The organism is Bacillus sp. N5-665, assembly GCF_022637375.2.
GTDB lineage: Bacteria > Bacillota > Bacilli > Bacillales > Bacillaceae_G > Bacillus_A > Bacillus_A wiedmannii.
Genome location: NZ_CP093325.1, coordinates 57,672 through 115,342 on the forward strand (window position 1 = coordinate 57,672; position 57,671 = coordinate 115,342).

Here is a 57,671-nt window from a genome sequence, read left to right on the forward strand (position 1 = left end):
ACAACAATGGAGTCATCAACAACGCGTCCAATAGCGACTGTCATTGCTCCAAGTGTCATAATATTAAGCGTAATATCCATTTGTTTTATGACTAATACAGCAATTAATAAAGAAAGTGGTATGGAAACGACAGAGATTAATGTTGTTCGGATATTTCGTAGGAACAGCATAATAATAACAATCGCAAAGATAGCACCAAAAATGGCTTTGCTCAGCATTGTTTCTACTGATTTCTCAATCGGTGCACCTTGGTCGAATGTTGAAATAATCTCTAAGTCTTTATATTTTTTCTCAAGGTCTTTTACTTTATCTTTCACTGCATTTACAACATCAACAGTATTCGCGTCAGCAGCTTTCACAATTTGAATTCCAATTGCTTCTTTTCCATTTGTTCGAGAAATAGATTCTGCTTTTCCAACTTCTTTAATGTCAGCAATTTCGTCTAATGTAACTGTCGGAATCCCGTTCATAGCCGCTGGATTCATTTGCGGTGTTTGTGTACCAGCTCCAGCGTTTTGACTACCTTGACCGCTAGGTGATGAAGGTATGGCCGGGATCTTTAATTCTTTTAATGCTTTAATTGTCGTAATATTCCCATCTACAACAACCGATTTTTCTGTATCTTTAAATGTATATAAGCCAAGTGGTAAAGATACGTCCGATCCTTTAATTACATTTTTTACAGTATCTTCACTTAAACCTAATTCTTTCAACTTATCTTTCTTGAAGACAAGTTGTACTTCATCTACTTGTTGACCTGAAATTTGAACAGATGCAACACCATCAAGTCCTTTTAATCCTGGCACAACATTCTTCTCTACATTTTCAGTTAAGGTAGCTAAAGATTCATTTTTACTTGCTACGCTTAACGAAATAACTGGAAAGGCATTAAAGTTTACACGTGAAACTTTCGGGTCTTTTACACCTTCTGGCAATTTCACATTTGCGAGAGCTTCTTTAATTTCTGTTTCAGCCTTTTCCATATTTTTATCAAAATCATATTCTACCTGAATAGAAGATGCGTTTTGAAAAGATGATGAACTAACAACGTTTACACCACTTAAATTTTGCAGTTGCTCTTCCATCGGTTTTGAAACTTTGTCAGCTACTTCTTCTGGTGTAGCACCAGGATAAACCGTGGTTACTGTTACAATTGGTGTTGTAATATCAGGAATTGTTTCCAGCTTCATGTTCAGCCCAGAATAAATACCTGCAATGGTAACAATAATGGTTAGTAGCCAAACTGCGAACTTATTTTTTAACGAGAAATTAATGAATTTGTTCATGTTTGCGCTCCCTTTTGTATTGTATTGACCAACTGGTCAGTCTAATACATAATATAACTGACTGATTGGTCAGTCGTCAATGAAAAGGGATGGTATAATAAATTCATAATAAGATGCGAGATTAAATTTAGGAGAGACATGATATGAAAGAAAAAGAGCGTTTAATTATAGAGATGGCTATGAAGTTATTTGCGACTAAGGGTGTAAATGCGACATCAGTACAGGAAATTGTGACCGCTTGTGGCATATCTAAGGGAGCTTTCTATTTATACTTTAAATCGAAAGAGGAACTTTTATTAGCAACACTTCGATATTACTATGACAAGATTCAAAATAAAATGATGGATATTGAAAAAGAATCGTTATTGCCGCGTGAAAAATTTGCAAAACAATTGCATTGCCAGTTTAATGATATACAAAAGCATAAAGAATTTATTATTATGCATGCGAGGGAAAATGCTATACCTTTTAATAAAGAAGTAGAAGAGTTTATGATGAGAATGAAGTTAGAGTCTCACGCATTTTATCGGAATAGTTTATTGTCTATTTATGGTGAAAAGGTTATGCCTTATTTATTAGATTTAGTCATTATGGTAGAAGGCATATGCCGTGGATATTTAGAACTAATCATTTTACAAGCACCGGAAATTGACTTATCTTATGTTTCTGCTTTTATTTTGAAAAGAGTAGATGATTTAGTAGATGGATTGGTAGAATCTTCGGAAGAACCTGTGTTACATGAAGAAAAGCTTGGAGAATTTCTTTGCAAATCAGAGCTTATTAAGGAGCAGGTTAAGGAACACTTTTTAAAAGAAATTATTGTTTTTAAACGCACATTAGCTGATCAACTAGAAGATGAGGAATTGCTTGTTACATTAGATGTTTTGGAGGCAGAAATGAGATTGCAAAATCCAAGGATCCCGATCATTCAAGGGATGTTATCTAATTTAGAGATATATCCAAATTTAAAAGAATTTCGTTTGAGGATTATGGGGTATTACAATATAAAAAGGTAACAATGATGGTTTTCATTGTTACCTTTTTTATTATGCATTCACTTTTTCTTTTGTTTGTGTAGTCTCTTCTTGCTCAATATTGATTGTTTCTTTTACGATATAAATCGGACGGTTTTTACTCTCGTCATAAATACGAGCAATATATTGGCCAACGATTCCAAGACCAAGTAACTGAATACCGCTAAAGAATGTAATAGCAACCATAATAGATGCCCAACCTGTTTGAGTACCAGTACCAATAATTTTTACAGTAATTGTATATAGTAAGACGATTATTGAAATAAGAACTGATAATAAACCTAAAGTCATAACGATACGTAATGGTTTTGTTGAAAATGCAATAATGCCATCTGATGCAAATTTAATCATTTTCTTTAATGGATATTTTGTTTCACCAGCAAAGCGCTCATCGCGTTCATATTCAACATACGTTTGACGGAAGCCAACCCAAGACATCATACCGCGGATGAAGCGATTTCGTTCAGTCATTTGATTGAAAACATCAGCTACTTTGCGATCGATGATTCGGAAATCACCAGTATCTTTTGGGATATCGATATCAGACATGTAGTTTAAGAATTTATAGAAATATTTAGCTGTTAAAAGTTTAAACCAAGTCTCACCTTTACGTTGTTTACGTTTCGCATAAACAACTTCATATCCTTCTTCCCATTTTGCAATAAGTTCAGGAATAACTTCAGGTGGATCTTGTAAGTCTGCATCGATAATTACAATAGCGTCACCTTTTGCAGCAGCAATACCAGCTGTAACAGCTATTTGGTGTCCAAAGTTACGTGCGAAATTAACGATTTTTGTACGGTAATCATTTGCTGCAATCTCAGATAAGATTTCCATTGTACGGTCTGTGCTACCGTCGTTTACAAAGACAAACTCGTAATTAATATCATTTTGAAGCATAACGGACTTTAAACGGTTATAACATTCCTGTGCTACTTCTTCCTCGAAGTACATAGGAACTACAACCGAAATTAATTTTTGCATGTTGTATCCTCCGTATTTTTAATAAGTTGTTTAAGTTTAATTAGTAGCCTTTTCAGTTTGGTTGAATGTCCAAATTTTATTAAGGACAAAATTTATAACCATTCCGACACCAATTGCGAAAATCTGTGCAATTAACGCATTAAAGGTAAGTTTATCTACTAATATAAATAAACATAATGTATTAAAAGCAAATACAATTAAATTTACAGTTAGAAATTTAAAGAACATTGACGTGCTTTTATTATTAGGTTTAAACACCCAATTTTTATTCCAATAGTAGCTATTGGCAACACCAATTGAATAGGCAATGGTATTTGCAATAAGGTAGTTCATCCCAAATTTTAATAATATCCAAAAGCTAATAATTGTAATAAGCGTATTAAAGATTCCTACTAAACCAAACTTTAAGAGTTTCTCCATAATAGTATCCTCATCTTTATAAAATATATAAATAAAACAGGAAATGTAGAAAGGTTATTCGTACATAACAAATACTTATTATAGCATATTTTATGCTGAAACGTTATTTATTTTGATTAGAGTGTTTTTTGAATAATTAGAAGGAAACAGTAATTGTAAGCAAAATGTAGATATATATGATTTATTTGCTGTTGCCAATTAAAAAGGGATATTATAAACAAAAAAATGAGTGTTTTAAGCTTTTGATGGAAATGAATATCTCTACAGATTCATTATGTTTTTGTAATTGGTTTTTTAAGGACGGTCTTTGTTCTCTGCAAGTGCGGTATATATCATCTCCGTTTTTTTGCTTCAATATTACTTAGTAATTATTTTTCAGATACTCAAAAGTATAATTATGTAACAGTATGAGTGGGTGATTTATTATTATCTATAGTGGGAAGTTTTATTCTTAGAAAAGGTTCGCTGCCTTTAGAAAAATCAAATAAAAAAATGCTTTTTCGTTTTAGTAATTGTTTGTTTTGTGGTTAAATTAGCATGGGTGCTTAGCTACCAATTGAACCATTAGTTGATTATGCCATGTTTTATTATTTACTTATATGCGATAGGTTTAATAATGGCATAGTTGTTAGTAGAAGTGGCATCAAGATATCATTGTGCAGATACAATTTCAATGATCATTTTTGCTACATTTGGTATAAATTATGCTTACAATAAAAAAGAGGATGTAGATATACATAAAAAGGCATGAGCTCGGTATTGCACCGGGCTCATGCCTTTTTAGTTCGTTTTAATGTGTTTTGATGATTAACTCTTCACTGGTTAAAGTTTAATTTTGTACTTTGGAGGTTTTTCTGTTTGATATAAATCGATAGCACAAATATAGTCCATAACTTTGAATGATTGTAAAGCTAGGAATGATAAAGTATCGATATCTTGTTTGGTATTCAATCAAGAAGTGAACAGTTACATAACCGATTATTAATAGTAAAAATATTGTGTAATGCGTGTTGTTTTGCTTAGTAAATATGAGATATAGAAGTGCTAGCGTACCAAATAGCATAGCTGTCATATACATATACTTTTCATATTTCATAAGGTCATTTTGTAAAGTAATCATATTATTATCTGTGTTCCCTAGTGTTAGTAGGCTCCATGATGGGGCGGAGTCGTAATCTGCCCACATGAGTGTAAACTTATCACCGAATAACGATAAAACCTTCTGTGGATCAGCTAATCGCTCTTGAATCAGTTTCTTTTCAGCAGCTTTTCGTTCTTCGCCAATCTCAAAGGACATCATATATTCTGCATCCGCTGTAGAATAACCACCTTTTGTTTCGTGGTTAAGTCCTACTGTGAATTTCCAGAGAGGATCACGGTTGGATAGTGGGTATTGTGTAATTCCAGCAGATATAAATGAATAACTTATAATGTAATGAACAAGGTAAAATACGATGAAAATCCCACAAAGTTTTTTAATAGAAGTGAAAATATCTCGTTTCGATTTCCCTAACATACCGTGTAAAAAGAAATAAATAGTTACTGCAATTAGGATGATAGCACCAAGTGGGCGCATAATGTCTCCTAAAGAAAGCGATATCCCTATAAAAATCCACATATATTTATGGCTTAAGCCTTTTGTAATTAATAAATAAAATCCAAGGTAAAATAGGAATGTGGCAAGGTGTTGATTTGTTAGGACTGAGCTTAATACAATACTTGGGATATATAATGCATATATTAATCCCGCCACGCGTCCAGTCCACTCATTAAATATGTGAGAAGTTATTTTGTAAACTAATAATGTTGTTCCTGTGCAATATAACACATTTAAGAACTTTAGAAAGAAAGTCCCCTCACCGAATAAATTAATAATCAAAGCTTGGTACATTGTAAATCCAAGCTGATAAACCCAAGAAGTATAATATATGCTTTGAGCAAAACTAAAATCTCCTTTAGTTGCTTGCACGGCTCCATTGTACATCATAGCAAAATCTGATTCGATAGGAGTTTGGATATTAAGAAACCAGATGAATCGAATAGAGAAGGCTAAAATGATAAGCGAAATAGTGAATAGTAGTTTTGACATATATTTATTGGCAATATAGCCAATGAGTATAAATAGAAGGCTTATTAAAATGATACTTGGGATTATAATAAGTAAACGAGTGTCGGCCTGTGCTCTAACCACGGATACTGAGTCCAATGTAATAGCTGCAGAAATAATTAGACATAGTACTAATAAACATTTCACAAAAAATGTATTGAGTTTTAGAAAAAATGTACTTTGCATTATATATAAAAACTCCTTATCAAACTTTATGGTATTTTAAAACGAAATCCCTTTGCACGCTAAATAGCAGTGTAAAGGGATGTTTTTTAGGAAATTAAGAATTTTCTTGGGCCCATTTTTCTACATCCCAAGTTTTTGTTATCCAATCTTCATAAAAGTCTGGTTCGTGGCATACAAGAAGAATTGTTCCTTTGTATGCTTTCATCGCTTTTTTTAGCTCATCTTTTGCTGTAACATCAAGGTGGTTTGTTGGCTCATCAAAGAGTAGCCAGTTACTTTCTTCGCCCATTAGTTTACATAAACGAACTTTTGCTTGTTCGCCACCGCTTAATTGATTCAGTGGACGAGAGATATGTTCGTTTTTTAAACCGCATTTCGCTAACATTGCACGTACTTGATGTTGGTCTAAGCTAGGGAATGTATTCCAAACATCATCAATTGGTGTTACATTATCAGCTTTTACTTCTTGCTCGAAGTATGATGGGTTTAAGAAGTCACCAAGACTTGTTTTTCCGCTTAATGGTTTGATTTTACCTAAAATCGTTTTTAATAGTGTTGACTTACCGACACCATTACATCCAACAATTGCAATTTTTTCACCACGTTCAATTGTCATTGTTAATTTTGGTAATAACGGATGTGTATATCCAATCTCTACATTTTCTCCTTCAAAGACGAATCGGCTACTTGCGCGGCTCTCTTTAAATGAGAATTCAGGTTTAATTGCTGTTTCAGGACGGTCGATACGTTCCATACGATCGAGTTGTTTTTGACGACTCTTTGCACGACCTGTCGTTGAGTAGCGAGCCTTATTTTTCGCAATAAAATCTTCTTGTTTTTTAATAAACTCTTTTTGTTTTTCGTAAGCATTAATATGTTGATTTTTATTAATTTCCGCTAGTTCTAGGAATTTTTCATATGTCGCTGTATAACGCGTCATTTTTGTAAACTCTAGATGGAAAATAACATCGACACATTTATTCATAAATTCCGTATCATGGGAAATTAATAGGAATGCATGTGGATATTCTTTTAAATAATTTGTTAACCAATGAATATGTTCAACGTCTAAATAGTTGGTAGGTTCATCTAATAGTAATACTTCTGGTTGTTCAAGTAGTAACTTTGCAAGTAATACTTTTGTACGTTGTCCACCACTTAACGCCGCAACATCACGATCTAGACCAATTGCATCAATTCCAAGACCACGTGCTGCTTCTTCAATTTTCATATCTAATAAATAGAAGCCACCTGCTTCAAGGGCATCTTGAATTTCCGCCATTTGCTCAAGAAGCTCCTCTAATTCTTCTGGTGTAGCAGTTCCCATTTTTTCTGTAACTTCATTTAAAGCTTTTTCTTTTTCAAATAAAGGTAAAAACGCATCTGCTAATACGTCACGGATCGTGCGACCAGGTGTTAAAATGGTATGTTGGTCTAAGTAACCGTAATTTGTACCAGGCGTCCATTCTACACGACCTTCGTCATGGATAAGCTGACCAGTAATTATATTCATAAATGTTGATTTACCAACACCGTTTGCTCCAACTAATCCAACGTGTTCTCCTGCGAGTAAGCGCATGGATACATCTTTAAATAATGTACGATCACCAAATGTATGGCCTAATTTTTCAACAGTTAATAAGCTCATAATGTCCTCCGTTCAATTCTAAATAGTGTCTTGAATCATGATACTAAATTCTTCGATATAATGCTATCATTTCAAAAATATATAATGTAATTGACCAGTGGGGATGCGATTACAAAGAATGATGGATTGCTTTGCAAGAAATAAGCGATGCAAGAGAAATAAAAAATAAGGTGTAACCATTTAATAAAAGTGGTTACACCTTGTTTTTTATTTTAAATATCCACGAACAATACCGCGTAAGCGATTGGCGTGGAATTTCCGCTTATCATTAGAAATGTTTTGTGTCATACGGAATGATGCGGCAGCGACAGCACGTAAGAAATAGGGGAATCCATAGTGTAAGCGAATAACCCTACCAAAACCACCAGCATAAGAAATAGCACGTTTTAATGATTGTTCATTAATAATTTCCTCTTTTACAGGATGATATACGAACAGTTCTTTTCTAAATAAACCAGTATAATTTTGTTTCATACCACGTAGTACAAAGTCAGTTTCTTCACCAGCTCCATAAATCGTTCCAGAACCAACACCTAAATCTTCATCAAATGTACCTACATCTTGTACAAATTGTTTTGTGAAGAATAGTGTGAAAGAAGGTCCCATGAATCCATATTTATTATTTAAAATAATATCTGAATTCGGTGCGTGTATTAAAGAACCTGTACCTTCCACATTTGTAGTGTTTGTTGAGATGAAATGAACATCTTTATTAGAGTTGAAAGTTTCTAATATACTCTCTAAAACATTTGTTTCATAAATACAATCATCATCTGGAAAAGCGATGAAATCACCATCTGCTACTTTTAAACCTGCATTTCGAGCTCTCGATAGTCCTTTAATAGGTGTATAAATGTAATGAATAGAAAATTTATCTTTATATGCATCAAATAAATCAGAGATTGGCGTATCATTTTGATCTACTACGATAAGTTCAAAGTTTTTGTAAGTTTGTTGTTCAAGTGATTTTAGTAAGTCAAGAATATCATCACGTCTGCCACAAGTAGCCATGATTAAAGAAAATTTCAAGTTTAACAGCTCCTTTTAGAGATTGCGTTTAAGCTTTTTTGAATCGTGCTAATATCTTTTCAAGTAGTGAAAAGAGAATTTCATCCTTTGTTATAAAGAGGATAAGAGCATATGTTAATCCACACGTCATTATTACTAGGATAACTTGTAGTATTTGTCCAGATACGAGCATATCAATAACGAATGCTATCGGGACAAATGTTAGTGAATAAAATAGATATTTAAGTTTTTGTATATCGAATAACGTATAATTCACTTTTAATTTCTTTTTCACATAAATATATTCAAATGTGATTAAGAAACAATTCGCAATTGTTGTTGTGAAAATTGCGGTTGTTGGTGTAAGTACATGGAAATATATTAGTGCAATATTGGATGCTAAGTTGATAAATCCACAAATGAATAAAAATCGCACTAAAATGCTTTCTTTCTTTTTTACATAAATAATTTGATTCGATAAAATGGACTCAATACCGACTGTAATCATATAGAAGGCGAAAACAATTAATGTATTACCAGCCTCAGCAAATTGTTGTCCACCGTAAATAACAACAGCACCATGAGCAATGAGCATTAAACCAATTGAGGCGGGGAATAGGGTAATGAAATATACTTTTGAAATTTTGTTTAATAATGATTCGTATTCCATTTCAGATGCGTTCCCTGATAAGTAAGACAGTCTTGGAACGGTTACTTGTACAACACTTAACATAAGTGTATTAATAATCATCATAATTTGAAAAGCCATTACGTAATATGCAACTTCTTCTTTTCCAACATATACCCCTAAAACAAGACGATCTAATTGAGTATATAAAATATTAGCATTTGAAAAAATCAAGACTAATAGTAACGGTTTTAAATGAGGAATAATCGTTAAGTCGGAAAAATCAAATTTTACTTGGCGTTTCACATATATAAAGCTAATAGAGTGGTTTAAAAATGTCGATAATACTAATAAACCAGCATATGTTTTGTAATCGTCGACCCCATGAATGAAAGAGAAAAGAAGTACAACATAGATTAATCGAACGATAACTGTTTTTTTAGTGATGAAGTCATAATTTTCATATGCTTCATTGAACCATTCCACATAAAACATATTAGATATAAAGTTAAAACCGAAAATAAGAAGAACAGGAAATAGACTTTCATGTCCGTATCCAATATAACTAAAGAGCACAAAGCCTGATAAAGCCAAAATACTAGTTGTGAAGTTAATTACATAGAGACTTGTAAATAACTTAGAAACTTTCTTTTTATCGTTTTTAATTAAGCTAATTTCACGTAAACCATATTGATATACACCAAATACGGCGAACACGAAGAAGTAATTGAAAAAAGTTTCAGCAAGGTTAACGGTTCCAATTGAACTTGCTCCTAACGTTCGATATGCGTAAGGACCAACTAAAATTGGAAGTATAATATTAAACGTGTTGAGCAGTATTTTATAAAAAATATTTGAAGCAATTGATTTCTGCATAATTTCACCTTTCCATTAAAATAATCCAGTTTCATTAAAATACTTGCTATGTCATAGTAAGGTTTTTTTCACTAGAGTTAATTCTCTCAATATAATGAAGTGTAAGGTGTTTTCTACACTGTTTACAAATCCTTAAATTGTTTTGTTGACCACCCGTATAAGTGTACCCTACATAAACTTTGTAAATCAACTGTTGATGGCATAGAACCCTATTATAAATGGGTTTTTATTCATTAAAAAAAGCTAAGGCTGAGCAGGTATGTATAAAAATATTACATAATATGTGTGAAAAGGGGTAATGGTTGTATGAAGGTGTGGAATCTCTTATAAAAATGAGCGAATACATGATAGTATTCGCTCAGAAGATATTTTAATGGTGAAGGCCTATATACTCCAAGGTTTACTTAAAGTTAGAACTTCAGCCATTTCCTTGCTTTTTACACGTCCTTTTTTTCTACTTTCAGCACGTTCAGAACCAGTTGTGTGTAGCCAATGTTCTTCTTCCGTTTCAGGTAGCACTTGTGGAACAGAAGAAGGTTTTCCATCTTTTAATGCAACGAATGTAATGAAACATGTTGCAGCTATTCTACGTTCGCCTGCTAATAAATTCTCTGCAATTACTTTTACGAACACTTCCATTGAAGATTTTCCTGTATAACATACGAATGCTTCGTAACAAACAGAATCTGCTTGGTGAATTGGAGTTAAAAAATCAACCGAATCGATAGATGCTGTTACGCAATGTTTACGGCTATGTCTTGCAGCTGCAATTGAAGCGATACTATCAATTTCTGCTAATAATTTTCCTCCGAAAAGTGTTTGATGATTATTTAAATCATTCGGAAAAACACGTGTTGTTTTAATTGCTTTGGATTCTCGCATGAATTTCTTTTCCATATGGTCAGCCCCTATTTTCTGTTTTCAATCAGAATGACATGTATTGTAAGTGGAGTACAAATAAAAATCGATAGATATTTAATGAAGTAAAGAATTCCAGAAGAGGGTTAGTAAAACTTCTGTATTTGTATTCATGTAACTGAAAGAAAATTTATTACTATATAAAGTGTAGTGTAAAAGAGGATTCGCTTACATTGCAAGTGAAAAAATTAGGACCCTGTATTTGTCATAGAAATTCCCTATCAGCTGTGTACCTATTCATGATAGAATCGTTTTGTTATGAATGGAAATAGAGGTGCAATGGACATATGAATCATATACAAACAAATTTTTCGTCTTTTTTCAGTAAAATAATGATTGGTGCGATGCTCGCATTTTTTGTTTATAGTTGTTGGTCAGCGTTTGAAACAAGTAAACAATTTTTTGGCGACAGTACAACAAGTGTAACAATTGTATTGGTTATTTTTGTTATTCTCATGCTGTTAGTGGCATCAATTTTACAGTATCGTTTTACAGATAAACAATTTCTTGTTTTCCTTATGAGTACATCTATAATTGTGAGACTTAGTATGGTTCTATTTGTAGACGTTCCGATAATTGGTGATATGAAAGCTATGTTTGAGTCTGCAAAGCAGATTGCAATTGGTAATAACATAGAGAACGTAGCGCAGTTACCTTTTATTATTTATGAATCAATTATTATTCGTGTATTTGGTGATACAGTATTTGCATTGCAGTTATTCAATATTTTATTTTGCACAGGGACTGCATTTTTCATTTATCGTATTGCAGCAATGATTTTTGGAGAAGAATGCGGCCGTATTGCTTCTGTATTTTACGCTTTATATATTCCGAATATATTTATGAGTTCCTTATTAACATCAGAATCGCTCGCAATATTTTTATTTTATTTGGCTTGCTACATACTTTTATATAAAGGTTTAGATCATCCTTATATGTGGGTACTTTCAGCAATTTTATTTGCATGCAGTAATATGATTTTCCCAATGGGATTATTTCTTCCTATTTTTATTGCTGTATATGTGTTGTTAATTGAACTCTTTCAAACAGCAATGAAGCAAAAAGTATTATTAAAGATGATAGGGATACTTATTCTATTTTATAGTGCCCATTTTGGTGTGAGTTATGGAATTCAAACGATGGGAATGTCACAATATACAATTTCAAATGAGACGTATGTACAATCTGTTTTAATTGGAAAAAGTAAAAATGAGGAAAAAACAACAAAGAACCAAAGCGTAACAGAGCATATTGATCAAAAGCTAAAAGAGATTGAAGAAGAAAGATTTAAACTTTTAAAGCCAGTAATTAATCAATTCTCAGGTGAGGGAATACATTCTATTCTATTTAAATGTGAAAAACTTATATATATAGCGGTAACGTTATTTATGTCTATAGCTTTATTACACTTTCTTATTAAGAAACAACAAAACGAAGGGTATATGTTGTTCGTTTTGTTAATTAGCGGATACGTAATGTTAAGGCTCTTCCAAGTAGATATGGCATATTACAACCTTATGGTGCCAGCTTTGTTTATTTTACAAAGCTTTGGTGTTTATATGAGTTATGTGTATTGTCAAAAAATATTCTTCAGAAAATAAAAAGAATCCAGTTTGGATTCTTTTTTGTATGAATGGAAGATGAGAAATAAGAGTCAGCAGAGATGAAGAACCTCTACTGACATAAGCTTCACCCTATCGATTCAGTTCTAGTTGTAAACTATCAGCTGTTAGAGCCATTTTTGAGGAATCGTCTTGAATTCCTTTCATTACTTGTGAAATGGTTTCTAGCTCATTTTCAATTTTTTTATTCTGTTCTTTCGAGTTAGACATGTCTTTTACAATTTCTTGGAAGTATTGATCTGTTGCAGACATACTATCCGTTCCCTCAGATACGAGGGAGCTAATTTGTTTCACTGAAGAAGAGACACGAACAATTTGTTCATTTGTTTTTTCAACGAGCTTTGTAACGTTGAATATAGATTCTTTCGTTTGCTCTGATAACTTGCGAATTTCTCCAGCTACAACAGAAAAGCCTTTGCCAAATTCCCCAGCACGTGCAGATTCAATAGCAGCATTTAGTGCGAGCAAATTTGTTTGCTCTGCAATTGATTTTACAATGTCTATAATCTCGTTAATTTTGTTAGAAATATCGAGAAGTTCATGAGTATCTGTAATAATCGTTTCCATGTTTGTTTGAATGTATTCCATTCGTTTATTCTGTTGATTTAATTGTTCTTTCCCTTTATTCGCTTTTTCTTCTGATGTTGTAGCTAATGATGTACCTGTTTTGGCAATTTCTACAATAGTTTCAGATTTAGCGGTTAACTGTTGAATAGAAGCACTCGTTTTTTCAGATACAGATGCTAGTTCTGTTGCAATATGCGTAATGGTCATAGCTGTTATTTCTTTTTCTTTTTCATGTTCTTTTTGCATTCTTTCATATTCATATTCATAGGCCGCAATAACGAGCTCTTGTTCAAGGGTAAATAATTTGTTTATTACGTTTATAGAATAAGAAAAATCGTCAATTGTTGTAATTTTTGTTTGCAAAATCTTCATGATAGAGCGGAATAATTCTTGATAAGCAGCTGTATACCACTTTCTATGTAAACCAATTTGTACATGTCTTTTGGCAATTCTAACACGTTGTTCAATAAAATCTTCGTGCATATCTCCGCTGAATAATTCTTTTATATGTGTTTTTAAAGTTTGCTTTAGTTTTGGAATAGAGCTATAACGTTCAATAATAGTAGTTAAATTAGGCTGCTTTGTAATATTGGCATAGAATTTTTCCGTAATCCAATCAATTTCTTCATAAATAAAGGGTTGTAGTACCTTTACGATTTGTAAATCTTCTTTTGAAATATGTAGCATATCCATTTGAATTTTCAGTTCAGAATTAGTAGGCACGTTAAAGGTGATTTTTTGATCCTTACTTAATTCAAGTATACTGGCGTTTGTTTTATTTGTATGTTTTTTAAAAACCCCAAGCATCGTTCTTCCCCCTGTGTATAAAGCGTTTTCATTTTTAGTTCTAATATAATTATATATTTTTATATGCAATTACTCTATATTAGTGTGTAGAATAGTATATAAATTAAGAGAATTCTATGTAGAATTCTCTTAATGGCCTTTATTAATTTTAGCATGTGTTTTAAAGAAAACTGGGAAATGTACATTATATATTACAGTGACAACACGAATAATGAATGTTACTAATAAACAAACATAGAAAGCTAGTACGTGTGCCCCCATTGCATATGTGATTAGGAAACTAATTGCTCCTAAGATAGAAGCGATTGCGTAAATCTCTTTTCGGAATACGTAGGGGATATCTTGAGCGCAAATGTCACGCAAAATACCGCCTCCAATACCTGTAATGACTCCCATTGAAACAACTAAAAATGAGGCGTCAACATGATGTGACATTGCCGCATTTGCACCAATGGCTGTAAAAACACCTAAGCCAACAGCATCAGAAAGCATAATAACGACTTGCAGTTTATTAATACGCTCAAAAAACATACAAGTAAATAATGCTGATAATACACTTACAAAAAAGTAAATGGGTTTAACAAATGCGACAGGAGGCAGGTTACCGATCATAATATCACGAATAATACCGCCGCCGAGCGCAGTGGCTACAGCTAAACAAAGGACACCGAATAAATCTAAATCTTTTTTTAAACCAACTAATGTACCGGAAATAGCAGCGGCGATAATGCCAAGAAACGTAAATATGTCGATTAATAACATTGCTGTAATCCCTTCCTCCTAAAGATGTTCCAGAGAAAAAATATACACTAAAGTTATGTAAATAACAATGCATTTTCTTTACATGTAGAAAAAAAGAAAAAATGAGGAAAGAAAGCGCTTGAAAATGCAAATATGCTTTTTTCTATAAGGTAAGATTGGGGAGAAATGTGAGACGTTTAATTAAAAAATATATGTTATAATAAATATTTGAGATAAGAAAAAAATATTAACAGTATAGATTGAAATTAGGTAATAGTTATGGAGGTTCTAGATGTTAAGCGAAAATAGTAAAAGTAATAAATTTGAAAATTTCCTATTAATCTTTATTTTGTTGCAACCAATTTTAGATTTGCTCACAGCATTCTGTATAATGGTTTTAAAAATTGATACGACCATTGGAGTTATTACACGCTTATTCGTTATGTTCCTAAGCGGGATATATATTTTAATTCAAACGAAGAAACAAGGAAATATAAAATATATATTGTATATAATTTTAGTAGGAATAGTCTTCACCATCGGATTGGTAAATAACAAGCTTACAAAAGATCCTATGGTACTTTCAGAGGAAATTAAGTTTATAGCAAAAGCATTATATCCGTTTGTTATGCTTACTTGTTATGTGTTTGTATTTAAGTCTTTAAAAGAGAAAAGCCGTTCAAATTCAAAAATGCGTGACTATATTACGTATGCGTCGCTAATTATAGGAGTAGTGATGGTAGCTTCGATTACTACTGGAACAGATTATAATAGTTATGAATGGGTAAAGTTAGGATCACGCGGTTGGTTTTATGCAGGTAACGAGCTAGGATCTATTTTAGCCATCATGTGTCCAATTGTTATTTTGTATTCAATCGAAAAAACAAAAAGTATAGGTAAAGCGTACTATTGGATTCCTTCAATTTTAGTTGTTTATTCACTATTTGCAATTGGGACAAAGGTTGGCGTAGGAGCAATCTTTGGATCAATGGCTATCGCAGTTGTTATGTGCTTTATTCAAGCATTTACACAGCGTAAAGATGGAAAGAAACATGCCTATTTATTGAATGGTTTTCTTGCAATAACTGTATTTGTAGGCATATTGGCATATACACCTTTTTCACCGTTTATGAAAAATATGGGATTCCATTTCCAATTAATTGAACAAGAACAGAGTGTGAAAAAGGAAGAGAAAAAGAAGGAGGAAGCTAAAGAGCACAAACCTCCTGTGACAGAGCAAGAAAAAGAGAAAGAAAAAGCAAAAGAAAAAGTAGCGGAGAAGAAAGAAGAAACGCAAGCTCTTATTTTTAGTGGGCGTCAATTATTTGAACAGATGTATAAAGATTTCTATAATGAAGCCCCAATGTCTCAAAAATTATTAGGAATGGGTTATGCTGGTAACTATAAAGAACAGCCGAAATTAATTGAACGTGACTTCCACGATTGGTTCTATTCTTTCGGAATCATAGGGTTTATTTTACTTGTAATTCCATTCTTATACTTTGGTATTAAATTTATTGCATGTATATTTACTAAATTTAAACAAATATTCACAGTGAAATATGCAATGATGATTGCAGCAATACTTCTCGGATTAGGTATCTCATTCATGGCTGGTCATATTTTAATTGCACCTGGAGTGAGTTTCTACTTAGTATTAATCATGGCATATTTAATAGTTGACTTGGAAATTGAATGATAGAAAAATAAAAGCTAGCATATGTTAGCTTTTATTTTGTTATAGTAAATAAAAAGAAAAAATGGGGGATGTAAGAAATGAAAGTGTTGCATATGAATGCTGGTGCAGAAGAAGGTGGGGGGAAAACACATATTATTTCACTTTTATCTCAATTTTCAAAGGAAGAAGTGGAATTAATGGTATTTGAAGAAGGTGCGATTGCTAGAGAGGCGAGAAACCTTGGTGTTCAAGTGCATGTTTTTACCCAATCATCTCGGTACGACCTATCAATTCTTTCAAAAATAAAAGCATTTATTAATGAAAATCAATTTGACATTGTGCATACACATGGCGCACGAGCAAATTTCTATCTCTCCCTCTTGAAAAAAGGTATAAAAGCGAAATGGATAATGACTGTCCACAGTGATCCAACTTTGGATTTTATGAAGAGGGGATTAAAAGGATGGGTATTTACGAAGTTAAATTTACGTTCTTTCAGGAAGGTAGATTTATTCTTTGCAATTACGGAAAACTTTAAGAGAAACATAATAAAACTAGGTGTACCAGAAGAGAAGATTTGTACGGTTTATAATGGAATTGAGTATGATAAGACTCCAGCAAAACCTTATGATAAGAGTGAATTTGGCATCGATGAAGGAGTATTTACAGCCGTTCAAGTAGCACGTCTTCATCCTGTTAAAGGTCATGATATTTTATTTGAAGCGTTACAAAAAATTAAAATTCAAAATATAAAGGTGCTCTTGCTTGGTGATGGACCTATAGAAGCAGAATTAAAAGAGATGGTGAAACAAAAGGGCTTAGAGGATAAGGTGATGTTTCTAGGTTTTCGTACAGATTCCAAAGAATTATATGCATCTGCACACATTAATTTGTTAACCTCTTATAGCGAAAGCTTTCCTCTTGTTTTATTAGAAGCGGCTAATCAGCGCTTAACATCTATTGCAACAAATGTAGGTGATATGAGAAAGTTAATAGTTGATGATACGTATGGATGGGTTGTACCAATTGGTGATGCAGACTCATTAGCAAACGCGTTAGAAAATGCTTATGAAAAATGGTTGAATGGTGAATTAGAAGCGATGGGAAATCGTTTATATAATCATGCATCTACTCATTTCTCGCTAAAAAATTTGTATGAAGATACTTATAATGCATATAAAAAACTTTTACTGAAATAGAGAGGATAGTTAATCATGGAAGTAAAAACGGTTGATATTCTAGGTGTTCCTTTTTCTACAATGACAATGGATGAAACAATCCAATATTTGAAGGGACAACTAGAATTGGAGCGAACTCATACTTTTCAGGTAGTAACAGCAAATCCTGAAATTGTTATGTGTGCAAAAAAGGATGAAGCATTCCATAAAACATTATTAAATACAGATTTAATTACACCTGATGGTATTGGAGTTGTAAAAGCAAGTGGTATGTTAGGTACACCTGTAAAGGAACGTGTAGCAGGTTTTGATTTAATGTGTAATCTATTTGCAAAGCTATCAGAGGAGAATAAACCGGTATCTGTTTTCTTACTTGGTGCAAAACCGCATGTTGTACAAGCTGCAGCAAATCATTTAACGAAGACATATTCAGCTGTATCTATTGTGGGTACACAAGATGGGTACTTTAAACAAGAAGAAGAAGAGAGTATCGTTTCTCGTATTCAGGAAGCAAAACCAGATTTATTACTTGTCGCGCTTGGGTTCCCAAGACAAGAGAACTTTATCCAAACTAATAAGCATCGTTTAGAAACGAAGATGGCTGTTGGAGTGGGCGGAAGTCTAGATGTATGGGCTGGAGAGGTAAAACGTGCACCAAAATGGATTCAAGCGATTAACTTAGAGTGGTTTTATAGATTGTGTAGTAATCCAACGCGCTGGCGTCGTCAGTTAGTATTAGCGGAATTTTTAAAAGAAGTCATGCGTTCGAAAAAGTAGCGGAATATCGCTACTTTTTTATTTGGTCATTTTTAATAAAGTGAGGCTTTGCTCATCCATCACTGATGGTTAACCCTCACCAATCGGACGTTTAACAGCAGTTGATTTTCCATCTAACCTCTTTGCTTCAGCTAAATTTGGAGGTGGGAGTCTTACTGCCCTCAAATAGTGGGATAAGTATTTTACTTTTTGGGAATGATGAAGGAGAATTTTTTACACGAAAGTATTTTACTTATGCAATTCACACATGTAAAATGATGTGTAAAGACAGCTGTGTAAGGAGGACTTCTTGTGGGCAAGGTGAAGGAAATTTCGAAGCGAAAGCTACTTGGTATAGCAGGGCTTGGATGGTTATTTGATGCAATGGATGTTGGAATGCTTTCATTTGTAATGGTAGCATTGCAAAAAGATTGGGGATTAAGTACGCAAGAAATGGGCTGGATAGGCAGCATTAATTCAATTGGTATGGCAGTCGGAGCGCTCGTTTTTGGAATACTATCAGATAAAATAGGGCGGAAATCAGTCTTTATTATTACATTATTACTATTTTCTATCGGTAGTGGTTTAACTGCTTTAACGACGACACTTGCGATGTTCCTTGTGTTACGATTTTTAATTGGTATGGGGCTTGGCGGAGAGCTTCCAGTTGCTTCTACATTAGTATCAGAGAGTGTTGAAGCACATGAACGTGGCAAAATAGTTGTCCTATTAGAAAGCTTTTGGGCAGGTGGATGGCTAATTGCAGCTCTTATCTCGTATTTTGTTATTCCGAAATATGGTTGGGAAGTTGCAATGGTATTGAGTGCGGTTCCGGCGCTATATGCTTTATATTTAAGATGGAATTTACCGGATTCCCCAAGATTTCAAAAGGCTGAAAAAAGACCATCTGTTATCGAAAATGTAAAGTTGGTTTGGTCTGGTGAATATCGTAAGGCAACAATTATGTTATGGATTCTATGGTTTTCTGTTGTCTTTTCTTACTATGGGATGTTCCTTTGGTTACCTAGTGTAATGGTATTAAAAGGATTTAGTTTAATAAAAAGTTTCCAGTACGTACTTATTATGACGTTAGCTCAATTGCCAGGATATTTCACGGCTGCTTGGTTTATTGAACGACTTGGTCGTAAGTTCGTTTTAGTTACGTATTTAATCGGTACAGCATGTAGTGCTTACTTGTTTGGAGTGGCGGAGTCATTAACCGTATTAATCGTGGCAGGCATGTTACTATCCTTCTTTAATTTAGGTGCTTGGGGTGCATTATACGCTTATACACCGGAACAGTATCCAACGGTTATTCGTGGTACAGGTGCAGGGATGGCAGCAGCATTCGGTCGTATTGGTGGTATTCTTGGGCCGCTATTAGTAGGATATTTAGTTGCTTCACAGGCTTCACTATCACTAATATTTACGATTTTCTGTGGATCAATTTTAATTGGCGTAGTTGCTGTAATTGTACTTGGGCAAGAAACGAAGCAACGAGAATTAGTATAAGGTGAAACTTTAATCGGCGAGGGATTTATCCCCACTGATTATTAGCCAGCACCAATTGTGTTACTTCCTACAAATAATGGAATAAAAGGTCAGGGGGAACCGTTGTGGTTTCCTTTTTTCTGTTTTTTTAGATAAATAATGGTATAGTAAGAAAAAGGGAATGTTTCTTATAAAAGCGAATGTATACAACAAGACATATGGACAAACGAATTAGGTGGTTGAAGAAATGAAAATTTTACTGATCATGGAAGAAGCAGAAGAGCGAAGAAGTTTAGCTGAAAAATTTACTGAAAATATAAGGAATGTAGAATGTTTTGAAGCGAATACGGGAACAGAATCATTATTTATCATGAAAAAACATACACCAGATTTTGTTTTCTTGAATTCAAAATTATTAGATGGAACTGGTTTTGAATATGCGAGTTTATTACGGGAAGTAAATTGTTATACGAAATTGATTTTTATGGGTGAAGATATAGAAGAGTCGATTATGGCATTTCGTTTTCAAGCATTCTATTATTTACTACGCCCATTTCGTGAGGAAGATTTGCAATTCCTTTTATATAGAATGTGTAAAGAGCAAGGCGAGAAAGCAAAGAGTTATTTGCGGAAGCTACCGATAGAAGGTCAAGAGGGAATTCGATATATTTTCCCTGAAGATATTGTATATGTAAGCAAAAATAAGGAAAACAAAACGGTTTCAATTTATACAACAAATAATCATTATATTTCAACATATACACTTCAGGAGCTGGAAAATAAGCTAAATGTATATGATTTTTTACGTGTGCATAAAAGTTATTTAATTAATATGTCATATGTACAAGAACTAAAACCTTATTATAATGGCACATATAATCTGTATTTAGATAAATATGATGAGCAACCGATTCCAGTTAGTCGTAATTATGTGAAACGACTTCGAAATAAGATTGAATTATAGTAGGTAATGCGAATTTTTTAACATGATAAACTAAAAATCCTTCATGATAAGGAGGATTCAAATTAAATATTCAGAAAATTTAGTACAATCCCACTAAGCAATAGTATTGGGGGGATTGTATGTGAAAACATTGAATTCGATTTTACTATGGGGAGTTATTGCAGCAGTAGGCGCAGGTGCTTTTGGTGTAATAGCTTTATCACAAGGTGAAACTATTAATGCCGTGTGGCTCTTAGTAGCTGCGGTATGTGTGTATGCAGTTGCTTACCGCTTTTATAGTAGATTTATAGCGAGAAAGGTATTTGGTTTAGATAATAATCGGCAAACGCCAGCCCATACATTAAACGATGGAAAAGATTATGTTCCGACAAATAAGTGGGTATTATTTGGGCACCATTTTGCAGCAATTGCTGGGGCAGGCCCTTTAGTAGGACCGATTTTGGCAGCGCAAATGGGATATTTACCAGGGACAATATGGATTATTGTTGGGGTAGTTGTCGCTGGAGCTGTACAAGATTTTGTAATTTTATTTGCTTCGATGAGACGGAATGGTAAATCTTTAGGAGAAATGATTAAAGATGAGATAGGTCCTGTTACAGGGCTTATTGCAATGATAGGCATTTTAGGCATTATGATTATTTTATTAGCGGTATTAGCATTAGTGGTAGTAAAGGCGCTTGTCGGAAGTCCTTGGGGAATGTTTACAATAGCAGCAACGATTCCTATTGCTATTTTAATGGGAGTGTACATGCGCTACATTAGGCCTGGCCGGGTTGGTGAAGGGTCAGTAATCGGAATTATTCTACTTATACTGTCTCTTATTGGAGGACAGTATGTAGCAGAGCATCCAACGCTTGCAAGCATGTTCACGTTTAGCGGTGAAACGATTGCTATTATGCTTATTGTATATGGATTTATCGCATCGGCCTTACCAGTTTGGATGCTTTTAGCACCACGTGATTATTTAAGCACATTTTTAAAAGTCGGAACAATTGTTGGATTAGCAATCGGTATTTTAATTGTAGCACCAGATTTACAAATGCCAGCAGTTTCGAAATTTATCGATGGAACAGGTCCTGTTTTCTCTGGAAACTTATTCCCATTCTTATTTATTACAATTGCTTGTGGTGCGGTGTCTGGATTCCATGCTCTCGTTTCATCAGGTACGACACCAAAGATGATTGAACAAGAGGGACACGCACAGCCAATCGGTTATGGGGCAATGTTAATGGAATCATTTGTAGCCGCGATGGCGATGATTGCAGCTTGTGTATTAACACCAGGGACTTATTTTGCGATTAATAGTCCCGCAGCGCTTATCGGTACGGATGTCTCGCAGGCAGCTCAAGTTATTTCCTCATGGGGATTTGCTATTACACCAAATGAACTAAAAGATCTCGCTGTAAACGTTGGAGAGCAAACAATTTTATCACGCACAGGTGGTGCACCAACGTTAGCAATAGGTATGGCGTATATTTTCTCACAAGTAATAGGTGGAACAGCCATGATGGCCTTTTGGTATCATTTTGCAATCCTCTTTGAAGCTCTATTCATTTTAACAACAATTGATGCTGGAACGCGTGTAGGCCGATTTATGATTCAAGATATTTTAGGACATGTATATAAGCCATTTGGGAAAACGGATTCTACATTAGCGAATGTAATAGCTACAACGTTATGCGTATTAGGATGGGGTTATTTCTTATACCAAGGGGTAGTTGATCCGCTTGGTGGAATTAATACATTATGGCCACTTTTCGGTATTGCAAATCAAATGTTAGCAGGTATTGCATTATTACTTGGAACGACAATTTTGTTCAAAATGGGGAAAAAGGCATATGTTTGGGTGACACTTATTCCAACTGTTGGATTGCTTATTGTAACGATGACGGCGGGTTATCAAAAGCTATTTCATGAAAACCCTAAAATAGGATTTCTATCTCATGCAAAGGTGTTTCAGGGAGCATTAGATGAGGGAAAAGTGTTAGCGCCAGCTAAAAATGTCGCTCAAATGAAACAAATTATTTTCAATGATTATATTGATGCAGCGCTTTGCGGGATTTTTATGATAGTTGTAATCGCTGTATTAATTTCTGCAATTCGAATTTGGATTCAAGTATTAAGAAATAGGCCGATGCCGCTAAAAGAGGCGCCATATATTTCTAGAGATGAAAGTGAGTCGAGGAACTATTATGCTTAAACGACTACAGAAAGTATGGGGACAAAGAAAACACTTTATTAGTTTACTGGTTGGGGTACCAAGTTATGAAACATATGTAGAGCATATGAAAAAGCATCATCCAGAAGAAGAGGTTGTATGTCAAAAACAATTTTTTGCAGAAGCGCAAGAAGCTAGGTTTAATGCAAAGGGTGGAAAGATATCACGGTGTTGTTAATAAAAAGGGCGACTTTTCGTCCTTTTTTATTTTTTGCTGTTTCACGTGGAACAGCAAAAAATAAATAAAAAGCTTTGGGAATTATAGGTATCTCGTATACAATAAAATAAGGAAAGGGATAGATAGAAAAGTTGGGAGATTATTTTATGTTAAGGGATTTATTTGTAAACACAACCATTATTCTTTCCTTTATTTTTGTTGGAGGTCAGCTTTTAAGAGAGAGGCCGTTAAAAGAAGGGTTCTCTTTTTGGCAGAAATGTGTAGTAGGTATTCTTACTGGAATATTAGGTATATTACTAATGTATTTCGGTGTTCATGTTGGTACCATCCTATTGGATTTGCGCTACTTAGCTGTTATTTTAGCTGTTATAATTGGAGGCCCGATAGCGAGTACTATAGCTGTTAGTATGATTTTAGTAACTAGGTTATTATTTATGGATTATTCATTAGCTTCTCAAGTAGCTTTTTATACAATTATTGCGATAGGAGTAGGTAGTATCTTTATTTCGCGTCTAAATCTTTCTCTAGGAGAAAAGTGGGCATGGTTACATACATATATTTTATCTATTCTAATCCCCTCACTATATATATGGTTAATTAAAGATATTAACATAGTAGGATTATATTTAATTTCTAGTATTATTACAGGCTACATAACATTCATAAGTGCAAATTACGTTTTACAATCCAATGAGTTATTCCAAACGATGAAGCAATACGCAACGGTAGACGCATTGACAGGTTTAGGAAACGTAAGACAGTTTGATTTAGAGATGAATCGTCATATTGGTAATAAGCGCATGAAAAATGATTCACTTTGTTTACTACTTATAGATATTGATCATTTTAAGTGTGTAAATGATACGTATGGGCATCCTGCGGGAGATGAAGTATTAAAACAAATGGGGCATATTTTACGAGAAGTTTCAACGTTTCCAGATTTGGATTTTCGAAAGGGTGGGGAAGAGTTCGCGCTTTTGATACCGCAGAAAGGATTAGCTTATGGAATGCGTATGGGGGAACAAGTTCGCACGGCTGTTGAAAACCATTCATTTCAATTGCTAAATGGAACAAAAATAAAAATTACAGTTTCAGTAGGAATTTCAGTGTATGAAGAATCACCAGAGCGATTTATTCAAGCTGCTGATGATGCATTATATTACTCCAAAAGAAATGGTAGAAATCAGGTTAGTTCTGCATCTTAAAGATAAGATGACCAGAAGAGCTTATAAAAAACACCCACAGAGAGGTAATATATAAACTCTGTGGGTGTTTTCATTTATATATTAGACAAGTTCTTTTGATGCAACGAATTTACGATATGCACCGTGATGTGTTGGGCCTACGTATTCGTTGATCTTGAATGAATAACGGATAGCAGCTGTGATAAATTCTTTAGCAGTTTTTACTGCTTCTTTCACAGTTTTTCCTTTTGCAAGTTCTGCTGTAATTGCAGCAGAATATGTGCAACCTGCGCCGTGTGTATTTGTCGTATCAATTTTTTCTGATTCTAGAAGATCGAATGTTTTTCCATCATATAGGACGTCGATTGCAGTTTCCGTACCAAGCTTGCTACCGCCTTTAATTAGGACGTATTTCGCACCTAAAGCGTGGATTTTTTTTGCTGCTTCTTTCATGTCTTCAAGAGAATTAATCTTTACGCCACTTAATTGGTAAGCTTCAAATAAGTTTGGTGTTACAACTAATGCTTTTGGAACAAGAACGTCACGTAAGCAGTCGTTCGTTTCAGGATGTAATGCTTCATCAGCACCTTTACATACCATAACAGGGTCAACTACTACATTTTTGAAATTATGTTTTTCGATTGTTTCAGCAACCATTTCAATAATTTCTACTGATCCAAGCATACCTGTTTTTAAAGCATCTACTCCAACACCGTCAATTGTCGTTTCTAATTGTGGTTTTAATGTAGAAGCTGGGATTGGGAATACGTTATGTGCCCAACCGTTATGTGGATCCATCGTTACGATTGTCGTAAGAGATGTCATTCCGTATACACCAAGTTCTTGGAATGTTTTTAAATCTGCTTGTATACCAGCACCGCCACTTGTGTCAGAACCAGCGATAGTAAGTGCTTTATTTAATGTCATTATGAAATCCCCCTCAAGTGATATAATGAAAACTATGTTTTCACCATTATATCAATGTTACGAATAAGTACAAAGTGAAAAGTAGATGATTTACTTTAGGGGCGATTTAAAATCTTGTATGTAGGAGACGAATTATGTTTCAAGAGAATCGTACAAATGAATTAGTTATATTAAAAGAGATTGCAGAGACGTTGAACACCTCAAATGATACATATCATGTGCTGCAAGCTGTGTTGGAAAAACTGTTGAATGTAACGGGTTTAACAACAGGATGGATATTTCTGGCAGATGAAAATGGTAGATATACAAAATTAATTGATTATCAATTACCAGAGGGATTAAGATTTGAAAATAAACGACCGATGTGTGAGGGGAATTGTTGGTGTTTACACCGATTTGTGGAAGGGAAACTAGAGAAAGCCGTTAATATTATTGAATGTAAGAGAATTAATAATGCGATTGAATATAACTGGGGAGATACAGAAGGGATTGTGCATCATGCGACAGTGCCGCTAAAAGCGGGGGGAGATGAATTTGGCGTATTAAATGTGGCTAGTCCAGGTAAAACACATTTTTCTGAAGAAGAGTTAGTGCTATTACAATCAGTTGCTTTCCAAATTGGAACAGCATTAAAACGTACAAAATTGTATGAAAATGAAAAGAGAAGGGCTCATTATTATGTAAAGTTAGACCGCTTTATTCAAGCTTTAAGGACGATTCATAAATTTAATGCATTGCCTGAGGAGATTGTAAAGCAAATAGGGAAGTTATTTTTATGGGAGCAAGTTGTATTCTTTATTAGAGAAGAAAATGAACTTGCTGTAAGGGCCTCATATAAGATAGATGAGCTACAAGAGGATTTGAAGTCAGCGGCACAGGAAGCTCTGAAAAAAGAAGAGCCTGTTTTGTTAAAGAGTCAGGTTGGGAATATCGTACATCCTAATCGTGCAGTTATTGCCATTCCCATACATATTCAAGATCATATATTTGGCGTACTAAGTGTAAGTTCGAATAATGGAGAATTTGATATAAATACGATAGATGTAGTACAGGCGTTAGCCAATCATATATCGTTAATGATAGAGAACTTAAGGTTAAATGAAAAGCGCCGAGAACTTGTACGAATGGAAGAACGTAATCGTTTAGCTAGAGATTTGCATGATTCTGTTTCACAAAAGTTGTTTTCATTAACTTTTATGACGAAAGGTGCCGAAGCCGTCTTAAAGGGGAAAAACGAAAAGGTAGATCAGTCTTTGCATGAGATACGTGAGTTATCGCAAGGTGCTTTAAAAGAAATGAGGACGTTAATTTGGCAACTACGTCCAGCGGGATTAGAGAAAGGACTATTACCAGCTTTAAAACAATATGGTGAAAGTTTGGGATTGAAAATTCGGGAACAAGTTACAGGTGTTCGTGATTTGCCGCGCGTAGTAGAGGAAGCGCTATGGCGAATTGGACAAGAAGCTTTAAATAACGTAAGTAAACATGCGAATGTCAGGGAAGCGGCGATTTATTTCAAAGTGACGGAGAAGAATGTATCATTAGAAATAGTCGATCAAGGAAACGGCTTTGTAGAAAAGGATGTAAAAGAGAAGAAATCACTCGGTATGACTACGATGCGCGAAAGAGTAGAATTAGTCGGTGGAACAATTAAAATTGTAAGTGATAAGAAAAGAACAAGTGTAAAAGTAAACGTACCATTATGATGTGAAAATGAGGGAAGTTTGTGAAAATAAAAGTATTGTTAGTTGATGATCATACAGTCGTTTTAAAAGGATTAGCATTTTTCTTAAGTACACAGGAAGATTTAGCGTTAGTTGGAGAAGCAAATAATGGGAAAGAAGCGTTAGTGAAAGTAGGGGAGACGAATCCTGATGTTGTATTAATGGATTTATATATGCCCGAAATGGATGGTGTCGAGGCGACGGCGTGCATCAAAAAAGAATATCCAAATGTGAAAGTAATTGTATTAACTAGCTTCTCTGATCAGGCGCATGTTTTACCAGCGTTAAGGGCGGGGGCAAGTGGGTATATTTTAAAAGATGTAGAACCGGATCAGCTTGTTGAAGCTATTCGAAGCGCATATAAAGGTAATATTCAATTACATCCGGATATAGCAAATACTCTTCTCTCTCAAACATTACCTGTGGAAGAAAAGGAAGAAGAACCTTCTATTCAAGTGGATGTGCTAACGGCGAGAGAAAATGAAGTGTTGCAGCTATTAGCGAAAGGGATGAGTAATAAAGAGATCGCTTCTGTTTTAGTTATTACAGAAAAAACGGTAAAAGCTCATGTAAGTAGTATTTTGAGTAAGTTGAATTTATCTGATCGCACGCAAGCAGCATTATATGCAGTGAAAAATGGAATTGTATAAGACAAAAGTCGTAAGACCTAGTTCGCCTTTAGAAGGTGGACTTTTTTTATAGAAAAATACGTCTATGTGAGGACGAAATTGTCTTGATATAAAGATAAAATATGTTTGTAAGCAACAAAACAACAATTACAAGGGATACCTTTTTTGAAAGCATATAGCAACAGAAGAGTGAGTACTAGGAGGAAAAACAATGGCAACAGTTTTATTTGTAAAAGCAAACAACCGCCCAGCGGAACAAGCAGTTAGTGTGAAATTATACGAGGCATTTTTAGCAAACTATAAAGAAGCACATCCAAATGATACAGTAGTAGAACTTGATTTATATAAAGAAGAATTACCATATGTAGGCGTAGATATGATTAATGGTACATTCAAAGCAGGTAAAGGATTTGATTTAACTGAAGAGGAAGCAAAAGCAGTAGCAGTTGCTGATAAGTATTTAAATCAATTTTTAGAAGCTGATAAAGTCGTTTTCGGTTTCCCATTATGGAACTTAACGATTCCAGCAGTGCTACACACATATATTGATTATTTAAACCGAGCTGGCAAAACGTTTAAATATACGCCAGAAGGTCCAGTTGGTCTAATTGGAGATAAGAAGATTGCATTATTAAACGCGCGCGGCGGCGTATATTCTGAAGGTCCAGCAGCTGAAGTAGAAATGGCTGTTAAATATGTAGCAAGCATGATGGGCTTCTTCGGTGCAACAAATATGGAAACAGTAGTTATTGAAGGACATAACCAATTCCCAGATAAAGCAGAAGAGATCATTACAGCTGGTCTTGAAGAAGCAGCTAAAGTAGCAAGCAAATTTTAATTAAAAATAGAATCGTCACTCAAAAAAAGTAGCATTAACATATAAACGTTAATGCTACTTTTTTATATTTTAAGTTCATCAGCCAGTTTTTCTAAGTGAATTCGATCTTGTATGTAATAGGTTCTTCCGTCTTTTGTTAAGTAATTTTGCTGGCAAAACTGGTTTAATACATATAAAAGATGACGGTAGCTGACATTTAAGTATTCCGAAGCCTCGGTATGTTTTTCTGTATAACTGTTATTTTGTTCTGTTAATAGAATAAACGCCGCTAATCGATTTTCGAACGGATAGCTATTGTTTTTGGCGTAACTTTCTGTTCGGCTAATTGTTTTTTCGCCGATAAATTTGCATAGTTTTTGTAGAAATATAGCATCTTGCAACAAAAGATGCTGACAATCTTTAAGAGGAAGCGCTAAGCACATACATTCTTCAATCACTTCCACTGTTTTCGTAACGGATTCTACACCAATTAATCCTAATTCTCCAATGAACGAAGGTGCTTGAATAAAGTTAATTAAGGAGACCTTCCCGTTTTTGTGACTCATATATATTTTCGCTTTCCCGGAAATTAAGTAATAAAGATAAGGAACATCAACGCCTTCATTACATATCCTTTCTTTCTTTTGAAAGGAATGTAGTTCAGCGTAAGGTAAGACATCAAAAGAAAAAAAAGTATGGAAGTTGTAAGTTTGCATGTAATGAGAGATTTCGTCGCTATTTTTGCTGACTTTCATATTTTCACCTCATGTTTAGTATGAGATATCTCCTATTATTTTTACAAGAAGGAATGATACGATTTACGTAAATTTATTTTTGTAGAAAAGAGTGTGTGAAGGGCTTATGAAAAAATATAAAACATTGCTATTTGATGTAGATGATACATTGTTAGATTTTCAAAAGGCGGAGAAAGTGGCGTTACGTATGCTTTTTGAAGAGAAAGGGATTCCTCTAACTAGCGAGGTTGAAGTGCAGTATAAAAAAATTAATAAAAGTCTTTGGGATGCTTTTGAAGAAGGTGAAATCAACCGTGATGAAGTCGTAAATACACGGTTTTCGATTTTGTTTAAAGAATACGGGGAAGAGGTAGATGGGATATTATTCGAAAATAATTATCGTAGCTACTTAGAAGAAGGAGACCAACTTATGCAAGGTGCGTTTGAATTTATAAATCAAATTCAAAGTGAGTACAATTTATATATAGTGACAAACGGTGTTTCTAAGACGCAAGATAAACGTTTACGTAATGCAGGATTACATGCCTTGTTTAAAGATATTTTCGTTTCTGAAGATACAGGATTCCAAAAGCCGATGAAAGAGTATTTTGATTATGTTTTTGAACAAATTCCTAATTTTTCTCCTAAAGAAGGGCTCATTATTGGGGATTCGTTAAGTGCTGATATGAAAGGTGGATATGTAGCGGGAATTGATACTTGTTGGTTTAATCCAGAAAAGAAATCAAATAATAGCGAGATTGTGCCAACATATGAAGTACAAAATTTTGAAGAGTTATACGCGTTATTGAAGCAACGTGTGTAATAAAAATAGGCAGTGGAACTTTTGTCCCTACTGCCTATTTTTATTCGTTTGTAACTTCGTTGTTTTTAGGAAGTGGAAATGCATTACCAATCGCTGCCGCTCCAAGCATTGGTAATAGTAAATTGAGCGGGAAAAACATGAGTAATAGTAATGTTATAGCAATTGGTTTTCTTAATGCATAGCTTGAAATTGCTGTCGTGACGATGGCTACCGAAGCGATTGGATCTATCGGGATAATGGAAGCTATAGCATATCCGATACTAGATCCAGCAAATATAATTGGGAAAATATGTCCACCGCGCCAACCTGTATTTAAACAAACGGCAGTAATACATAATTTTAAAACACCTGAAAGAAGTAGTACCCAGAAGGATAAGTGACTCCATTCAACGACTAAATCTTTTAATTGGTGTTCTCCTGAGAATAACGTGTACGGGAGAAAAGTTCCTGTAATTCCTAATAAAATACCACCGATAATTCCAAGTGATAGTTTGTATTCCCTGAAGGGATGGATTAATTTCTCTAATGTGAATTCAAATTTGAAATAAAAGAAACCAACTATAGCACCAATACTAGCAAGTGGTAGAAAGGCAATCCATTCATTAAGAGAAAGGGAACCTTCCCCAAAATTAACGATAAAGGATCCGCGATTATCGAATTTACTAAGTAATATATAAACGGAAAAGCCAGCGAAAGTGGTAGCTAAATATACAATTGCTTTTTTTCCTTTAGAAAATTCGTTAATTTGCTCACCCTCATTTTCATTTGGAGCTAAATAACCGAATAATGGCGCGTTAAAAATTACACTTAAAGTAGCGCCAATTCCAACCTCTGTTAGTTCATTCATTCCTTTTAAGGCAAATGTAAAGCGATCCCCTACCCATGTACAAAGTCCACCGATAATTCCAACAAGTGCTGCTTCGGGACCTAAGCTAGCTCCAAATATTAAAACGATAATCGCAGTTAAAGTAGCTTTATGTACAAAACGGTATTCAATTCTACCTGTTTTTTTATATTCACCCATCACTTCCGGCATAAGACGTGGATATGTGCCGAAGTATTTTTGGGTTAAACCAACGAGAATACCACCGATAGTTGTTACACAAATAGTGTAATACGGGGGAGAAGAGAAAATAGTAGGTAAGTATCCCCAAATAAAGTGAATGCCGATATTTATTGTAACTAAAAATAGCCAGACTGTAGCTCCTACTATAGAGCCTAAAAGAATGCCGTATAGGACGATTATATAGTGCATGTCCTTTGTGTTTGTCATGTGATACCTCCGTTATGTAAGTTTTAATGTCGAAAGGATTAAATATGCTACTGTGAAAGGAATATGTATAGTATCTTTTTGAGATGTTGGCTTATTCAATATATTGAGGTCTCGTGAGAATTTGAAATGTATACAGTTAAACTACTTACTTAATTTTATATAGTAATCGTGGGTTTTAAAAGGTCTTTTTCGAATGAATATGGAATATATTTCTTTTGTTATGCATGTCAAATTTTTTGTGTTTAATTTAGAACATTCAGAAAAACTGATTGACATTAGGAAATTATTGCTATAAAATCAACGGTAATTGCATAGTCTTATCAAGAAAAGGTGGAGGGACAGGCCCGATGAAACCTTGGCAACAGCCGTATAACGGAATTGTGCCAAATCCTGCAGGTAATAATCCTGAAAGATAAGAAAGAGCCTTTAGAGCGTGTTTTCAAACTGCTCCTTTCTTGTTTTCAGGAAAGGAGCAGTTTTTTTATTTTGTATAAAAGAAAGGAGAATGAGAGATGGGAGAATCATGGGGAAAAGGAACAATTTGTGTGCAAGGTGGCTATACACCAAAGAATGGTGAACCGCGTGTTTTGCCACTTTATCAAAGTACAACGTATAAATACGATACTTCAGATGATTTAGCAGCGCTATTTAATTTAGAGGCAGAAGGATATATATATACGCGTATTGGAAATCCTACTTTAGCTGCATTTGAGCAAAAGTTAGCGGATTTAGAGGGTGGTGTAGGAGCTGTTGCAACGGCTTCTGGGCAGGCTGCTATTATGCTTGCTGTTTTAAATATTTGTAGTAGCGGAGACCACTTGCTTTGTTCTTCCACAGTTTATGGCGGAACGTTTAATTTATTTGGAGTGAGTTTGCGTAAGCTTGGTATTGACGTTACGTTCTTTAATCCGAATTTAAGTGCTGATGAAATTGTGGCCCTTGCTAATGATAAGACGAAACTTGTTTATGCAGAATCGTTAGGAAATCCAGCGATGAACGTTTTAAATTTCAAAGAATTTTCAGATGCAGCGAAAGAGTTGGAAGTACCTTTTATTGTGGATAATACATTAGCAACTCCTTATTTATGCCAAGCATTTGAGCACGGAGCAAATATTATCGTTCATTCTACGACGAAATATATCGATGGTCATGCAAGTTCTTTAGGCGGCATTGTCATTGACGGAGGGAACTTCGATTGGACAAATGGGAAATATCCTGAACTTGTTGAACCGGATCCAAGTTATCACGGCGTAAGTTACGTTCAAAATTTTGGTGCAGCAGCTTATATTGTGAAGGCGCGTGTTCAATTATTAAGAGACTACGGAAACTGTATGAGCCCATTCAATGCGTATATTAGCAATATCGGCTTAGAAACGCTGCATTTAAGAATGGAGCGTCATAGTGAAAATGCTCTCGCAGTTGCTAAGTGGCTTGCTAACCATGAACGTATTGAATGGGTGAATTATCCGGGATTAGATAGCAATGAAAATTACTCGTTAGCACAAACGTATTTGAAAAAAGGTGCTAGTGGTGTTTTAACATTCGGCATTAAGGGCGGATTAGAAGCAGCGAAAGAATTTATCGCAAATGTAAAACTAGCAACTCTCGTAACGCATGTAGCGGATGCACGAACTTGCGTTATACATCCTGCTAGCACAACGCATAGACAATTAAGTGCTGAAGATCAGCGTCTAGCTGGCGTTACATCAGATTTAATTCGTTTATCGGTTGGTATAGAAGATGTTTATGATATTATTGCAGATTTAGAAGCAGCGCTAGTCGGAGGCAAAGAACATGCCGATCATAATTGATAAAGATTTACCAGCTCGCAAAGTGTTGCAGAAGGAAAATATTTTTGTAATGACGAAGGAGCGAGCAGAAACACAAGATATCCGGGCATTGAAAATTGCTATCTTAAATTTAATGCCTACAAAGCAAGAAACAGAAGCGCAATTACTTCGTTTAATTGGCAACACACCGTTGCAATTAGATGTTCACTTACTTCATATGGAATCACATTTGTCTCGCAATGTAGCGCAGGACCATTTAACGAGTTTCTATAAAACATTTCGTGATATTGAGAATGAGAAATTGGATGGACTTATTATTACAGGAGCACCAGTTGAAACTCTTTCTTTTGAAGAGGTAGATTATTGGGAAGAGCTTAAACGTATTATGGAGTATTCAAAAAAGAATGTAACATCTACGCTTCATATTTGCTGGGGGGCACAGGCTGGCTTGTATCATCATTATGGTGTTCCAAAGTATCCTCTTAAGGAAAAAATGTTCGGTGTATTTGAACATGAAGTCCGTGAGCAACATGTGAAATTGTTACAAGGGTTCGATGAATTGTTTTTTGCCCCGCATTCTCGTCATACAGAAGTACGAGAGAGTGATATTAGAGAGGTGACAGACTTAACATTATTAGCAAATTCTGAGGAAGCGGGTGTTCACCTTGTCATTGGGCAAGAAGGAAGGCAAGTGTTTGCGCTCGGGCATAGTGAATATAGTTGTGATACGTTAAAGCAAGAATACGAACGGGACCGCCAAAAAGGGTTAAATATTGATGTACCAAAAAATTATTTTAAGCATAATAATCCAAATGAGAAACCACTTGTAAGGTGGAGAAGCCATGGGAATCTATTATTCTCTAATTGGCTGAATTATTACGTGTATCAAGAAACCCCTTATGTATTATAAAAAAAGATTGTGTAACACGTGGCAACGTTTTCTTTGTAAAGATTAACTTATATTTTTCCGAATCTTCAAAAAACATTGTTTTTCAGATTTTTTACTCATATAATTTCATCTAAACACAATTTTTGAGGGGTGGACAGGATTATGAAAGAAATTCAAATTGGTTTATTAGGTCTTGGGACAGTTGGTAGCGGTGTAGTTCGTATCATTACAGATCATCAAGAGCGACTTATCCACCAAGTAGGTTGTCCTGTAAAAGTAACTAAAGTATTAGTACAAAATATTGAAAAAGAGAGAGAAGTAGAGGTACCTTCTACTCTATTAACAAAAGATGCAAATGAAATTTTAGATAATCCAAATATTGACGTCGTCATCGAAGTGATGGGTGGTATTGATGATGCAAAAGCATATATTTTGCAAGCCTTACAGAGCGGGAAGCATGTTGTGACTGCCAATAAAGATTTAATGGCGTTACACGGGGCGGAACTGTTAGCGGTAGCAAAAGATAATAAAGCAGATTTATTTTATGAAGCAAGTGTAGCTGGAGGGATTCCGATTTTACGAAGTATCGTAGAAGGACTTTCTTCAGATCTTATTACGAAAGTAATGGGAATTGTAAATGGAACGACAAATTTTATTTTGACGAAAATGTCAGATGAAGGGAGAGCATATAACGACGTGTTAAAAGAAGCCCAACAACTTGGATTTGCAGAAGCAGATCCAACATCAGATGTGGAAGGTTTAGATGCAGCGAGAAAAATGACGATTTTGGCTACCCTTGGTTTTTCTACAAATGTAGAGCTTGGAGATGTGAAGGTAAAAGGGATTACTTCTATTACAGAAGAAGATATTGAATACAGTAAGAGTTTAGGATACACGATTAAATTAATCGGTCTTGCGAAGCGAGATGGTGAAAAATTAGAGGTAACAGTTGAACCGACACTTCTTCCAAATACACATCCTCTTGCGGCCGTGCAAAACGAATATAACGCTGTATATGTGTATGGTGAAGCGGTCGGAGAAACGATGTTTTATGGGCCAGGTGCAGGAAGTTTACCGACAGCAACAGCTGTTGTTTCAGATTTAGTAGCTGTAATGCAAAATATTCGATTAGGTGTAAACGGAAATAGTGCGGTATCCCCGCAGTATAAAAAAGTATTAAAAGAGCCAGACGAAATTGTTGTGAAGAAATTTTTAAGACTTCATGTAAAAGATGAAATTGGTGTATTTGCAAAAATTACTTCATTATTCTCTGAGCGCGGCGTTAGCTTTGAAAAGATTATTCAAATGCCGCTTGAAGAGAAAGGGAAGGCTGAAATTGTAATCGTGACGCATCGTGCGTCTCTTGCTGATTATGATTATATTCTACATACGTTGCAAGGGTATGAAGAAATAGATTGTTTGAAAGCAAACTATCGAATTGAAGGGGATGCTAAGTAGCGTCCCTTATCATAAAACAGAAAGAGCCTGTTAAGCAGCTTGCTTAACAGGCTCTTTTCTATTTAAAATCTTCGTACCAATTTGAATAAATGCTTGGATAATCCAGCCTGTTGTAAAGGATAAGATGATTGTTCCAAAATAGATAGGTCCATCTAATAGGAAGCTTAATGTTAAAAATAAAAACGCTAACGAAATTTCTGTTCTTCTAAATGTCCATTTCTTTTTCTCAGCAACGGTTAAAACGAAAGCTTCTTGAGGTGCTGCGCAAAGGTTTGTAGAGACGTAAAGACCAATCCCAGCTCCAACGAATAGATTTCCGCAAATAAGTGTTATATATTTTGGAAGAGAACGGATAGCGTCCATAATAGTTGGAATGGAACCAATCCAATCAACAAAAAGAGAAATAAGAACCATCGTTACAATTGTACCGATCGTAATTTGTTTTTTATTCCAAAAGAGTACGATAAGGGTAAAAGCAAAGTTAATCATGAAAATCCAAAAACCGATACTTATCCCGAAATTTTGATATAGTGCAATAAAGAAGGAATCATAAGGGCTAAGTCCAAAGGAAGTAATTGTCGTCATCATATTAATACCGATGGCGAGAGTGAGTAGACCGCCAATGAAAAATATATATTCTAATTTGAATCGAAGCATAGTTGTATATCCTTTCAAAATGTATTTGCTAGGAAAGGATATATTGTGGAAAGCTTACCAGGTCAAGGGAGAATTTTTGCGAGAAGGGGAAAATGAGATGACGAATATAAGGAAGATTGCTGAACTTGCTGGAGTATCTGTTTCAACTGTTTCACGTGTGTTGAATAATCATCCATATGTGAATGAACAGAAACGAAAAGAAATTTTAACAATTATAGAAGAATTAAATTATACGCAAAATGTGAATGCAATTCATTTAGTGAAAGGAAAAACGAATGTCATTGGTGTTTTATTACCGCACGTAAATGATCAATATTATAGCGCTATTATCGAGGGAATATCAAAGGAAACAGCAAAGAATAACTATAATATGATGCTTTGTCAGACGAATTATAGTGAGGAAAGAGAATTAGAAATTTTGAATATGTTAAAAATGAAAAAGCTTGATGGGGTTATTATATGTTCCCGAGCAAATAGTAAGGAAAAGCTTGAAGAATATACGAAATTTGGTCCAATTGTTATGTGTGAAGAAATAGACTCGAATTTCATTTCGAGTGTGCATATTGATTACTATAAAGTCTTTTCGCGCGGCATGAAGAGCTTAATAGATGCCGGCCATACAAGTATTGGGTATTGCATTGGAAGAAGTAATAGCATTAATAGTCAGAGAAGAAAACAAGCGTATGAGGATTCGCTTCAACAGATTGCTGTAACACCGATAGAGGCCTGGAAGTTTAAGGGCTGTTTTACAGTGGAAGATGGACGTAATGTAATCAGGGAATGGGTCTGTATGTCAGTGAAACCAACTGCGTTTCTTGTATCTTGCAACCATATTGCAGCGGGAATGGTAACGGAAGCAAAAAAACAAGGAATTCGTATTCCAGAAGATATTACGATTATCGGTTGTGATGATCAAGATGTCGCAGATATTTTAGGCATTACGACGATTTCGTATTGTAGTAAAAATGTTGGCGTGAAGGCATTTGAATTATTATATGAAAAGATTAATGATAAGAAAATAGATGTAAAGCACGTAGAGTTATTGCCAGAACTAGTACATAGGGAAACAACATAATAGATAAGGTGTGAAAATCGCTTTTCAAAATTGCGTTTGGTATAATTATGGACAATCTATGAGGGCTAAAAGGGGTTTTGATATGAGATCAAAAGTAGTAAAAGTAATTCTACTCATTACAATTGCATCTTTCTGTTTATTTGCATATGGCTTTGTTTCAGGTGTAAATGATGTGTTAAATCCGAAAGCTTCAAATTTAATTAAAAAGACCGATGTAGTGGCAAAAGAGAAAAAGAAAACGGGAACGTTACAAATCGTTAGTTTAGGTGATTCATTAACACGTGGTGTTGGTGATAAAGAAGGAATTGGCTATATTGGAAGGGTGAAAGAAGATTTACAAAAAGATTATAAGCAAAAGGTTGCTTTAACGAACTTAGCTGTTAGTGGTGCGAAAATGCCGGACTTATTAAAACAAATGGAGAGTAGTGGCGCTCAATATTCAATTAAGCAAGCAGATGTAATCGTTTTAACGATTGGAGGGAATGATTTATTTCCAGGTTGGGAATCGCTTGGAAAGGTAGATTTAGAAACATACCGTCCTGATACAGAAACATTCCAGAATGAAGCAAAGAAAATTATAGAAGAAATTCGTAAGTTAAATACAGATAGTCCTATTTTTTGGCTAGGTTTATATAATCCTTTTGAAGATGTAGAAGATTTAAAAGGGTCTTCAAACATTGTTGTAGACTGGAATGCATCTTTAGAAAAATTAGCGCTAAATGATAAAAATGTATATATTACACCGACATTTGATTTATTCCAAAACCGCGGGAAAGATTTATTATACTCCGATCATTTCCATCCGAATGAAGTAGGGTATACATATATGGCAGACCGATTAGTTCAAAATGTTGCGAGTAAATTAAAACTAGAACAAGGAGGGGTAAAATGACGACGATACTTTCCGTACGAGACGTGAAGAAGGTAATTGGAAAGAAGACAATTGTAGAGAATATTTCCTTCGATGTAAAACAAGGGGAAGTGTTTGGCTTCCTAGGGCCGAATGGTGCCGGAAAAACAACTACAATTCGAATGTTAGTTGGATTGATTAAAGAAACAGAAGGTACGATTTCTATCGGTGGTTATTCTATTAAGGAAAATTTCAGAGAAGCGATGCGTCAAATAGGGAGTATCGTTGAAAACCCAGAACTGTATACATATTTAACTGGATGGGAAAATTTAAAGCAATTTGCCCGTATGCTAGGTGGTATATCAGATGAACGTATTATTGAAATTGCTCAAATGGTTCATTTAGATGAAAGAATTCACGATAAGGTAAAAACGTACTCACTTGGTATGAAACAGCGCCTTGGTATTGCGCAAGCGCTTCTTGGAAATCCAAAATTGCTCATATTAGATGAGCCAACAAATGGTTTAGACCCAGCTGGAATTAGAGAACTTAGGGAATTTATACATAAGCTTGTGGAAGAAGAAAATATGAGTGTGTTTATTTCAAGTCACTTGCTAAGTGAAGTACAAATGATATGCGATCGGGTTGCGATTATTCATAAAGGAAAAATGATAACAGTTGCCAAGATTGAGGAGTTAATTAAAACAGCAAGTGATCGTGTAGAATGGATTGTTACACCGATTTCTAAAGCGAAAGATATGCTAGAAGATGCTAAGGAAGTAAGAGAAGTGAGTATAGAAGATAATCGATTACTATGCCGCATGGATATTGCATCTATAAGTAGTTGGAATAAAAACTTTGTAGAAAATGGGATAGATGTGCATAGCGTTAAGGAGCTTGTATTTACGCTAGAAGATTTATTTATTGAACTCACAAGGGGTGAGCAGCATGCGTGAATTTGCGAATCTAGTTTTAAATGAATCGGAGAAAATTTATCGTAAGAAACGTATTTTTGTTGTCATGCTTATTTTAGCAATCTTGATCCCACTTTTTGTGTATGCGCAGTATCGTGAAGTAGAAACGACACAAAAAAGGCTAGGTACAACGGATTGGAAAGTTTCGCTGCAACAACAAATTGTTGATTCTCAAAACCGCTTGAACAATTCTAGACTACCAGAAGAATGGCGTGATTGGCTAAAGGTAAGAGTGGAGCAGCAACAATATTATTTAGATCATGATATTAACCCGATGGCACCGGGCGCACCCACTTTTGTAAGGGCGTTTATTGAGCAAGGAATTACATTGTTTATTCCGCTTCTTGTAATGATTGTAGCTATTGATATTGTTTCAGGAGAACGAAGTGATGGAACGATGAAGATGTTACTTACGCGGCCGATTCGGCGCTGGAAAATACTCCTTAGTAAGTACGTGACGATGTTATTTTTCATTTCACTCATACTGCTCCTTGTCGGTTTGTTTGCTTACGTATTATCAGGGCTTGTATTTGGATACTCAGGATGGAATTTACCCGTTTTAACTGGGTTTGTTATTGATAAGGAAACGTTAAATACGAATTTTGTACATCTTATTCCGCAGTGGCAATATATTTTGATGGCGTATGGATTAGCTTGGTTTGTTGCTATCGTTGTCGGAACTATTTCATTTATGGTTTCCGTTTTAATTCGAAATACACCAGCTGGTATGGGCGTTATGTTAGCCGCTCTAATTGCAGGTGGTATTTTAAGCTCATTCGCAACATCGTGGGAAGGTGCGAAATATATTTTTAGTGTGAATTTATCATTAACAGATTATCTATCAGGAAAATTACCTGCATTACAAGGGTTATCGATGGGGTTTTCTTTAATGAATTTAACTGTATGGGCCGTTGTGTCCCTTATTATTTCGTTTGTAGTATTTACAAAGCAGGATATGGTGAATTAATTGGACGGGAAGTGAAAGCATGAAAAATGTTTTAAAAAATGATTGGGGGCCATTATTGGCACTGGAATTTGAGAAAGAATACTATCGCACACTAGCTGGTTTTTTGAAAGAAGAGTACAGCACACATGTTGTTTATCCGAAAGTAGAAGATATTTTTAATGCTCTAGAATATACAAGTTATGAAAATGCAAAGGTCGTTATTTTAGGACAAGACCCATATCACGGACCGGATCAAGCGCATGGTTTAAGCTTTTCGGTACAACCTGGTATTAAAACGCCGCCATCATTGCTAAATATGTATAAAGAACTTCGAGATGAATATGGTTATGAAATCCCGAATAACGGTTATTTAGTAAAGTGGGCAGAGCAAGGAGTTTTATTATTAAATACTGTACTAACAGTTCGACAAGGTGAAGCAAATTCTCATAAAGGGAAAGGATGGGAGCATTTCACAGATCGCGTAATTGAGCTATTAAATGAACGTGAAAAGCCGGTTATTTTCATATTGTGGGGACGCCATGCACAGGCGAAGAAAAAGTTAGTTACGAATACGAAGCACCATATTATCGAATCTGTACATCCAAGCCCACTATCAGCAAGACGTGGTTTCTTTGGTAGTAAACCATATTCTAAAGTAAATACGATTTTAGCTAATATGGGCGAGAGAGAAATTGATTGGGAAATTCCAAACCTATAAATAGAAAAGGTAGTTAACAGTCGTTAACTACCTTTTTGTTATTATTGTTGTTCGTTCTTTAATTTTGCATCTAGTACAAACGTACCGAATGGGATAACTGATGAAACGAATGCTCCAAGTGCCCATAAAATTGATTTACGGTGTACGATTGTTACTTGAATTACCGCAAAGATGAATAGAATAAATAAAACACCATGAGCCATGCCTGTAATTTTAACGGCTGTAGCAAATCCTGCAAAATATTTTAATGGCATTGCTACAAATAATAGTAGTAGGAAAGAAATCCCCTCAACAAGTCCAATTGCTCTTAATCGTCCGATTGGTGTAGATAACATGAAGTAGCCTCCTTTAATGTATGCTTGTATATAGTAAATTTGTATTCTTTTTCAAAATAAAATAGTCTATTTTATTCCATTATATACAAAAAGAAAGTTTACACTACGAGAATAGTGCAAAGTTCAAAATATAGTCACAAAAGCATGAGAATTTAAATAAAAACCTATTTGAAGTGTTTGACTTCAAATAGGTTTTATGAGTGAAAATATTAAACAAGTGCTTCTCTTTTTAGTACGAACTTCTCTACAACTTTTGCAACGCCATCGTTCATATTTGTATCTGTTACGTAGTTTGCAATTTCTTTAATATCATCTGGTGCATTGCCCATTGCAACACCAAGACCAGCAAATTCAATCATCGCTTGGTCATTATAGCTATCGCCCATTGCGATAACTTCTTCACGCTTAATGCCAAGTTTTTGAATCAGTTGGTTTAAGCTTGTTCCTTTTGTAACACCGGCTTCAGTAAATTCTAAGAAGAATGGTTTAGAACGCATAACACTTAATTGGCCTTCTAGTTGTTTTTGTAGTTTCTTTTCTACTACAACAAGTCGTTCAGCTTCTTTATTCATTAATACTTTTACTACAGGCTCTTTAACAGCAGTTTTAAAGTCATCTACTACAACAATTGGCATACCAGTAATATCGCCTTCAATTTCAGTATAAGGATTATTCTCTTCTGTTACGATATCATCGCCAATATAAGTATGAATCCATACACCTTCAGTTTTACTAATTTCAAATAGGTTGTGAACGATTTCAGGAGATAGAGTACTACTAAAGATTTCTTCGTTTGTTTTACAGTTAATAATTTTTGCGCCATTAAAAGATAAAATAAAACTTCCATATTCTTCTAAAAGGAGTTCTTTCGCTACATTGCGCATACCGAAAGTTGGACGTCCAGAAGCAAGTACAACTTTTACACCTTGCTCTTGTGCAGTCATTAAAGCTTCTTTCGTACGCGGTGAAATAGTATGGTCGTCACGTAATAAAGTATCATCTAAATCTAAAACAATCATTTTATAAGTCATATTGAAAATTCCTCTCTTTGTTGAAATAGAAATAAAGTTTTATGAAGATATTGGGGAATATATAGTAAGACATCGAACTTCTTTATGTGAAGCTAGGAGAAGTTCTGTATTTTTAGTATAAATTACCACGAGCATGTTGCCCATGATAATTTATACTGCTAATGCCCGATCGGTGAGAGCTAATCATTAGTAAAGATGAATAGCTCTCATTAATTAAAGTTGCACTTTATCATTATCGTAACAACTCTAAAGATAGAGTGCAATAATGGAAGTTTTCCAATTTACGATGGTTGTTTTTCTGTAGAACGAGAAAATAGTATTTCGAGCAAAATTGCCATTACAGATCCAAGAACAAGACCGTTACTTAAAAATGATGCTAAAAATGGTGGGAGTGTAGAAAATGCTCCTGCTGGAACAAACATAACTCCGACTCCTGTAAAGATTGAAAGACCTGCTACTTTAAATAACCGTTCTTTATCTTGTACTGTTTCGTATTCGCGAAAGGCAAGACCAATCATGCTTGCAAATACAGGGTAAATGGCAGCATATCCGACTGCGACAGGTATCGCCGCAAAGAATGAAGTAATCTTTGGGAATATACTAACGAAAATAATAAAGCTTGACCCTAACATAAAGGGGAGTCGTTTATAAATATTAGTCGTTGCAATAAATCCTGCTGATCCAGAAATCGCGACAGGTCCAATAGCTGAAAAAAGGCCTCCTAGCAATTGATTTATTCCTGTTATAATGCCGGCTTGTTTGAAACGATCTGGTGCTGCATTCTTTTCATACTTAGAGACAATCCTTTGCACAACGCGAATACTTGCTAACATATTTGTTAGAAGTAATAGTGTAACGAAAACGACTGTAATTGCCATATTCCATTCAACACGAGGCATTCCGAAAACAAATAGAGACGGAAAACGGATTATATCTGTCACAGGTGTTACTGGATTAGATAATCCGAAGCATGCAAATAATATCCAGCCGCAGACGATACTGAAAAGAACAGAATATTGTCCGATAATAGGTAGCTTCATGATGAAAAAGGATAGTAAAATAACAACGAGTGAAAGAATAAATACGTCAGCTTGTACTTCTGTATGTTGTCCGTCAAGACCGAACATTCCCTTTAAGAAGGACCCGCTAAGTTGCGCGACAAGAAGAAATAAATATGTTCCAATGACCGTCGGTGTAAAATAGCGAACTAGTTTATCGATGAGTCCAAAAACGCTAAGAATAATACAAATAATACCACTTAATAGGAAGGCGTACTGAAGGACTTTAAGCGTTTCGTTGCTGGATCCAAATAATACGACACCTAAACTTGCATAAAGGGAGAAAATGCCCCACCAAAGGCCTGCAGGACCTTCTTGAATAGGAAGTTTATGTCCAAATATAGCTTGCAGTAGGCCGGCAAAGCCAAGAACAAATAATGTTCTTTGTACGAATGCAATAGCTTCAGCGCCATCGAGACCATAATTAGTTGCGACGCTAATTGGTACAATAAGGCTCCCAGCTAAAATAAATAGCGCCCATTGTAAGGCGGAAAGAAATGTTTTCATTATATCAACCTCTTTCATAGATTCCGTATCTAGTATATATGTATTTCATTTCCACTGGCAAAGATTGTAGATAGAGAAAAGAGTTGAAACACGATATGAATGCACGTAAGCAATTATGGATAGCAGTTATATGTATGACCTTTGTTGTAATTCTAGGAACGTTAGGATTTATGACGATTGAAGAGATTAGTTTGTTTCAAGCATTTTGGATGACGATGATTACTGTATTAACTGTTGGGTACGGAGATGCCGTTCCTGTAACACAGGCAGGAAAAGTTTTTGCGCTTCTTATCATACCGGTTGGAGTCGGTATTGTTACATATGCAATTGGTGTAGTGGCAGCTATGATTATTGAAGGGAATTTATTTCATGCAGTTCGGAGGAAGAAGATGGATAAACAAATAGCGCAGTTACAAAATCATATTATCGTATGTGGTTGTGGTAGAGTGGGGCTTCAAGTTGTACATGAATTGCAAGAAAAGAACATTCCATTTGTCGTTGTGGATAAAGATGAAAGCATATTAGAGAAGGAAAAACTTTTGTATGTACATGGAGATGCAACGGAAGACCAAGTGTTACATCATGCTGGAATTTCAAAGGCAGCTGGTTTAGTTGCTATCGTAGCAAATGATGCTGAAAATGTATTTATTACATTAACGGCAAGAGGATTAAACGATGCAATTAAAATTGTGGCAAGAGCAGAAAAACCAGAAACTGAAGATAAGCTAAAGCGGGCTGGGGCAAATAAGGTGATTAATCCATCTAGCATGGCAGGAATTCATATTGCAAAAGGTATTGCGAATCCGCTAACAGTTCATTATATTGATACAGTACTATATGGCGTGGATCAGTCATTTGTAATTGAAGAAATTGCAGTCGGCAAGGGTTCTATTTTAGCTAGTAAATCGTTACTAGAGAGTGATGTGAGAAATAAATTTGATGTAACAATATTAGCGATTTTGAGAAATGGGAATGTTATACATAATCCAACGGGGCAGGAAAAACTACAAGAACATGATATGATAATAGTGTTTGGTTCAGTAGAGAAGCTAGGACAATTTGAGAAAGAACTACAAAGTAAGAGGTGACAAGGAATGCAAATATCGAGCGATAAGATTTTAAATAAAATGGCGAATGAAATTGCAAAGGCAAAAAGCAGTGAAGGGCAACAATCAAAAGCGCATTTATTAGTTGTGCGAGCGTTATGTGATTTATTATTAGATGAACAAGCTGAGCCTTCTATGTATAGAGAACCTGAGATTCCATCACAAGTAATTGGCTCTCAGCCTATGACGACAGTTCAACCAGTTATGCCGGTTTCTGGAGAACCTGTTTATATAAAAGAAGAAGGCGCAAACGGTAATTCTTTATTTGATTTTTAGAAGATAAATCGTTTGGCTTATATGAAAAAATTGCTTATGATAAAGGTAAAAAAAGGGGAATTAAGATGAAAATTTTCTTTTTACTAGGTTGTATTGCGGCAGGGCTATCTGTTGCGTTAGGGGCTTTTGGAGCACACGGTTTAGAAAATAAAGTTTCTGCAAAAATGTTAGAAGTTTGGAAAACAGGTGTTACATATCAAATGTTTCATGCAGGTGGACTATTCGTAGTTGCTTTATTAATGGATAAAATTCAATCAACACTTTTAACTACTGCTGGCTGGCTTATGGTAGCTGGGATTATTATGTTTTCAGGTAGTTTGTATGCATTAAGTACGACAGGTATTAAGTTCTTTGGCCCAATTACACCTCTTGGTGGTGTAGCGTTTATCGTGGCATGGATCTTAGTCGGAACTGCAGTTGTAAAAGGATTATAAAAAACAAAAGCTGGCATACGCCAGCTTTTGTTTATGGTCTTGGAGCATAAGTTGCTTGTTGACTAGGTAAATAAGTAATTTCTTCTGGGAATTCTACATAATCTAAGTAAATCATTAATAGTAAATAACGTTTCCCTGATTGGGGCTCACTAATTACGATATGATCACGACCAGCTGCCTCAATAATACCTGTATAAGATTGTGTACCGAGCGAACTACCACGCTCATAAGTCATTACAACGGTGGCTTGCTTGCCTTTGTTCAAGCGAAGAATATTTTCAATGTACGACTGTTCTAATGGTAACATGCCTTGAGAAACGGCATATTGGGCTTGCGCAGCTTGTTGTTGCATTGCTTGCTGTTGTTGCTGTTGCTGTGGGGTCATTTGTTGCGGTTGTACATAAGTTCCAGATGGTTGATAGAAACCTGTTCCGTAATACGGGTTTTGTTGCTGTGCCATTCAAAAATCCCTCCTCATTATCAATCCTTAATATACGCCAGGACAATCCTCGCCAGATGGCTGGAAGAAGCAGTGCTTTTTGAAGCGACCAGAGTTTTGTTGATTATACCAAGTTGGCGGACAAGGGCCTTCCGGTCTAAAAAACCATAAGGAAAAGTTGGCGGGCCAAAAACGTTGTCCTTGAATCGTTCGCCTTGCTAATGCGATATCTTGTTCTCTTGCACGCTGATAAAAATACCCTTTTTGCGTTGCCTCAAAACCGCCAGGATTTTGATAAACCATTTGACGTAAATTACGTATTTTTTTAAAATCTAAACAATTTCCGCGGACACGATTTACTCCTACGTTTCCGACCATTAACATTCCTTGTTGTCCTTCTCCTTCGGCTTCAGCACGCATCAGTCTAGCTAATAACTTTACATCTTCTTCGTTATAAGCAATAACACCCATTATGTGTCACCTCTCTTTTTGGAATACCTTGTGGAAAGAGGTTTATTTCTAGATGAAGTGTGTAACGATTACTAGTTCATACGTATGAGAAAAAGGACTCAGATATGACAACCAAACGAAGTTTTACATGGAGAGAGGGAAATAAAAAAAGCTAGCGTGAGCTAGCTTTCCATCATTAAAATACTTTAGACCATAAGTTTGAGAAGAAATCTCCAATAGAGCGCATTGTTAATACGAACCAATTTGCCTTTTCAACTTCTTCTGTCGTTTTTGCAGTAACTTTCATGTTTTTATTTCCATCTAAAAATCCGTATTTATCAGTTGGTTCTAGAACGATGGAACCTACCTTTGCATCCTTTTTAACAGGAGCGACTAAATGTCCATCTTCAGCAAGGGATTTATCTACTTCAGTCCCAATTTTATAAGGATCTTTGCTACCTTTTTTCGCAATTACTGTTATTTCTTTTTCCGGTGTAACAGTCACTTGATCTTCTTTCCCTTTTAATACAGGGATTGTATTGTTTTTATCTACTTTTAATTTTTGTTTCTCAAAGTTATTAAATCCGTATTCGATTAATTCACGAGATTCAGTGAAACGCTCGTCCATTGATTTTGTTTTAATAATTACTGAAATGAGGCGTAAGTCACCACGTTTTGCTGTAATAGTGAATCCGTATCCAGCAGTATCAGAACTACCAGTTTTTAAACCATCTGTTCCTTCATAAGAAAAAGCGGCACCTGGTAACATCCAGTTCCAGTTTTCCATACGAATTGGTTTCGGATGATTATCTGGGAAGTTTCTAAATCTTTGTTTTGTATCCTCTAGCATTTCTGGATACTTTGTAATTATTGCTTTTGAAAGCATACCCATATCGCGAGCTGACATGGAATTTTCTCCATTCGGATCCGTTCCCTCAGGGTGTTTTCCCTTTAAGTCAGCGTTATTTAACCCAGTAGCGTTTACAAATTTATATTTCTTTAACCCTAGTTTTTTTGCATGTTCATTTGCAAGGTTTAAGAAGTTTTTCTCACTTCCTGCAAGAAGTTCTGCTAAGGCAATACTAGATCCGTTTGCAGAGAAGATAACGATAGAATGATATAATTCTCTTACAGTATATTGACGTCCCTTTTCAAACGGAACGTTAGAGAATTCATTATTACGTGAAACTTCATAAGCATAATCAGAAATGTTTACCTTTGTATCCCAAGTGATTTTTCCTTCTTTAATTGCTTCTAATACGGCATAAACAACAATTAGTTTTGACATACTAGCAATAGCTAGCAATTCATCTGGATTTTGTTCATGCAATATTTTTCCTGTATCTACATCAAATAGAAGTGCAGCAGCTGCCTCAATGTGTATTTTTTCTTCCGCATGGGATGTTGTTACTCCTAAGGAAGAAATTGACAATAAAAGCGCTAGTAAAATAGACAAGATTTTCTTCATATAGATTATCACCTTCGCATCGTTATTAGCATGTAGCTCGTACCATTTTAGCATAAATTTAGATATATAAAAGTTACAATTTTGTAAGGGATTTGAAAGGGATTTGTCGATTTTTGTTCAAATTTGCGGAGAAAAGAAGTTTTTTGAAGAGAAATATAGAGGGTAATAAAAAAAGGAACGAATTTCGTTCCTTTTTCACGATTTGCCCCGCTATTTGCCGGGCAGTAAGATCCCCACCTCAAAATTAAGCGAAAGCAAAGAAGTTAGGTGGGCGATCAACTGCTCGTAAAAGCCCGATTGGTGAGGGATGATAATGAGTGGGGATGAACAAAACCCCCACTCATTAAAGTTTCACTTTATATGTGTAAAAATTTCTCTACCTTTTCGTCTGGTAAAATGTTTCCAACGAAAAATGTTCCAAATTCACCATAACGAGCACTTACTTCATCGAAGCGCATTTCATATATAAGTTTTTTAAATTGAAGAACATCGTCAGCGAATAATGTTACGCCCCACTCAAAATCGTCGAATCCAACTGATCCTGAAATAACTTGGCGTACTTTACCTGCGTACTGGCGACCGATTTTACTATGACTGTACATCATTTTTTTGCGTTCTTCCATAGGAAGCATGTACCAGTTGTCATCACCTTGGCGACGCTTGTCCATTGGGTAGAAGCAAATGTGATTTGCTTTTGGTAGTTCTGGATATAAGCGAGCTAAGATTTGTGGGTTTTGATATGGATCTTCATCAGCTGGAAGGTAGTTGCTTAGTTCAACAACAGATACGTAAGAGTATGCAGGAACCATATATTCAGCTAATGTTGTTTTATTCAATTCTGTCTCAATTTCATTTAACTCTTCCATTGTTGGACGTAAAATCATAAGCATAATATCAGCTTTTTGGCCAACAACAGTATACATTGCATGACTACCTTTTTTCGCGGTAGATACTTCGTTCCATTTTTCAACGACATTTAAAAATTCAGACACAGCTTGTCCGCGTTCGTCGCTAGATAATGTTTTCCATGCAGCCCAATCAATAGAACGTAAATCATGTAAACAATACCAGCCATCTAACGTTGTTGTTGCTTCACTCATTCTATTCACCTCAGTTAATGATAGTTTTACACGTTAACTATAGCATATATAGTTTTAAAATTATCTATATAAAGCTTTAGCGCATAAAATTGTCACATTTAAATTTACTTGAAAATAGGAGAAGATAAGGCTTAAAGGGGATTTATTTCTAGGCTGAATTTTATGAAAATATAATCATTTTCATTTTATCTATTTTTTGGGAGCTATAAGTTTAAAATATAGAGGAAAAGCAGTATTCTTAAAGATAGAGTTTTTTAACATATGTAGGAGGGTTTATTCGTGAGCAACTTATTTACAACAGTAAAAGAAAAAGTTCAAGGAAAAGGCATTTCTATCGTACTTCCTGAAGGAACTGATGAAAGAATTTTAGGCGCTGCAGAGCGTTTAGCAAAAGAAGAGTTAGTACAACCAATTTTAGTTGGTAATAAAGAAGAAATTAGCGCAAAAGCTGCTAGCATGAATTTAACATTAGCAGGCGTTGATATTTATGACCCAGCTACATACGAAGAAATGGATGCAATGGTAGCATCTTTCGTTGAACGCCGTAAAGGTAAAGCAACTGAAGAAGATGCTCGCAAAATCCTTAAAGACGAAAACTACTTCGGTACAATGCTTGTATACATGGGCAAAGCACACGGTTTAGTAAGTGGTGCAGCTCACTCTACAGCTGATACAGTTCGTCCAGCACTTCAAATCATTAAAACAAAACCAGGCGTTACAAAAACTTCTGGCGTATTCATCATGGTACGTGAAGAAGAGAAATATGTATTCGCTGATTGCGCAATTAACATTGCACCAAACAGCCAAGATTTAGCTGAAATTGGTATCGAGAGTGCGAAAACTGCTGAACTATTCGGTATTGATCCACGCGTTGCTATGTTAAGCTTCTCTACAAAAGGTTCTGCGAAATCTCCAGAAACAGAAAAAGTTGTAGAAGCAACTCGCATTGCAAAAGAAATGGCTCCAGAATTAACTTTAGATGGAGAATTCCAATTCGATGCTGCATTCGTACCATCTGTAGCTGAGAAAAAAGCTCCAGGTTCTACAATTAAAGGTGATGCTAACGTATTCGTATTCCCAAGCTTAGAAGCTGGTAATATTGGCTACAAAATCGCTCAACGTTTAGGTAACTTCGAAGCAGTAGGACCAATCTTACAAGGTTTAAATATGCCTGTAAATGACCTATCTCGCGGATGTAACGAAGAAGAAGTGTACAAGTTAGCTTTAATTACAGCAGCCCAAGCACTTTAATTTTATAATGAATCGAAATAAAGACCGTCGCTATTATAGCGACGGTCTTTATTTTTCTAAGCCAAGTGCTTTATTGTTACGATCAATAATACGTTGTAAATTCGTCTCATATAAAGGTATTTCATCTATTGTTAATTGAGATGGTGTTAACTTTGGAGCGAATTGCTGCAGTGTTTTTAAAAGGCGCATCATTAAATCTTGTACTGTAATGGTTTCGCCAAGTAATTCTGAAAGTGAAGCCATCGTACTCGGTACAATTTCAGGATACGTAAAGCGTGTTTCTTCTCCTTGAATGGCTAGGTTGTAGAAATCACGAACGAGTGCGGCACGCTCAGAGCCACTTCCTGTAGCGCAGAGATAAATTTGGACAGCGACACCACCGCGAATACGGCGCTGTGAAATGCCAGCAAATTTTTGATTGCGAATACTTAAGTCATAGCTACCAGGACAGTAAGAACCAACAATTTCTTTTGCCTCGATTGTAACATCGTAATCGTTTAACATTTCCTTAATTAAATGCCACATTGTATCGTATCCAAGATCAATATCGATACCTTTTTCTGTCTCTTGGAATAAAAGTGATACGTTTAAAACACCTTCATCAAGTACGACTGCAAGTCCACCGGAATTACGAACGATAACATTGAAGTTGTTTTCTTGTAAAAAGGAAATACCTTCTTCCAAATGTGGTAGGCGTGAATCTTGAATGCCAAGAACAATTGTATTGTGATGAACCCAAGAACGCATTGTTGCAGCTGATTGACCATTTCCAATGCTTGTGCACAGTGAGTCATCCATTGCGAATGATTGCAATGCATGGAATGTTGGTCCCAAACTAGACTGATCTACAATACGCCACTCTGGCTGAGATAAAATGGAACGGGAATTGCTCATATAACTAACCCCTTATCTTTAAAATGACAATCTCTATTATAGCAAAAAATGTAGAAACGGGTTTTCTCATATATAAAGGGAAAGTTTAGAGGTAAAATAATAAAAGGGATGCATGCAATGCATCCCTTTTATTCTGCAATTTTTTCTAAATTACCGTTTCGATCCATTCGGAAAGATGTTTGAGAACGTTCTTCGTCATCCATGACTGCCAACTTACGAGCTCGATTCATAATGTTCATAAGTGTTTCGTAATCTTCTTGTACAGTATGAGATTGTTTTTCTAATTTTTCTAGTTTCCTTTCTAGTTCTTCATTCCGAAGGATTTGTGCTTTAATTTCTTGTTTCAATCTCGTATTCTCGTTTTCAAGAGCTGTCACTTTTATATTTGAAGATCCGACTGTTTGTAAAAAATAAATAACATCTTGCATGGTCATAGAGCCTTTTGCAGCAGGAGCAGTAGATTCTTGATATGGAATAGCTTCTTTATATTGTACAATTGCTTCCTCTTGTACGAATTCTTCATAATCAGTTATCGAGTCTGAAGCTGGTGGTGTATAAAGTAAACGTTTCTTCGCTTGTTCACCGCTTGCGGCGCGCATTTTATCTTTACGATGTTTTTTTGCTAGTTGAAGAGCTTGCTCGTAGCTATAGCGAACAACAGCATTCCAACGGAAACCACAGGCAGCCGATGTACGATTTAATTGATCTCCTACTTCTTCAAATGCATTTAATTGAGTACTTCCTTCTCGAACGTGACGAAGTACAGTTTCAGCAAGCAATAAATCGTCCTCATCTGTCCAAGCATCTTGTCTTACTTTCATAGATTCAACTCCCTTTCTTTTTATGAACTTCCTATTTTTATAATGGGCAAAAAAATGAGCTTTTATACAAAGCTTTTAAAAATATGGTAGATTTCGATGAAAGGCGAAAATTTTGCTATGAATGATGAGAGCTTCTGTAGGAGAGCATATAAATATGTAGCATTATATGAAGAAAGAGCGTCGCAAGGAAACTTGCAACGAGCTTCAAAGAGCGGTAAAATACCATTTAGTGTTTATTTTTAAATGTACTTGAGAAAAGTTTAAAATAGAGGAAGTGTTATATAATGGGAAACGAATTTCGTGTGTGTGATGATTGTCAGGCAACGAATGTTAAAACGTTGATTCCGAAGTTAAAAAAAGTAGATTCATGTGCAACGATTGAAGTTGCATGTCAGTCTTACTGTGGCCCTGGGCGTAAAAAATCATTCGCATTTGTAAATAATCGTCCAGTTGCGGCTCCAACAGAAGATGAATTAATTGTAAAAATTGAAGCAAAGTTAAATAAGTAAGAAAAAGAAGAGTGAACAGATTACTCTTCTTTTTTTATGCCCATAAGAAGAATGATTTATTCTGAGAAAGTACAATTGATAGAGAGTAATATGCGATGAAAGATGGATATTACCTGTTTATTAAAATTTCGATCTATATGAATTTGTATTTCAAAATAATGGTTGACAGTCTTTTGAAGCGGTAGGTAGAATAGAAAGTGTCTGATTCTGAGAATCATTATCAGGAAAAGGTCAATTCACCTAATTTTTTTATTACTATTTGAGAATAAATTTCATTTTATTAAATATATGTTGTTGGTTAGGATGGTTGAGGGATGGAAGCGAGCGCAAGGAGTATAGAACAGCAAGATGTGAATGTTAAAGAGATTAAGAGCAGACCGCTCGTTGCTTCTATTATTTTAGTAGTAGGTACAGTTTTGCTAGCTTTAAGCATGGCAGTTTCTATTTCGTTTGGTGCTGCAGATATTAGCTTAAAGACTGTATGGCAAGCTGTGTTTCAGTTTGACGGTTCTATTACGCATCATAACGTAATTCAAGAACTTCGTATGCCTAGAGCAATAGGGGGCGTAGTTGCAGGTGCCTTTTTAGCAGTATCAGGGGCAATTATGCAAGGTATGACGCGAAATCCACTTGCTTCACCATCGTTAATGGGAATTACAGATGGAGCTGTATTTGGAATTGCAATTATGTATGCATTCTTCCCTAATTCACCTTATTTAATGTTCGTTATCGCATCTTTTATTGGGGCTGCGTTTGGAGCGAGCATTGTATATGGAATTGGGTCTTCTTCACCAGGTGGATTAACGCCTGTTAAGTTAGCTTTAGCGGGTGCAGCAATTAGTGCTTTATTAGGGGCCATTTCATCTGGAATTGCGCTATATTTCAACCTTGCCCAAGAGGTGAGTATGTGGAATGCAGGCGGAGTTGCGGGAGTGAAATGGGAAAGTATTAATATGTTAGTACCGATTGGCCTTGTTTGTCTCTTTATTGCAATTATGATGTCGAGGTATATTACAATTTTAAGCTTCGGTGAAGAAATTGCGATTGGACTTGGTCAAAATACGACATTAATTAAATTTATCGGAACAGTACTTGTTCTCGTGTTAACAGGTTCTGCGGTTTCTATGGCAGGATCGGTTGGATTTGTTGGTCTTGTAATCCCGCATATGACTCGTTTCCTCGTAGGCTCAGACTATAGATGGGTTATTCCATGTTCTGCGGTCTTAGGTGGGCTGTTAATTGAATGTGCAGATATGTTATCTCGCGTTATTAATCCGCCGTTTGAAACGCCAATTGGAGCAATTACAGCGCTAATTGGGGTTCCATTCTTCCTCTACTTAGCACGTAACGAAGGGAGAGGGAAAATGTGAGGACAAGTGTCTTAACAAAAAAGAACGTTTCTGTTTTAACAATCTTAGTAGGATTAATCATTACTGTATTTTTAGTAAGTTTAAATACAGGGACATTTAAAATACCGCCAATGGACGTATTAAAGTCATTGGTTGGACTTGGGGCTGAAGATCAGTCTGTTATTTTATTTGAATTCCGTATGCCGCGTATGGTTATCGCTATATTAGTCGGATCTGCTTTAGCGATGTCAGGTGCGATTTTGCAAGGATTATCACGAAATCCACTTGCTGATCCAGGTATTATCGGTATTAACGCTGGAGCGGGATTAACAGTTGTTATATTCGTCTACTTTTTCTTCGGAAAAGTTGGGACTGGTACATTTTTATCTGTATTTATCCTTCCATTCTTCGCGTTAGTTGGTGCAATATTAGCGGCGGTTATTATTTATTTACTAGCATGGAAAGACGGCGTTTCATCAACGAGATTAATACTAGTTGGTATCGCTGTTGCAGCCGGGTTTGGTGCTGTTAGTTTAATTTTTTCTATGAAGATGACATCTAACGATTTCCGTTTTGCTACGATTTGGTTAGCAGGAAGTCTGTGGGGCACAGATTGGAAGTTCGTGTTAAGTGTACTTCCATGGATGGTTATTTTCTTGCCACTTGCTATTAGTAAGGCGCACATATTAAATGTAATGAACCTAGGCGACTCGACAGCTGTTGGTCTTGGTTTAAATGTAGAAAAAGAAAGACGTAAATTATTATTTATTGCAGTGTGTTTAGCTGGTGCATCTGTCGCTGTTGCCGGAGGAATTGGTTTTATCGGTTTAATGGCTCCGCATTTAGCGAGGCGCCTTGTTGGTGGTAAACATCAAATTATGCTGCCTACTGCTGCACTAATAGGGACGTTTTTACTTTTATTCGCAGATGTAATTTCAAGAAGTGTGTTAACAACTTCAGAAATACCGGTCGGTCTTGTTATTTCTGTAATTGGTGCACCATATTTCATATACTTACTTATGAGGACAAAATAAAGGGAGGCTTTTTGTATGGCAACTTTAGCAGTTGATGCGGTATCTGTTGGATATAATGAAGGGTTAATTATTGATGGATTAACAGTTGAAATTCCGGAAGGGAAAATTACAACAATTATTGGACCAAATGGTTGTGGGAAGTCCACATTATTAAAAACGGCTTCTCGTATTTTGAAGGCGAAAAAAGGTACTGTTTATCTTGACGGAAAAGCAATTGAGAAACAGCCAACGAAAGAAATCGCAAAGAAAATGGCGATTTTACCACAGACTGCAGAAGTGCCAACTGGCCTTACTGTGTTTGAACTCGTTTCATATGGACGCTTTCCTCATCAAAAAGGATTTGGAACGTTGAAAGAAGAGGATTATCGCTACATTCATTGGGCACTTGAAGTGACGGGAATGACAGAATTCGCAAATCGCTCAGCAGAAGCGTTATCAGGCGGCCAACGTCAACGTGTATGGATTGCGATGGCCCTTGCACAAGGAACAGAATTACTCGTATTAGATGAACCGACAACGTACTTAGATATGGCGCATCAATTAGAAGTATTAAATTTATTGAAAAAGTTAAATGAAGAAGAAGGTAGAACGATTGTTATGGTTATCCATGACTTAAATCATGCTTCTCGTTTCTCTGATCATATGATTGCATTAAAAGCAGGTAAGTTAATGAAGCAAGGAACGCCGGATGAAGTGATGACAAGTGAAACACTTCGTAACGTATTTGAGATTGAAGCTCAAATTGTTCCATGTCCAGTAAACTGTAAACCGATTTGTTTAACATACGATTTAATGATGATTAATAATCAATTACGTAAAAAAGCATAAATAGAACCCCCTCTAGAGAGGGGGGACTTCTAATGGACGTTGAGCTTCTTATGTATGAATGGGAAGTTGAACGCCCGTTAGAATGGGTTATTAACAACAATTAATAAATATATATTGATTGATTGATTGTTATCCTCGTTTCTTATAGTTCATTGTAACTTATAAGAGAAATACAGCTAGAAGGAGTGGGAACATGAAGAATTTTAAAATGGCACTATTAGCAATGGTACTAGTCGTAACTTCTGTACTATTTGCAGCTTGTTCTAACAAAGAAGAAGAGAAGAAAGCAGATGCGAAGGATGCGAAGACTGAAGAGCGCACTGTACAACACGCAAAAGGGGAAATTAAAATCCCTGCAAATCCAAAGAAAATTGCTGACCTTAGTGGTTCAACAGAAGAATTATTAATTTTTGGTATGAAACCAATTATTACTGCTAATACATCTCAAGAAAAAATTGATACACATATTGAAAAGAAATTAAAAGACGTAAAACCGGTTGGTTCTGCTTGGGGCGATAAAATTAACATCGAAGCAGTAGCTGCTGCAAAACCAGACTTAATTCTTGTAAACAATCGTCAAGAAAAGATTTATGATCAATTATCTAAAATTGCACCAACAGTTATGTTAAAAACTCCATTAGATCAATGGCGTCCAAAATTCGAAGAAGTAGGTCAAATCTTCGGTAAAGAGAAAGAAACAAAAGAATGGTTCAAACAGTATGATGAAAAAGCAAGCAAATTACATGATAAAATCGTTGCGAAAACTGGCGATGCTAAATTTATGAAAATGGCTGCATATCCAAATGCTTTCCGCGTATACGGTGACTACGGTTACGGTAGCGTAATCTTTAATGATTTAAAATTACCAGCAGTTAAAGGTACACCAACGGATAAACCACTAGTACAAGTACAAAAAGAAGCTTTGATCGATTACAACCCGGATTACTTATTCGTATTTACAACTGGTGACGGTTCTCAACGTCTAAAAGAATTCCAAGAAGAATCAATTTGGAAAAACATGAACGCTGTTAAAAACAACCACGTATTTACAATTAAAAACGAAGACGTAAACAAAGGTTACTTCCCTCTAGGTAAAGAAATGATCTTAGATGAAGTTGCTGAATTCGTTTTAGGGAAATAATGTATAAACAGAAATCACTTTTACTTCGGTAAAAGTGATTTTTTCTTTATATAAGGGCAATTAATATAGTCTTTCATTTCTTTCTGTTTCCTATTTCGTTTATAATATATAGTAAGAATGCAGTAAAGAAAGGGGGATGTCGGAAGGTGGTATATTTAAACGACAAACTCAGCGAAACAAAAGTGTTTAAAGACCCGGTACATAAATATGTGCACGTACGCGATCGTGTTATTTGGGATTTAATCGGAACGAAAGAATTTCAGCGCTTGCGCCGTATTAAGCAGCTTGGAACGACATTTTTTACATTTCACGGTGCAGAGCATAGTCGCTTTACTCATTCGTTAGGTGTATATGAAATTATTCGTCGTATGATTGATGATGTGTTTGATGGCAGACCGAACTGGAATGCTGAAGATAGATTGTTATGTTTATGTGCGTCATTACTTCATGATGTCGGTCACGGCCCATTTTCTCACTCGTTTGAAAAAGTATTTTCATTAGATCATGAGAAATTTACGCAAAAGATTATCGTTGGAGATACGGAAATTAATCGCATATTAAGTCGTGTGGATAAAGACTTTCCGCAAAAGGTAGCCGATGTAATCGCGAAAACATCTACTAATAAATTAGCGATTAGCATGATTTCTAGTCAAATTGATGCAGATCGTATGGACTATTTATTAAGAGATGCGTATTTCACTGGCGTAAAGTATGGAAACTTTGATATGGAACGTATACTACGTGTCATGCGTCCATATGGAAATCAAGTAGTCATTAAAAATAGTGGTATGCATGCTGTTGAGCATTATATTATGAGTCGTTATCAAATGTATTGGCAAGTATATTTCCATCCGGTAACGCGCAGTGCCGAAGTTAT

55 protein-coding genes, 1 pseudogene and 1 riboswitch (2 of these 57 cut by a window edge) are annotated in these 57,671 nt (G+C 35.3%); of the genes and pseudogenes, 32 read left to right on the forward strand and 24 right to left on the reverse strand.

Features of this window, described 5'->3' with window-relative positions; all coding sequences use genetic code 11:
* On the reverse strand, positions 1–1,286 hold the start of the coding sequence (locus MNO09_RS02565; protein ID WP_001031850.1) for an efflux RND transporter permease subunit. 1,831 nt of this gene lie to the left of the window's left edge; only the first 1,286 of its 3,117 coding nucleotides appear in the window; its start codon is at positions 1,284–1,286; its stop codon lies off the left edge, out of view.
* Positions 1,287–1,429: 143 nt separating this feature from the next.
* Between MNO09_RS02565 and MNO09_RS02570 the strand changes: the two genes are divergently transcribed.
* Positions 1,430–2,302: a TetR/AcrR family transcriptional regulator gene (locus MNO09_RS02570; protein WP_000659622.1), complete on the forward strand. Its 873-nt coding sequence runs from the start codon at positions 1,430–1,432 to the stop codon at positions 2,300–2,302.
* A gap of 30 nt (positions 2,303–2,332) precedes the next feature.
* On the opposite strand, the gene MNO09_RS02575 is transcribed toward MNO09_RS02570, so the two are convergent.
* The 7 genes from MNO09_RS02575 to MNO09_RS02605 all read right to left on the reverse strand — a co-directional run bounded on the left by MNO09_RS02575 (position 2,333) and on the right by MNO09_RS02605 (position 11,074).
* The gene (locus MNO09_RS02575; RefSeq protein ID WP_001170707.1) at positions 2,333–3,304 is read right to left on the reverse strand and encodes a glycosyltransferase family 2 protein; all 972 of its coding nucleotides are present in this window, start codon (positions 3,302–3,304) and stop codon (positions 2,333–2,335) included.
* 36 nt (positions 3,305–3,340) lie between these two features.
* Positions 3,341–3,724 (reverse strand): GtrA family protein, encoded by a 384-nt coding sequence (locus tag MNO09_RS02580; RefSeq protein ID WP_000413287.1) that lies wholly within the window; start codon positions 3,722–3,724, stop codon positions 3,341–3,343.
* A gap of 829 nt (positions 3,725–4,553) precedes the next feature.
* Positions 4,554–6,017 (reverse strand): ArnT family glycosyltransferase, encoded by a 1,464-nt coding sequence (locus tag MNO09_RS02585; protein WP_241950082.1) that lies wholly within the window; start codon positions 6,015–6,017, stop codon positions 4,554–4,556.
* 94 nt (positions 6,018–6,111) lie between these two features.
* Positions 6,112–7,665 (reverse strand): ABC-F family ATP-binding cassette domain-containing protein, encoded by a 1,554-nt coding sequence (locus MNO09_RS02590; RefSeq protein ID WP_000055399.1) that lies wholly within the window; start codon positions 7,663–7,665, stop codon positions 6,112–6,114.
* Positions 7,666–7,872: 207 nt separating this feature from the next.
* Positions 7,873–8,694 carry a glycosyltransferase family 2 protein gene (locus MNO09_RS02595; protein ID WP_000672692.1) on the reverse strand — a complete coding sequence of 274 codons (822 nt, stop codon included), beginning with the start codon at positions 8,692–8,694 and terminating at the stop codon, positions 7,873–7,875.
* 28 nt (positions 8,695–8,722) lie between these two features.
* Positions 8,723–10,177 carry an oligosaccharide flippase family protein gene (locus tag MNO09_RS02600; RefSeq protein ID WP_001172393.1) on the reverse strand — a complete coding sequence of 485 codons (1,455 nt, stop codon included), beginning with the start codon at positions 10,175–10,177 and terminating at the stop codon, positions 8,723–8,725.
* 384 nt (positions 10,178–10,561) lie between these two features.
* Complete coding sequence (locus MNO09_RS02605; protein WP_000412135.1) at positions 10,562–11,074, reverse strand: acyl-CoA thioesterase; 513 nt, start codon at positions 11,072–11,074, stop codon at positions 10,562–10,564.
* A gap of 308 nt (positions 11,075–11,382) precedes the next feature.
* Between MNO09_RS02605 and MNO09_RS02610 the strand changes: the two genes are divergently transcribed.
* Complete coding sequence (locus MNO09_RS02610) at positions 11,383–12,696, forward strand: ArnT family glycosyltransferase (RefSeq protein ID WP_001015655.1); 1,314 nt, start codon at positions 11,383–11,385, stop codon at positions 12,694–12,696.
* Between the two features lie 93 nt (positions 12,697–12,789).
* Here the strand turns inward: MNO09_RS02610 and MNO09_RS30975 are convergent, their stop codons facing one another.
* The 3 genes and pseudogenes from MNO09_RS30975 to MNO09_RS02620 form a co-directional block, all read right to left on the reverse strand.
* The gene (locus tag MNO09_RS30975; RefSeq protein ID WP_371399406.1) at positions 12,790–13,530 is read right to left on the reverse strand and encodes a methyl-accepting chemotaxis protein; all 741 of its coding nucleotides are present in this window, start codon (positions 13,528–13,530) and stop codon (positions 12,790–12,792) included.
* A 63-nt stretch (positions 13,531–13,593) separates the two neighbouring features.
* Positions 13,594–14,091 (reverse strand): annotated as a pseudogene (locus MNO09_RS30980) (protoglobin family protein); the annotation flags it as partial.
* A gap of 129 nt (positions 14,092–14,220) precedes the next feature.
* The gene (locus MNO09_RS02620; protein WP_000924376.1) at positions 14,221–14,853 is read right to left on the reverse strand and encodes a trimeric intracellular cation channel family protein; all 633 of its coding nucleotides are present in this window, start codon (positions 14,851–14,853) and stop codon (positions 14,221–14,223) included.
* A gap of 271 nt (positions 14,854–15,124) precedes the next feature.
* Here MNO09_RS02620 and MNO09_RS02625 point away from each other — a divergent pair, with 271 nt between their 5' ends.
* From MNO09_RS02625 to MNO09_RS02660, 8 genes are all read left to right on the forward strand, one after another.
* On the forward strand, positions 15,125–16,531 hold the full coding sequence (locus tag MNO09_RS02625; RefSeq protein WP_000947789.1) for an O-antigen ligase family protein: 1,407 nt from the start codon (positions 15,125–15,127) through the stop codon (positions 16,529–16,531).
* A 77-nt stretch (positions 16,532–16,608) separates the two neighbouring features.
* Positions 16,609–17,709, forward strand: a complete 1,101-nt coding sequence (locus tag MNO09_RS02630; protein WP_088107530.1) for a glycosyltransferase family 4 protein — start codon at positions 16,609–16,611, stop codon at positions 17,707–17,709.
* 15 nt (positions 17,710–17,724) lie between these two features.
* Positions 17,725–18,465, forward strand: a complete 741-nt coding sequence (locus MNO09_RS02635; protein ID WP_000453366.1) for a WecB/TagA/CpsF family glycosyltransferase — start codon at positions 17,725–17,727, stop codon at positions 18,463–18,465.
* A 291-nt stretch (positions 18,466–18,756) separates the two neighbouring features.
* Positions 18,757–19,956 (forward strand): MFS transporter, encoded by a 1,200-nt coding sequence (locus MNO09_RS02640; RefSeq protein ID WP_000521098.1) that lies wholly within the window; start codon positions 18,757–18,759, stop codon positions 19,954–19,956.
* 226 nt (positions 19,957–20,182) lie between these two features.
* The gene (locus MNO09_RS02645; protein ID WP_000698270.1) at positions 20,183–20,899 is read left to right on the forward strand and encodes a LytR/AlgR family response regulator transcription factor; all 717 of its coding nucleotides are present in this window, start codon (positions 20,183–20,185) and stop codon (positions 20,897–20,899) included.
* Positions 20,900–21,020: 121 nt separating this feature from the next.
* A complete protein-coding gene (gene cstA / locus MNO09_RS02650; protein WP_088107529.1) occupies positions 21,021–23,099 on the forward strand; it encodes a carbon starvation protein CstA in 2,079 nt (692 codons plus the stop codon).
* Positions 23,092–23,295, forward strand: coding sequence for a YbdD/YjiX family protein (locus tag MNO09_RS02655; RefSeq protein WP_000919815.1), 204 nt, complete (start codon positions 23,092–23,094; stop codon positions 23,293–23,295). The genes cstA and MNO09_RS02655 overlap by 8 nt, the downstream gene beginning before the upstream one ends.
* Positions 23,296–23,441: 146 nt before the next feature.
* The gene (locus MNO09_RS02660) at positions 23,442–24,500 is read left to right on the forward strand and encodes a GGDEF domain-containing protein (RefSeq protein WP_241950083.1); all 1,059 of its coding nucleotides are present in this window, start codon (positions 23,442–23,444) and stop codon (positions 24,498–24,500) included.
* 81 nt (positions 24,501–24,581) lie between these two features.
* Here MNO09_RS02660 and pdxK read toward each other — a convergent pair whose 3' ends face one another.
* Positions 24,582–25,406 (reverse strand): pyridoxine/pyridoxal/pyridoxamine kinase, encoded by an 825-nt coding sequence (gene pdxK / locus MNO09_RS02665; protein WP_000174241.1) that lies wholly within the window; start codon positions 25,404–25,406, stop codon positions 24,582–24,584.
* 134 nt (positions 25,407–25,540) lie between these two features.
* Between pdxK and MNO09_RS02670 the strand changes: the two genes are divergently transcribed.
* The 3 genes from MNO09_RS02670 to MNO09_RS02680 all read left to right on the forward strand — a co-directional run bounded on the left by MNO09_RS02670 (position 25,541) and on the right by MNO09_RS02680 (position 28,597).
* Positions 25,541–27,112 carry a GAF domain-containing sensor histidine kinase gene (locus tag MNO09_RS02670; protein WP_000485086.1) on the forward strand — a complete coding sequence of 524 codons (1,572 nt, stop codon included), beginning with the start codon at positions 25,541–25,543 and terminating at the stop codon, positions 27,110–27,112.
* Positions 27,113–27,132: 20 nt separating this feature from the next.
* Positions 27,133–27,780: a response regulator gene (locus MNO09_RS02675; RefSeq protein ID WP_000695794.1), complete on the forward strand. Its 648-nt coding sequence runs from the start codon at positions 27,133–27,135 to the stop codon at positions 27,778–27,780.
* A gap of 190 nt (positions 27,781–27,970) precedes the next feature.
* Positions 27,971–28,597 carry an FMN-dependent NADH-azoreductase gene (locus MNO09_RS02680; protein ID WP_000246726.1) on the forward strand — a complete coding sequence of 209 codons (627 nt, stop codon included), beginning with the start codon at positions 27,971–27,973 and terminating at the stop codon, positions 28,595–28,597.
* Between the two features lie 62 nt (positions 28,598–28,659).
* Here MNO09_RS02680 and MNO09_RS02685 read toward each other — a convergent pair whose 3' ends face one another.
* Complete coding sequence (locus MNO09_RS02685) at positions 28,660–29,331, reverse strand: transcriptional regulator YeiL (protein ID WP_000868707.1); 672 nt, start codon at positions 29,329–29,331, stop codon at positions 28,660–28,662.
* 106 nt (positions 29,332–29,437) lie between these two features.
* Between MNO09_RS02685 and MNO09_RS02690 the strand changes: the two genes are divergently transcribed.
* On the forward strand, positions 29,438–30,133 hold the full coding sequence (locus tag MNO09_RS02690; RefSeq protein WP_000760181.1) for a YjjG family noncanonical pyrimidine nucleotidase: 696 nt from the start codon (positions 29,438–29,440) through the stop codon (positions 30,131–30,133).
* Positions 30,134–30,173: 40 nt separating this feature from the next.
* Here the strand turns inward: MNO09_RS02690 and MNO09_RS02695 are convergent, their stop codons facing one another.
* Positions 30,174–31,406, reverse strand: coding sequence for a chloride channel protein (locus MNO09_RS02695; protein WP_000185594.1), 1,233 nt, complete (start codon positions 31,404–31,406; stop codon positions 30,174–30,176).
* A 314-nt stretch (positions 31,407–31,720) separates the two neighbouring features.
* A riboswitch (SAM riboswitch) is annotated at positions 31,721–31,825 on the forward strand.
* Positions 31,826–31,918: 93 nt separating this feature from the next.
* On the opposite strand from MNO09_RS02695, the gene MNO09_RS02700 reads away from it, so the two are divergent.
* The 3 genes from MNO09_RS02700 to MNO09_RS02710 all read left to right on the forward strand — a co-directional run bounded on the left by MNO09_RS02700 (position 31,919) and on the right by MNO09_RS02710 (position 35,543).
* Positions 31,919–33,217 carry a bifunctional O-acetylhomoserine aminocarboxypropyltransferase/cysteine synthase gene (locus tag MNO09_RS02700; protein WP_088107528.1) on the forward strand — a complete coding sequence of 433 codons (1,299 nt, stop codon included), beginning with the start codon at positions 31,919–31,921 and terminating at the stop codon, positions 33,215–33,217.
* A complete protein-coding gene (metA, locus tag MNO09_RS02705) occupies positions 33,201–34,106 on the forward strand; it encodes a homoserine O-acetyltransferase MetA (RefSeq protein ID WP_088107527.1) in 906 nt (301 codons plus the stop codon). The genes MNO09_RS02700 and metA overlap by 17 nt, the downstream gene beginning before the upstream one ends.
* A gap of 141 nt (positions 34,107–34,247) precedes the next feature.
* Positions 34,248–35,543 carry a homoserine dehydrogenase gene (locus MNO09_RS02710; RefSeq protein WP_088107526.1) on the forward strand — a complete coding sequence of 432 codons (1,296 nt, stop codon included), beginning with the start codon at positions 34,248–34,250 and terminating at the stop codon, positions 35,541–35,543.
* A 30-nt stretch (positions 35,544–35,573) separates the two neighbouring features.
* On the opposite strand, the gene MNO09_RS02715 is transcribed toward MNO09_RS02710, so the two are convergent.
* Positions 35,574–36,200: a YczE/YyaS/YitT family protein gene (locus tag MNO09_RS02715; RefSeq protein WP_000943426.1), complete on the reverse strand. Its 627-nt coding sequence runs from the start codon at positions 36,198–36,200 to the stop codon at positions 35,574–35,576.
* Between the two features lie 97 nt (positions 36,201–36,297).
* Between MNO09_RS02715 and MNO09_RS02720 the strand changes: the two genes are divergently transcribed.
* The 5 genes from MNO09_RS02720 to MNO09_RS02740 are packed head-to-tail and all read left to right on the forward strand — an operon-like array spanning position 36,298 to position 40,763.
* Positions 36,298–37,275, forward strand: coding sequence for a LacI family DNA-binding transcriptional regulator (locus MNO09_RS02720; RefSeq protein ID WP_000181999.1), 978 nt, complete (start codon positions 36,298–36,300; stop codon positions 37,273–37,275).
* 10 nt (positions 37,276–37,285) lie between these two features.
* Positions 37,286–38,167, forward strand: coding sequence for an SGNH/GDSL hydrolase family protein (locus tag MNO09_RS02725; protein ID WP_116480677.1), 882 nt, complete (start codon positions 37,286–37,288; stop codon positions 38,165–38,167).
* Entirely contained in the window at positions 38,164–39,081 is a 918-nt protein-coding gene (locus MNO09_RS02730) for an ABC transporter ATP-binding protein (RefSeq protein ID WP_088107525.1), read from the forward strand. Before MNO09_RS02725 ends, MNO09_RS02730 begins: the two co-directional genes overlap by 4 nt.
* On the forward strand, positions 39,074–40,066 hold the full coding sequence (locus tag MNO09_RS02735) for a DUF2705 family protein (protein WP_001206503.1): 993 nt from the start codon (positions 39,074–39,076) through the stop codon (positions 40,064–40,066). The genes MNO09_RS02730 and MNO09_RS02735 overlap by 8 nt, the downstream gene beginning before the upstream one ends.
* Positions 40,067–40,085: 19 nt before the next feature.
* Entirely contained in the window at positions 40,086–40,763 is a 678-nt protein-coding gene (locus MNO09_RS02740) for a uracil-DNA glycosylase (protein ID WP_088107524.1), read from the forward strand.
* A 41-nt stretch (positions 40,764–40,804) separates the two neighbouring features.
* Here the strand turns inward: MNO09_RS02740 and MNO09_RS02745 are convergent, their stop codons facing one another.
* The 3 genes from MNO09_RS02745 to MNO09_RS02755 form a co-directional block, all read right to left on the reverse strand.
* Complete coding sequence (locus tag MNO09_RS02745; RefSeq protein ID WP_000953396.1) at positions 40,805–41,098, reverse strand: DUF3817 domain-containing protein; 294 nt, start codon at positions 41,096–41,098, stop codon at positions 40,805–40,807.
* A gap of 209 nt (positions 41,099–41,307) precedes the next feature.
* Entirely contained in the window at positions 41,308–42,129 is an 822-nt protein-coding gene (locus MNO09_RS02750) for a Cof-type HAD-IIB family hydrolase (RefSeq protein ID WP_048560450.1), read from the reverse strand.
* Positions 42,130–42,410: 281 nt separating this feature from the next.
* Complete coding sequence (locus tag MNO09_RS02755; RefSeq protein WP_140399267.1) at positions 42,411–43,694, reverse strand: purine/pyrimidine permease; 1,284 nt, start codon at positions 43,692–43,694, stop codon at positions 42,411–42,413.
* Positions 43,695–43,789: 95 nt separating this feature from the next.
* On the opposite strand from MNO09_RS02755, the gene MNO09_RS02760 reads away from it, so the two are divergent.
* From MNO09_RS02760 to MNO09_RS02770, 3 genes are all read left to right on the forward strand, one after another.
* Complete coding sequence (locus tag MNO09_RS02760; RefSeq protein ID WP_000994006.1) at positions 43,790–44,782, forward strand: potassium channel family protein; 993 nt, start codon at positions 43,790–43,792, stop codon at positions 44,780–44,782.
* Between the two features lie 6 nt (positions 44,783–44,788).
* On the forward strand, positions 44,789–45,076 hold the full coding sequence (locus MNO09_RS02765) for a YwdI family protein (RefSeq protein WP_001167358.1): 288 nt from the start codon (positions 44,789–44,791) through the stop codon (positions 45,074–45,076).
* Positions 45,077–45,141: 65 nt separating this feature from the next.
* A complete protein-coding gene (locus MNO09_RS02770) occupies positions 45,142–45,510 on the forward strand; it encodes a DUF423 domain-containing protein (RefSeq protein ID WP_000688324.1) in 369 nt (122 codons plus the stop codon).
* A 31-nt stretch (positions 45,511–45,541) separates the two neighbouring features.
* Here the strand turns inward: MNO09_RS02770 and gerQ are convergent, their stop codons facing one another.
* The 4 genes from gerQ to hemQ form a co-directional block, all read right to left on the reverse strand.
* Complete coding sequence (gerQ, locus tag MNO09_RS02775) at positions 45,542–45,970, reverse strand: spore coat protein GerQ (protein WP_000068648.1); 429 nt, start codon at positions 45,968–45,970, stop codon at positions 45,542–45,544.
* 27 nt (positions 45,971–45,997) lie between these two features.
* Positions 45,998–46,420 carry a cell wall hydrolase CwlJ gene (cwlJ, locus tag MNO09_RS02780; RefSeq protein ID WP_000538163.1) on the reverse strand — a complete coding sequence of 141 codons (423 nt, stop codon included), beginning with the start codon at positions 46,418–46,420 and terminating at the stop codon, positions 45,998–46,000.
* Between the two features lie 175 nt (positions 46,421–46,595).
* Positions 46,596–47,867: a serine hydrolase gene (locus MNO09_RS02785; RefSeq protein ID WP_000722846.1), complete on the reverse strand. Its 1,272-nt coding sequence runs from the start codon at positions 47,865–47,867 to the stop codon at positions 46,596–46,598.
* A 356-nt stretch (positions 47,868–48,223) separates the two neighbouring features.
* A complete protein-coding gene (gene hemQ, locus MNO09_RS02790; protein ID WP_001287602.1) occupies positions 48,224–48,967 on the reverse strand; it encodes a hydrogen peroxide-dependent heme synthase in 744 nt (247 codons plus the stop codon).
* Between the two features lie 279 nt (positions 48,968–49,246).
* Between hemQ and pta the strand changes: the two genes are divergently transcribed.
* Positions 49,247–50,218, forward strand: coding sequence for a phosphate acetyltransferase (pta, locus tag MNO09_RS02795; protein WP_000067226.1), 972 nt, complete (start codon positions 49,247–49,249; stop codon positions 50,216–50,218).
* A 48-nt stretch (positions 50,219–50,266) separates the two neighbouring features.
* Here the strand turns inward: pta and lipL are convergent, their stop codons facing one another.
* Together lipL and MNO09_RS02805 are read right to left on the reverse strand one after the other, a co-directional pair.
* A complete protein-coding gene (gene lipL, locus MNO09_RS02800; protein WP_000071923.1) occupies positions 50,267–51,112 on the reverse strand; it encodes an octanoyl-[GcvH]:protein N-octanoyltransferase in 846 nt (281 codons plus the stop codon).
* A 128-nt stretch (positions 51,113–51,240) separates the two neighbouring features.
* A complete protein-coding gene (locus tag MNO09_RS02805; RefSeq protein WP_000868352.1) occupies positions 51,241–51,933 on the reverse strand; it encodes an RsfA family transcriptional regulator in 693 nt (230 codons plus the stop codon).
* A 284-nt stretch (positions 51,934–52,217) separates the two neighbouring features.
* Between MNO09_RS02805 and MNO09_RS02810 the strand changes: the two genes are divergently transcribed.
* The 6 genes from MNO09_RS02810 to MNO09_RS02835 form a co-directional block, all read left to right on the forward strand.
* Complete coding sequence (locus MNO09_RS02810) at positions 52,218–52,442, forward strand: YuzB family protein (RefSeq protein ID WP_000526075.1); 225 nt, start codon at positions 52,218–52,220, stop codon at positions 52,440–52,442.
* A gap of 314 nt (positions 52,443–52,756) precedes the next feature.
* A complete protein-coding gene (locus MNO09_RS02815; RefSeq protein WP_000388284.1) occupies positions 52,757–53,812 on the forward strand; it encodes a FecCD family ABC transporter permease in 1,056 nt (351 codons plus the stop codon).
* Entirely contained in the window at positions 53,809–54,825 is a 1,017-nt protein-coding gene (locus MNO09_RS02820; RefSeq protein ID WP_001260766.1) for a FecCD family ABC transporter permease, read from the forward strand. Before MNO09_RS02815 ends, MNO09_RS02820 begins: the two co-directional genes overlap by 4 nt.
* Positions 54,826–54,840: 15 nt before the next feature.
* On the forward strand, positions 54,841–55,653 hold the full coding sequence (locus MNO09_RS02825) for an ABC transporter ATP-binding protein (RefSeq protein ID WP_000212065.1): 813 nt from the start codon (positions 54,841–54,843) through the stop codon (positions 55,651–55,653).
* A gap of 193 nt (positions 55,654–55,846) precedes the next feature.
* Positions 55,847–56,794 carry an ABC transporter substrate-binding protein gene (locus MNO09_RS02830; RefSeq protein WP_000787720.1) on the forward strand — a complete coding sequence of 316 codons (948 nt, stop codon included), beginning with the start codon at positions 55,847–55,849 and terminating at the stop codon, positions 56,792–56,794.
* Positions 56,795–56,940: 146 nt separating this feature from the next.
* Positions 56,941–57,671 carry the 5' portion of an HD domain-containing protein gene (locus tag MNO09_RS02835; RefSeq protein WP_241950084.1) on the forward strand. The gene runs 574 nt beyond the window's last position, so 731 of the gene's 1,305 nt are visible here — the first part of the coding sequence; the start codon lies at positions 56,941–56,943; its stop codon lies off the right edge, out of view.

Excerpts from the sequence above, each read along its gene's own strand:
- MNO09_RS02720 (WP_000181999.1), top strand. The coding sequence starts at position 36,298 with ATGACGAATATAAGGAAGATTGCTGAACTTGCTGGAGTATCTGTTTCA.
- cwlJ (WP_000538163.1), bottom strand. The coding sequence starts at position 46,420 with ATGGGTGTTATTGCTTATAACGAAGAAGATGTAAAGTTATTAGCTAGA.
- MNO09_RS30975 (WP_371399406.1), bottom strand. The coding sequence starts at position 13,530 with ATGCAAAAAGAACATGAAAAAGAAAAAGAAATAACAGCTATGACCATT.
- MNO09_RS02645 (WP_000698270.1), top strand. The coding sequence starts at position 20,183 with ATGAAAATTTTACTGATCATGGAAGAAGCAGAAGAGCGAAGAAGTTTA.
- MNO09_RS02735 (WP_001206503.1), top strand. The coding sequence starts at position 39,074 with ATGCGTGAATTTGCGAATCTAGTTTTAAATGAATCGGAGAAAATTTAT.
- metA (WP_088107527.1), top strand. The coding sequence starts at position 33,201 with ATGCCGATCATAATTGATAAAGATTTACCAGCTCGCAAAGTGTTGCAG.
- MNO09_RS02830 (WP_000787720.1), top strand. The coding sequence starts at position 55,847 with ATGAAGAATTTTAAAATGGCACTATTAGCAATGGTACTAGTCGTAACT.
- MNO09_RS02680 (WP_000246726.1), top strand. The coding sequence starts at position 27,971 with ATGGCAACAGTTTTATTTGTAAAAGCAAACAACCGCCCAGCGGAACAA.
- MNO09_RS02630 (WP_088107530.1), top strand. The coding sequence starts at position 16,609 with ATGAAAGTGTTGCATATGAATGCTGGTGCAGAAGAAGGTGGGGGGAAA.
- MNO09_RS02580 (WP_000413287.1), bottom strand. The coding sequence starts at position 3,724 with ATGGAGAAACTCTTAAAGTTTGGTTTAGTAGGAATCTTTAATACGCTT.
- MNO09_RS02625 (WP_000947789.1), top strand. The coding sequence starts at position 15,125 with ATGTTAAGCGAAAATAGTAAAAGTAATAAATTTGAAAATTTCCTATTA.
- MNO09_RS02655 (WP_000919815.1), top strand. The coding sequence starts at position 23,092 with ATGCTTAAACGACTACAGAAAGTATGGGGACAAAGAAAACACTTTATT.
- MNO09_RS02635 (WP_000453366.1), top strand. The coding sequence starts at position 17,725 with ATGGAAGTAAAAACGGTTGATATTCTAGGTGTTCCTTTTTCTACAATG.
- MNO09_RS02590 (WP_000055399.1), bottom strand. The coding sequence starts at position 7,665 with ATGAGCTTATTAACTGTTGAAAAATTAGGCCATACATTTGGTGATCGT.
- MNO09_RS02815 (WP_000388284.1), top strand. The coding sequence starts at position 52,757 with ATGGAAGCGAGCGCAAGGAGTATAGAACAGCAAGATGTGAATGTTAAA.
- MNO09_RS02585 (WP_241950082.1), bottom strand. The coding sequence starts at position 6,017 with ATGCAAAGTACATTTTTTCTAAAACTCAATACATTTTTTGTGAAATGT.
- MNO09_RS02660 (WP_241950083.1), top strand. The coding sequence starts at position 23,442 with ATGTTAAGGGATTTATTTGTAAACACAACCATTATTCTTTCCTTTATT.
- MNO09_RS02765 (WP_001167358.1), top strand. The coding sequence starts at position 44,789 with ATGCAAATATCGAGCGATAAGATTTTAAATAAAATGGCGAATGAAATT.
- MNO09_RS02570 (WP_000659622.1), top strand. The coding sequence starts at position 1,430 with ATGAAAGAAAAAGAGCGTTTAATTATAGAGATGGCTATGAAGTTATTT.
- MNO09_RS02610 (WP_001015655.1), top strand. The coding sequence starts at position 11,383 with ATGAATCATATACAAACAAATTTTTCGTCTTTTTTCAGTAAAATAATG.
- MNO09_RS02810 (WP_000526075.1), top strand. The coding sequence starts at position 52,218 with ATGGGAAACGAATTTCGTGTGTGTGATGATTGTCAGGCAACGAATGTT.
- MNO09_RS02690 (WP_000760181.1), top strand. The coding sequence starts at position 29,438 with ATGAAAAAATATAAAACATTGCTATTTGATGTAGATGATACATTGTTA.
- MNO09_RS02730 (WP_088107525.1), top strand. The coding sequence starts at position 38,164 with ATGACGACGATACTTTCCGTACGAGACGTGAAGAAGGTAATTGGAAAG.
- MNO09_RS02670 (WP_000485086.1), top strand. The coding sequence starts at position 25,541 with ATGTTTCAAGAGAATCGTACAAATGAATTAGTTATATTAAAAGAGATT.
- MNO09_RS02700 (WP_088107528.1), top strand. The coding sequence starts at position 31,919 with ATGGGAGAATCATGGGGAAAAGGAACAATTTGTGTGCAAGGTGGCTAT.
- lipL (WP_000071923.1), bottom strand. The coding sequence starts at position 51,112 with ATGAGCAATTCCCGTTCCATTTTATCTCAGCCAGAGTGGCGTATTGTA.
- MNO09_RS02760 (WP_000994006.1), top strand. The coding sequence starts at position 43,790 with ATGAATGCACGTAAGCAATTATGGATAGCAGTTATATGTATGACCTTT.
- pdxK (WP_000174241.1), bottom strand. The coding sequence starts at position 25,406 with ATGACATTAAATAAAGCACTTACTATCGCTGGTTCTGACACAAGTGGC.
- MNO09_RS02740 (WP_088107524.1), top strand. The coding sequence starts at position 40,086 with ATGAAAAATGTTTTAAAAAATGATTGGGGGCCATTATTGGCACTGGAA.
- MNO09_RS02575 (WP_001170707.1), bottom strand. The coding sequence starts at position 3,304 with ATGCAAAAATTAATTTCGGTTGTAGTTCCTATGTACTTCGAGGAAGAA.
- MNO09_RS02620 (WP_000924376.1), bottom strand. The coding sequence starts at position 14,853 with ATGTTATTAATCGACATATTTACGTTTCTTGGCATTATCGCCGCTGCT.
- gerQ (WP_000068648.1), bottom strand. The coding sequence starts at position 45,970 with ATGGCACAGCAACAAAACCCGTATTACGGAACAGGTTTCTATCAACCA.
- MNO09_RS02685 (WP_000868707.1), bottom strand. The coding sequence starts at position 29,331 with ATGAAAGTCAGCAAAAATAGCGACGAAATCTCTCATTACATGCAAACT.
- MNO09_RS02825 (WP_000212065.1), top strand. The coding sequence starts at position 54,841 with ATGGCAACTTTAGCAGTTGATGCGGTATCTGTTGGATATAATGAAGGG.
- MNO09_RS02710 (WP_088107526.1), top strand. The coding sequence starts at position 34,248 with ATGAAAGAAATTCAAATTGGTTTATTAGGTCTTGGGACAGTTGGTAGC.
- hemQ (WP_001287602.1), bottom strand. The coding sequence starts at position 48,967 with ATGAGTGAAGCAACAACAACGTTAGATGGCTGGTATTGTTTACATGAT.
- MNO09_RS02770 (WP_000688324.1), top strand. The coding sequence starts at position 45,142 with ATGAAAATTTTCTTTTTACTAGGTTGTATTGCGGCAGGGCTATCTGTT.
- MNO09_RS02750 (WP_048560450.1), bottom strand. The coding sequence starts at position 42,129 with ATGACTTATAAAATGATTGTTTTAGATTTAGATGATACTTTATTACGT.
- MNO09_RS02605 (WP_000412135.1), bottom strand. The coding sequence starts at position 11,074 with ATGGAAAAGAAATTCATGCGAGAATCCAAAGCAATTAAAACAACACGT.
- MNO09_RS02715 (WP_000943426.1), bottom strand. The coding sequence starts at position 36,200 with ATGCTTCGATTCAAATTAGAATATATATTTTTCATTGGCGGTCTACTC.
- MNO09_RS02785 (WP_000722846.1), bottom strand. The coding sequence starts at position 47,867 with ATGAAGAAAATCTTGTCTATTTTACTAGCGCTTTTATTGTCAATTTCT.
- MNO09_RS02805 (WP_000868352.1), bottom strand. The coding sequence starts at position 51,933 with ATGAAAGTAAGACAAGATGCTTGGACAGATGAGGACGATTTATTGCTT.
- MNO09_RS02600 (WP_001172393.1), bottom strand. The coding sequence starts at position 10,177 with ATGCAGAAATCAATTGCTTCAAATATTTTTTATAAAATACTGCTCAAC.
- MNO09_RS02755 (WP_140399267.1), bottom strand. The coding sequence starts at position 43,694 with ATGAAAACATTTCTTTCCGCCTTACAATGGGCGCTATTTATTTTAGCT.
- MNO09_RS02745 (WP_000953396.1), bottom strand. The coding sequence starts at position 41,098 with ATGTTATCTACACCAATCGGACGATTAAGAGCAATTGGACTTGTTGAG.
- MNO09_RS02695 (WP_000185594.1), bottom strand. The coding sequence starts at position 31,406 with ATGACAAACACAAAGGACATGCACTATATAATCGTCCTATACGGCATT.